This is a genomic window from Arenivirga flava (assembly GCF_030161575.1).
GTDB lineage: Bacteria > Actinomycetota > Actinomycetes > Actinomycetales > Microbacteriaceae > Arenivirga > Arenivirga flava.
Map to the genome: position 1 here is coordinate 2,599,159 of NZ_BSUL01000001.1, position 54,604 is coordinate 2,653,762.

The 54,604-nt window shown below is 72.6% G+C and carries 53 protein-coding genes, 1 tRNA gene, 7 pseudogenes and 1 riboswitch (2 of these 62 running past the window's edge); of the genes and pseudogenes, 43 read left to right on the plus strand and 18 right to left on the minus strand.

The features are described from left to right. The 8 genes and pseudogenes from QQK26_RS12545 to QQK26_RS12580 form a co-directional block, all read left to right on the plus strand. Window positions 1–285: the final stretch of a Na+/H+ antiporter subunit E gene (locus QQK26_RS12545; protein WP_284233254.1), read on the plus strand. 363 nt of this gene lie to the left of the window's left edge; 285 of the gene's 648 nt are visible here — the last part of the coding sequence; its start codon lies off the left edge, out of view; its stop codon occupies window positions 283–285. Beyond that, window positions 282–512: pseudogene (locus QQK26_RS12550) on the plus strand (MrpF/PhaF family protein); the annotation flags it as partial. The gene QQK26_RS12545 and the pseudogene QQK26_RS12550, both read left to right, overlap by 4 nt. A gap of 40 nt (window positions 513–552) precedes the next feature. Further along, window positions 553–1,011 (plus strand): monovalent cation/H(+) antiporter subunit G, encoded by a 459-nt coding sequence (gene mnhG / locus QQK26_RS12555; protein WP_284233256.1) that lies wholly within the window; start codon window positions 553–555, stop codon window positions 1,009–1,011. Window positions 1,012–1,080: 69 nt separating this feature from the next. Beyond that, a riboswitch (ZMP/ZTP riboswitch) is annotated at window positions 1,081–1,163 on the plus strand. Between the two features lie 72 nt (window positions 1,164–1,235). Beyond that, window positions 1,236–2,528: a serine hydroxymethyltransferase gene (glyA, locus tag QQK26_RS12560; RefSeq protein ID WP_284233258.1), complete on the plus strand. Its 1,293-nt coding sequence runs from the start codon at window positions 1,236–1,238 to the stop codon at window positions 2,526–2,528. Further along, a pseudogene (locus tag QQK26_RS12565) lies at window positions 2,528–3,405 on the plus strand (bifunctional methylenetetrahydrofolate dehydrogenase/methenyltetrahydrofolate cyclohydrolase). Before glyA ends, QQK26_RS12565 begins: the two are co-directional and overlap by 1 nt. Before the next feature lie 21 nt (window positions 3,406–3,426). After that, entirely contained in the window at window positions 3,427–4,530 is a 1,104-nt protein-coding gene (locus tag QQK26_RS12570) for an AAA family ATPase (protein WP_284233260.1), read from the plus strand. A 178-nt stretch (window positions 4,531–4,708) separates the two neighbouring features. After that, window positions 4,709–5,689, plus strand: coding sequence for a 1-phosphofructokinase family hexose kinase (locus tag QQK26_RS12575; protein ID WP_284233262.1), 981 nt, complete (start codon window positions 4,709–4,711; stop codon window positions 5,687–5,689). Window positions 5,690–5,694: 5 nt separating this feature from the next. Then, window positions 5,695–7,677 (plus strand): PTS fructose transporter subunit IIABC, encoded by a 1,983-nt coding sequence (locus tag QQK26_RS12580; protein ID WP_284233265.1) that lies wholly within the window; start codon window positions 5,695–5,697, stop codon window positions 7,675–7,677. A 722-nt stretch (window positions 7,678–8,399) separates the two neighbouring features. On the opposite strand, the gene galK is transcribed toward QQK26_RS12580, so the two are convergent. Next, window positions 8,400–9,536 (minus strand): galactokinase, encoded by a 1,137-nt coding sequence (gene galK, locus QQK26_RS12585; protein WP_284233267.1) that lies wholly within the window; start codon window positions 9,534–9,536, stop codon window positions 8,400–8,402. A gap of 196 nt (window positions 9,537–9,732) precedes the next feature. Beyond that, window positions 9,733–10,817: pseudogene (galT, locus tag QQK26_RS12590) on the minus strand (galactose-1-phosphate uridylyltransferase). A gap of 114 nt (window positions 10,818–10,931) precedes the next feature. Here galT and QQK26_RS12595 point away from each other — a divergent pair. Together QQK26_RS12595 and QQK26_RS12600 are read left to right on the plus strand one after the other, a co-directional pair. Then, window positions 10,932–11,855 carry an aldose 1-epimerase family protein gene (locus tag QQK26_RS12595; protein ID WP_284233269.1) on the plus strand — a complete coding sequence of 308 codons (924 nt, stop codon included), beginning with the start codon at window positions 10,932–10,934 and terminating at the stop codon, window positions 11,853–11,855. A gap of 66 nt (window positions 11,856–11,921) precedes the next feature. After that, window positions 11,922–12,197, plus strand: coding sequence for a DUF4190 domain-containing protein (locus tag QQK26_RS12600; protein WP_284233270.1), 276 nt, complete (start codon window positions 11,922–11,924; stop codon window positions 12,195–12,197). Window positions 12,198–12,755: 558 nt separating this feature from the next. Here the strand turns inward: QQK26_RS12600 and QQK26_RS12605 are convergent. After that, on the minus strand, window positions 12,756–13,514 hold the full coding sequence (locus QQK26_RS12605; protein ID WP_284233277.1) for an HNH endonuclease family protein: 759 nt from the start codon (window positions 13,512–13,514) through the stop codon (window positions 12,756–12,758). Next, window positions 13,511–14,188, minus strand: coding sequence for a lysoplasmalogenase family protein (locus tag QQK26_RS12610; protein WP_284233279.1), 678 nt, complete (start codon window positions 14,186–14,188; stop codon window positions 13,511–13,513). Before QQK26_RS12610 ends, QQK26_RS12605 begins: the two co-directional genes overlap by 4 nt. 66 nt (window positions 14,189–14,254) lie before the next feature. Here QQK26_RS12610 and QQK26_RS12615 point away from each other — a divergent pair. After that, a tRNA-Lys gene (locus QQK26_RS12615) sits at window positions 14,255–14,327 on the plus strand. Between the two features lie 39 nt (window positions 14,328–14,366). Beyond that, the gene (gene argG, locus QQK26_RS12620) at window positions 14,367–15,782 is read left to right on the plus strand and encodes an argininosuccinate synthase (protein WP_284233281.1); all 1,416 of its coding nucleotides are present in this window, start codon (window positions 14,367–14,369) and stop codon (window positions 15,780–15,782) included. Window positions 15,783–15,833: 51 nt separating this feature from the next. Here the strand turns inward: argG and QQK26_RS12625 are convergent, their stop codons facing one another. The 3 genes from QQK26_RS12625 to QQK26_RS12635 form a co-directional block, all read right to left on the minus strand. Then, window positions 15,834–17,324, minus strand: a complete 1,491-nt coding sequence (locus QQK26_RS12625; RefSeq protein ID WP_284233282.1) for a glycosyltransferase family 39 protein — start codon at window positions 17,322–17,324, stop codon at window positions 15,834–15,836. Between the two features lie 112 nt (window positions 17,325–17,436). Next, window positions 17,437–18,126 (minus strand): hypothetical protein, encoded by a 690-nt coding sequence (locus tag QQK26_RS12630; protein ID WP_284233300.1) that lies wholly within the window; start codon window positions 18,124–18,126, stop codon window positions 17,437–17,439. A 129-nt stretch (window positions 18,127–18,255) separates the two neighbouring features. Further along, on the minus strand, window positions 18,256–19,647 hold the full coding sequence (locus QQK26_RS12635; RefSeq protein ID WP_284233302.1) for a glycosyltransferase family 87 protein: 1,392 nt from the start codon (window positions 19,645–19,647) through the stop codon (window positions 18,256–18,258). A 75-nt stretch (window positions 19,648–19,722) separates the two neighbouring features. Here QQK26_RS12635 and QQK26_RS12640 point away from each other — a divergent pair, with 75 nt between their 5' ends. Together QQK26_RS12640 and QQK26_RS12645 are read left to right on the plus strand one after the other, a co-directional pair. After that, entirely contained in the window at window positions 19,723–20,928 is a 1,206-nt protein-coding gene (locus QQK26_RS12640) for a molybdopterin-dependent oxidoreductase (RefSeq protein WP_284233304.1), read from the plus strand. Further along, complete coding sequence (locus tag QQK26_RS12645; RefSeq protein ID WP_284233306.1) at window positions 20,925–21,395, plus strand: hypothetical protein; 471 nt, start codon at window positions 20,925–20,927, stop codon at window positions 21,393–21,395. Before QQK26_RS12640 ends, QQK26_RS12645 begins: the two co-directional genes overlap by 4 nt. Here QQK26_RS12645 and QQK26_RS12650 read toward each other — a convergent pair. Continuing rightward, complete coding sequence (locus QQK26_RS12650) at window positions 21,392–22,120, minus strand: Pr6Pr family membrane protein (protein ID WP_284233308.1); 729 nt, start codon at window positions 22,118–22,120, stop codon at window positions 21,392–21,394. The genes QQK26_RS12645 and QQK26_RS12650 overlap by 4 nt on opposite strands. A 139-nt stretch (window positions 22,121–22,259) precedes the next feature. Between QQK26_RS12650 and QQK26_RS12655 the strand changes: the two genes are divergently transcribed. The 4 genes from QQK26_RS12655 to QQK26_RS12670 all read left to right on the plus strand — a co-directional run bounded on the left by QQK26_RS12655 (window position 22,260) and on the right by QQK26_RS12670 (window position 23,516). Then, window positions 22,260–22,625, plus strand: a complete 366-nt coding sequence (locus tag QQK26_RS12655; RefSeq protein WP_284233310.1) for a hypothetical protein — start codon at window positions 22,260–22,262, stop codon at window positions 22,623–22,625. Between the two features lie 71 nt (window positions 22,626–22,696). Continuing rightward, on the plus strand, window positions 22,697–22,978 hold the full coding sequence (locus QQK26_RS12660; protein ID WP_284233312.1) for a hypothetical protein: 282 nt from the start codon (window positions 22,697–22,699) through the stop codon (window positions 22,976–22,978). A gap of 127 nt (window positions 22,979–23,105) precedes the next feature. Then, window positions 23,106–23,306, plus strand: a complete 201-nt coding sequence (locus QQK26_RS12665) for a hypothetical protein (RefSeq protein WP_284233314.1) — start codon at window positions 23,106–23,108, stop codon at window positions 23,304–23,306. Between the two features lie 51 nt (window positions 23,307–23,357). Continuing rightward, the gene (locus QQK26_RS12670; RefSeq protein WP_284233316.1) at window positions 23,358–23,516 is read left to right on the plus strand and encodes a hypothetical protein; all 159 of its coding nucleotides are present in this window, start codon (window positions 23,358–23,360) and stop codon (window positions 23,514–23,516) included. A 13-nt stretch (window positions 23,517–23,529) separates the two neighbouring features. Here the strand turns inward: QQK26_RS12670 and QQK26_RS12675 are convergent, their stop codons facing one another. After that, window positions 23,530–24,165: a TIGR04282 family arsenosugar biosynthesis glycosyltransferase gene (locus QQK26_RS12675; protein ID WP_284233318.1), complete on the minus strand. Its 636-nt coding sequence runs from the start codon at window positions 24,163–24,165 to the stop codon at window positions 23,530–23,532. Window positions 24,166–24,263: 98 nt separating this feature from the next. On the opposite strand from QQK26_RS12675, the gene QQK26_RS16270 reads away from it, so the two are divergent. Next, on the plus strand, window positions 24,264–24,401 hold the full coding sequence (locus QQK26_RS16270) for a hypothetical protein (RefSeq protein WP_348520018.1): 138 nt from the start codon (window positions 24,264–24,266) through the stop codon (window positions 24,399–24,401). Window positions 24,402–24,595: 194 nt separating this feature from the next. On the opposite strand, the pseudogene QQK26_RS16275 reads toward QQK26_RS16270, so the two are convergent. Beyond that, window positions 24,596–24,910, minus strand: a pseudogene (locus tag QQK26_RS16275) (glycosyltransferase); the annotation flags it as partial. Between the two features lie 26 nt (window positions 24,911–24,936). Beyond that, window positions 24,937–26,016, minus strand: coding sequence for an NAD-dependent epimerase/dehydratase family protein (locus QQK26_RS12685; RefSeq protein WP_284233320.1), 1,080 nt, complete (start codon window positions 26,014–26,016; stop codon window positions 24,937–24,939). A gap of 146 nt (window positions 26,017–26,162) precedes the next feature. Here QQK26_RS12685 and QQK26_RS12690 point away from each other — a divergent pair, with 146 nt between their 5' ends. From QQK26_RS12690 to QQK26_RS12720, 7 genes are all read left to right on the plus strand, one after another. Continuing rightward, on the plus strand, window positions 26,163–26,663 hold the full coding sequence (locus tag QQK26_RS12690; protein ID WP_284233321.1) for a YbhB/YbcL family Raf kinase inhibitor-like protein: 501 nt from the start codon (window positions 26,163–26,165) through the stop codon (window positions 26,661–26,663). Between the two features lie 79 nt (window positions 26,664–26,742). Beyond that, window positions 26,743–26,931 carry a hypothetical protein gene (locus QQK26_RS12695; protein WP_284233323.1) on the plus strand — a complete coding sequence of 63 codons (189 nt, stop codon included), beginning with the start codon at window positions 26,743–26,745 and terminating at the stop codon, window positions 26,929–26,931. A 148-nt stretch (window positions 26,932–27,079) separates the two neighbouring features. Continuing rightward, window positions 27,080–28,147, plus strand: coding sequence for a DNA adenine methylase (locus tag QQK26_RS12700; protein WP_284233325.1), 1,068 nt, complete (start codon window positions 27,080–27,082; stop codon window positions 28,145–28,147). Continuing rightward, on the plus strand, window positions 28,147–28,980 hold the full coding sequence (locus QQK26_RS12705; protein WP_284233328.1) for a hypothetical protein: 834 nt from the start codon (window positions 28,147–28,149) through the stop codon (window positions 28,978–28,980). Before QQK26_RS12700 ends, QQK26_RS12705 begins: the two co-directional genes overlap by 1 nt. A 481-nt stretch (window positions 28,981–29,461) precedes the next feature. Then, a complete protein-coding gene (locus QQK26_RS12710) occupies window positions 29,462–30,091 on the plus strand; it encodes a DNA-directed RNA polymerase subunit beta (RefSeq protein ID WP_284233330.1) in 630 nt (209 codons plus the stop codon). Window positions 30,092–30,668: 577 nt separating this feature from the next. Beyond that, complete coding sequence (sigK, locus tag QQK26_RS12715) at window positions 30,669–31,247, plus strand: ECF RNA polymerase sigma factor SigK (protein WP_284233331.1); 579 nt, start codon at window positions 30,669–30,671, stop codon at window positions 31,245–31,247. Beyond that, on the plus strand, window positions 31,244–32,113 hold the full coding sequence (locus QQK26_RS12720; protein ID WP_284233332.1) for an anti-sigma factor: 870 nt from the start codon (window positions 31,244–31,246) through the stop codon (window positions 32,111–32,113). Before sigK ends, QQK26_RS12720 begins: the two co-directional genes overlap by 4 nt. On the opposite strand, the gene QQK26_RS12725 is transcribed toward QQK26_RS12720, so the two are convergent. Both QQK26_RS12725 and QQK26_RS12730 read right to left on the minus strand, forming a co-directional pair. Beyond that, a complete protein-coding gene (locus tag QQK26_RS12725) occupies window positions 32,110–33,072 on the minus strand; it encodes an IS481 family transposase (RefSeq protein WP_284233334.1) in 963 nt (320 codons plus the stop codon). The two genes, QQK26_RS12720 and QQK26_RS12725, sit on opposite strands and share 4 nt — an antisense overlap. 168 nt (window positions 33,073–33,240) lie before the next feature. Beyond that, window positions 33,241–34,218 (minus strand): TIGR03557 family F420-dependent LLM class oxidoreductase, encoded by a 978-nt coding sequence (locus QQK26_RS12730; protein WP_284233336.1) that lies wholly within the window; start codon window positions 34,216–34,218, stop codon window positions 33,241–33,243. A 127-nt stretch (window positions 34,219–34,345) separates the two neighbouring features. Here QQK26_RS12730 and QQK26_RS12735 point away from each other — a divergent pair, with 127 nt between their 5' ends. The 10 genes from QQK26_RS12735 (at window position 34,346) to pstB (QQK26_RS12780) (ending at window position 43,997) form a co-directional block, all read left to right on the plus strand. Next, window positions 34,346–35,257: a phosphate ABC transporter substrate-binding protein PstS gene (locus QQK26_RS12735; RefSeq protein WP_284233338.1), complete on the plus strand. Its 912-nt coding sequence runs from the start codon at window positions 34,346–34,348 to the stop codon at window positions 35,255–35,257. After that, a complete protein-coding gene (locus QQK26_RS12740) occupies window positions 35,254–35,496 on the plus strand; it encodes a type 2 periplasmic-binding domain-containing protein (protein WP_284233340.1) in 243 nt (80 codons plus the stop codon). Before QQK26_RS12735 ends, QQK26_RS12740 begins: the two co-directional genes overlap by 4 nt. After that, window positions 35,493–36,419 (plus strand): phosphate ABC transporter permease subunit PstC, encoded by a 927-nt coding sequence (gene pstC / locus QQK26_RS12745; RefSeq protein ID WP_284233342.1) that lies wholly within the window; start codon window positions 35,493–35,495, stop codon window positions 36,417–36,419. Before QQK26_RS12740 ends, pstC (QQK26_RS12745) begins: the two co-directional genes overlap by 4 nt. Next, window positions 36,416–37,486: a phosphate ABC transporter permease PstA gene (gene pstA, locus QQK26_RS12750; RefSeq protein WP_431308013.1), complete on the plus strand. Its 1,071-nt coding sequence runs from the start codon at window positions 36,416–36,418 to the stop codon at window positions 37,484–37,486. Before pstC (QQK26_RS12745) ends, pstA (QQK26_RS12750) begins: the two co-directional genes overlap by 4 nt. An 11-nt stretch (window positions 37,487–37,497) precedes the next feature. After that, window positions 37,498–38,277 (plus strand): phosphate ABC transporter ATP-binding protein PstB, encoded by a 780-nt coding sequence (gene pstB, locus QQK26_RS12755; protein ID WP_284233345.1) that lies wholly within the window; start codon window positions 37,498–37,500, stop codon window positions 38,275–38,277. Between the two features lie 140 nt (window positions 38,278–38,417). Further along, on the plus strand, window positions 38,418–39,788 hold the full coding sequence (locus tag QQK26_RS12760) for a threonine/serine exporter family protein (protein WP_284233347.1): 1,371 nt from the start codon (window positions 38,418–38,420) through the stop codon (window positions 39,786–39,788). A gap of 142 nt (window positions 39,789–39,930) precedes the next feature. Then, the gene (locus QQK26_RS12765; RefSeq protein WP_284233349.1) at window positions 39,931–41,019 is read left to right on the plus strand and encodes a phosphate ABC transporter substrate-binding protein PstS; all 1,089 of its coding nucleotides are present in this window, start codon (window positions 39,931–39,933) and stop codon (window positions 41,017–41,019) included. Window positions 41,020–41,158: 139 nt separating this feature from the next. After that, the gene (gene pstC / locus QQK26_RS12770; protein WP_284233354.1) at window positions 41,159–42,109 is read left to right on the plus strand and encodes a phosphate ABC transporter permease subunit PstC; all 951 of its coding nucleotides are present in this window, start codon (window positions 41,159–41,161) and stop codon (window positions 42,107–42,109) included. Beyond that, entirely contained in the window at window positions 42,109–43,197 is a 1,089-nt protein-coding gene (gene pstA, locus QQK26_RS12775; protein WP_284233358.1) for a phosphate ABC transporter permease PstA, read from the plus strand. The genes pstC (QQK26_RS12770) and pstA (QQK26_RS12775) overlap by 1 nt, the downstream gene beginning before the upstream one ends. A 20-nt stretch (window positions 43,198–43,217) precedes the next feature. Further along, the gene (pstB, locus tag QQK26_RS12780; RefSeq protein ID WP_284233360.1) at window positions 43,218–43,997 is read left to right on the plus strand and encodes a phosphate ABC transporter ATP-binding protein PstB; all 780 of its coding nucleotides are present in this window, start codon (window positions 43,218–43,220) and stop codon (window positions 43,995–43,997) included. A gap of 1,013 nt (window positions 43,998–45,010) precedes the next feature. Here pstB (QQK26_RS12780) and QQK26_RS12785 read toward each other — a convergent pair. The 3 genes from QQK26_RS12785 to QQK26_RS12795 are packed head-to-tail and all read right to left on the minus strand — an operon-like array spanning window position 45,011 to window position 48,758. Continuing rightward, a complete protein-coding gene (locus tag QQK26_RS12785) occupies window positions 45,011–45,952 on the minus strand; it encodes an NUDIX hydrolase (RefSeq protein WP_284233363.1) in 942 nt (313 codons plus the stop codon). Then, window positions 45,949–48,117, minus strand: coding sequence for an RNA degradosome polyphosphate kinase (locus QQK26_RS12790; RefSeq protein ID WP_284233365.1), 2,169 nt, complete (start codon window positions 48,115–48,117; stop codon window positions 45,949–45,951). Before QQK26_RS12790 ends, QQK26_RS12785 begins: the two co-directional genes overlap by 4 nt. 38 nt (window positions 48,118–48,155) lie before the next feature. Then, window positions 48,156–48,758, minus strand: a complete 603-nt coding sequence (locus QQK26_RS12795; protein ID WP_284233367.1) for a TetR/AcrR family transcriptional regulator — start codon at window positions 48,756–48,758, stop codon at window positions 48,156–48,158. A gap of 68 nt (window positions 48,759–48,826) precedes the next feature. Here QQK26_RS12795 and QQK26_RS12800 point away from each other — a divergent pair, with 68 nt between their 5' ends. Next, window positions 48,827–49,447, plus strand: coding sequence for an NAD(P)H-dependent oxidoreductase (locus tag QQK26_RS12800; RefSeq protein ID WP_284233368.1), 621 nt, complete (start codon window positions 48,827–48,829; stop codon window positions 49,445–49,447). A 12-nt stretch (window positions 49,448–49,459) separates the two neighbouring features. On the opposite strand, the gene QQK26_RS12805 is transcribed toward QQK26_RS12800, so the two are convergent. Next, window positions 49,460–50,134, minus strand: coding sequence for a winged helix-turn-helix domain-containing protein (locus tag QQK26_RS12805; RefSeq protein WP_284233370.1), 675 nt, complete (start codon window positions 50,132–50,134; stop codon window positions 49,460–49,462). Between the two features lie 74 nt (window positions 50,135–50,208). Between QQK26_RS12805 and QQK26_RS12810 the strand changes: the two genes are divergently transcribed. From QQK26_RS12810 to QQK26_RS12835, 6 genes and pseudogenes are all read left to right on the plus strand, one after another. Beyond that, window positions 50,209–50,490 (plus strand): hypothetical protein, encoded by a 282-nt coding sequence (locus QQK26_RS12810; protein WP_284233372.1) that lies wholly within the window; start codon window positions 50,209–50,211, stop codon window positions 50,488–50,490. A gap of 164 nt (window positions 50,491–50,654) precedes the next feature. Beyond that, a pseudogene (locus QQK26_RS12815) lies at window positions 50,655–51,256 on the plus strand (heme-binding beta-barrel domain-containing protein). After that, window positions 51,225–52,375, plus strand: a pseudogene (ygfZ, locus tag QQK26_RS12820) (CAF17-like 4Fe-4S cluster assembly/insertion protein YgfZ). Before QQK26_RS12815 ends, ygfZ begins: the two co-directional pseudogenes overlap by 32 nt. Beyond that, window positions 52,372–52,770 (plus strand): annotated as a pseudogene (locus QQK26_RS16535) (FUSC family protein); the annotation flags it as partial. The pseudogenes ygfZ and QQK26_RS16535, both read left to right, overlap by 4 nt. 233 nt (window positions 52,771–53,003) lie before the next feature. Continuing rightward, window positions 53,004–53,441, plus strand: a complete 438-nt coding sequence (locus tag QQK26_RS12830; RefSeq protein WP_284233378.1) for a hypothetical protein — start codon at window positions 53,004–53,006, stop codon at window positions 53,439–53,441. Between the two features lie 52 nt (window positions 53,442–53,493). Then, the gene (locus QQK26_RS12835; RefSeq protein ID WP_284233380.1) at window positions 53,494–54,000 is read left to right on the plus strand and encodes a DUF1648 domain-containing protein; all 507 of its coding nucleotides are present in this window, start codon (window positions 53,494–53,496) and stop codon (window positions 53,998–54,000) included. A gap of 85 nt (window positions 54,001–54,085) precedes the next feature. Here QQK26_RS12835 and QQK26_RS12840 read toward each other — a convergent pair whose 3' ends face one another. Next, on the minus strand, window positions 54,086–54,604 hold the 3' portion of the coding sequence (locus QQK26_RS12840) for a class I SAM-dependent methyltransferase (RefSeq protein ID WP_284233383.1). Its footprint extends 294 nt past the window's final position; only the last 519 of its 813 coding nucleotides appear in the window; its start codon lies off the right edge, out of view; the stop codon is at window positions 54,086–54,088.

A 54,604-nucleotide genomic window follows, 5' to 3' on the forward strand; every position in this document is an offset into this window, starting at 1 on the left:
ATCATCGCGGTGCCGCTGCACACGACCAGCGACCTCATCCTCACCTGGACGGGCCAGGCCGTCTCGCTCATCCCGGGCTCGATCATCGTCGAGGCCGACCGCGAGGAGGGCAAGCTCTACCTGCACACGCTCAACACGTCCGACCCCGACGACCTCGACCGGGTGCGCCGGGGCGTGCTGGCCACCGAGGAGGCGATCGTGCTCGCGCTCGGCTCGCCCGAGGAGGTGCGCATCGTGCGCGAGGAGCGCGCGGCGCGCAAGGCGGCGAAGGGAGCGAAGCGATGACCGTCGTCATCCTCATCGCCGGGGTGCTGCTCAGCATCGCCGCGGCCTGCGCCGTCTGGCGCATCATCAAGGGGCCGACCGTGCTCGACCGCGTCGTCGCCACGGACATGCTGCTCGGCACGCTCATGTGCGCCCTCGGCGTCGAGATGGTCGTCAACCAGCACACCGAGACGCTGCCGGTGCTCATCGTGCTCGTGCTCTTCAGCCTGCTCGGCTCGGTCAGCGTCTCGCGCTTCATCGCGACCAGCGGGGGCAAGGGGATCGCGGATGACCACGATCGACAACGCGCGCGATGTGATCTCGATCGCCCTCATCCTGCTCGGCGGCCTGCTGGCGGTCGCGGCCGGCGTGGGCATCGTCCGCTTCCCGGACGTGCTGTCGCGCATGCACGCGGCCACGAAGCCGCAGAACCTCGGCCTGTTCTCCATCCTCATCGCGGTCGGTCTGCAGTACCCCACGCCCGCGGTCATCACGACGCTCGTGCTCATCATCGGCTTCCAGGTGCTCACCTCGCCGGTGGCCGCCCACATGGTCGGCCGCGCCGCGTACCGCGCCAAGGCGTTCCCGAAGGACCAGCTCATCGTCGACGAGCTGGCCGAGCGGATCGAGCGGATCGAGGCCGCGGAGCGGGCGTCCGCGGGTGGGACGGCGGACGAGGATGCGGACGAGGACGCCGACGATCCGAGCGCGCTCCGCGCTGCGGACGACGCCGATCGCACGCAGTGACGCGGACGGCCGGCGGCGCGCATCCGCTCGACCCCCTGCCCGCCCGATCGTCACTGGTGCCGTGTAGCATCACCTCATCGCGACTGGCGTTCAGATGGGCAACCATCGGGGAGCGATGAACTCGGCAGGGACCGCACGCCTGGGCCCCCGTCGGAACCACGACCCTGCTCGTCCCGAGCGGAGCGTGCCCCGACGAACCGCGTTCCACCCCCGAAGGAGACACCGTGACCCAGCCCACGTCGTTCACCGCCCCGCTCAGCGAGGTCGACCCCGAGATCGCCGCCGTGCTGCAGGGCGAGCTCGAGCGCCAGCAGAGCTACCTCGAGATGATCGCGAGCGAGAACTTCGTGCCGCGCTCCGTGCTCGAGAGCCAGGGCTCGGTGCTGACCAACAAGTACGCCGAGGGCTACCCGGGCCGTCGCTACTACGGCGGCTGCGAGGTCGTCGACGTGGCCGAGAGCCTGGCCATCGAGCGCGCGAAGAGCCTGTTCGGCGCCGAGTTCGCCAACGTGCAGCCGCACTCCGGTGCGAGCGCCAACGCGGCCGTGCTGCACGCGATCGCCCGCCCCGGCGACACGCTGCTCGGCCTCTCGCTCGACCACGGCGGCCACCTCACGCACGGCATGAAGATCAACTTCTCCGGCCGGCTCTACGACATCGCCGCCTACGGCGTCGACCCCGAGACCTCGGTCATCGACATGGACGAGGTGCGCCGCCTCGCCATCGAGCATCAGCCGAAGGTGATCATCGCCGGCTGGTCGGCCTACCCGCGCCAGCTCGACTTCGCGGCCTTCCGCGCCATCGCCGACGAGGTCGGCGCGCTGCTCTGGGTCGACATGGCCCACTTCGCCGGCCTCGTCGCCGCGGGCGTGCACCCGAGCCCGGTGCCGCACGCGCACGTCGTCTCCTCGACCGTGCACAAGACCATCGGCGGCCCGCGCTCGGGCATCATCCTCACCAACGACGCCGACCTGGCGAAGAAGATCAACACCGCGGTGTTCCCGGGCCAGCAGGGCGGCCCGCTCATGCACGTGATCGCCGCCAAGGCGACCGCGTTCAAGATCGCCGCCAGCCCCGAGTTCAAGGAGCGCCAGGAGCGCACCCTGCGCGGCGCCGCGATCCTCGCCGAGCGGCTCCTGCAGCAGGACGTCGCCGACGCGAAGATCACCGTGCGCTCCGGCGGCACCGACGTGCACCTCGTGCTCGTCGACCTGCGCGACTCCGAGCTCACGGGCCAGGACGCCGAGAACGTGCTGCACGAGGTCGGCATCACCGTGAACAAGAACTCGGTGCCGAACGACCCGCGCCCCCCGATGGTCACCTCGGGCCTGCGCATCGGCACCCCGGCGCTCGCGACCCGCGGCTTCGGCGACGCCGAGTTCACCGAGGTCGCCGACATCATCGCGCTCGCCCTGCAGCCCGGTGCCGACCTGCCGGCGCTGCGCGCCCGCGTCGCGGTCCTCGCCGACGCGTTCCCGCTCTACGCGGGCCTGAACCCGTCCGGCCACGCCGCCTGATGGCCGCGGAGATCCTCGACGGCACCGCCACGGCGAAGGCGATCAAGGCCGAGCTGACGGTGCGCGTGGCCGAGCTGCGCGAGCGCGGCATCGTGCCGGGGCTCGGCACCGTGCTCGTCGGCTCCGACCCGGGCTCGCAGTGGTACGTGGCCGGCAAGCACAAGGACTGCGCCGAGGTGGGCATCGAGTCCATCCGCCGCGACCTGCCGGAGGACGTGACCCAGGACGAGCTCTTCGCCGTCATCGACGAGCTCAACGCCGACCCGGCCTGCACCGGCTACATCGTGCAGCTGCCGCTGCCGAAGCACATCGACACGGATGCGGTGCTCGAGCGCATCGACCCGGCCAAGGACGCGGACGGCCTGCACCCGACCAACCTCGGGCGCCTGGTGCTGCGCGTCGACCAGCCCATCGACACCCCCTGCCGTGCACCCCGCGCGGCGTGATCGAGCTCGTCGAGCGGCACGGCATCTCGTGGAAGGGCAAGGACGTCGTCGTCGTCGGCCGCGGCGTCACCGTCGGCCGCGCCATCGGCTCGCTGCTCACCCGCCGCGAGTTCAACGCCACGGTCACACTCACCCACACGGGCACGGTCGACCTCGACGCGCACCTGCGCCGCGCCGACGTGATCGTGGCGGCCGCGGGCGTGCCCTCGCTGGTGACCCCCGAGAACGTCAAGCCGGGCGCCGTCGTGCTCGACGTGGGCGTGAGCCGCGTGACCGACCCGGAGAGCGGCAGGTCGCGCATCGCCGGCGACGTCGACCCCGCGGTCGCCGAGGTCGCGAGCTGGATCTCGCCGAACCCCGGCGGCGTGGGCCCGATGACCCGCGCGCTGCTGCTCAAGAACGTCGTGGACACGGCCTCGCGCACGGCCTGAGCTGCGGGCGAGGGGAGCCGCATGATCCGCCGCATCGCGATCGAGCAGTACCGATCCATCCGCTCGATGGTGCTCGACCTCGATCCGCTCACCGTCGTCACCGGGCCGAACGGCTCGGGCAAGACCAACCTCTACCGGGCGCTCAGGCTGCTGGCGCACACCGCCGACAACCGCGCCGGCGCCGCCCTCGCGGCCGAGGGCGGTCTCGCCTCGGTGCTGTGGGCGGGCAGGCGCAGCCGCGCGGACCCCGTCGCCCTCAAGCTCGGCTTCAGCGACGACGACTTCTCCTACGCGGTCGACTTCGGGCTGCACGCGAACGGCATGGGGCCGTTCCTCACCGACCCCGTGGTGAAGGCCGAGGCGGTCTGGGCGGGGGAGTCGCTGCGCCCGGCCACGGCGCTGGTGCGCCGCCGCGGCGTCTTCGCCGAGGTGCGGGGTGACGACGGATGGGAGGCGGTCGCCGCGCCGCTGCAGCAGAACGACTCGATTCTGGCCCAGCTGGCCGACCCGCGCCTCAGCCCGGAGATCGTGCTGCTGCGCGAGCAGATCCGCGCGTGGCGCTTCCACGAGACGTTCCGCACCGACCCGGATGCGCCCTCCCGCCGCCCGCACGCCGGCACGTTCTCCCCGGTGCTTGCCGACGACGGCGGCAACCTGCCGAGCGTGCTCGCGACGATCCGGCACCAGGGCCTCGGCCACGAGCTCGACGCGGCGATCGACGAGGCGTTCCCGGGGTCGCGCCTCGAGGTGGGCACCGAGCCGGGCCGGTTCACGGCGGGCCTCGTCCAGGGCGCGCTGGAGCGCCCGCTGCTCGCCCACGAGCTCAGCGACGGCACCCTGCGCTACCTGCTGCTGGCCGCCGCGCTGCTCTCACCCCGACCGCCGCGGCTGCTCGTGCTCAACGAGCCCGAGGCGGCGCTGCACGTCGACCTGGTGCCGGCGCTCGCGTCGCTGATCCGGCGCGCCGGCGAGCGCACCCAGGTGCTCGTGATCACGCACAGCGCCGATCTCGCCCGGCGTCTCGGGGAGCACGGTCGGCGCGTCGAGCTCAGCGGCGTGGGCGACACCGCGATCGAGGGGTTGCTGCCGCTGGAGCATCCGCCCTGGACCTGGCCGCAGCGCTGACGCATCCGCCGTTCACGGACGGATGTGGGTCTTCGCCCGTTTCGATTTGCTTGTGTTGACTTCGGTCCGATCCGGTGGCAGCATGATGCCGTCGTCGAGGAGGACCCATGCACGCAACGGAGCGCCAGCGCCGCACCACCGCGAGCCCTGACCGGGCTCGCCGGGAGGCGCGGTCCGCATGATCGCCACCCTCACCCTCAACCCGTCGATCGACCGCGAGCTCGCCGTCCAGGGCGAGCTGGAGCGCGGCGGCGTGCGCGGGTACCGCCGGCTCGGCGACCAGGCCGGCGGCAAGGGCGTCAACGTCGCCCGCGCGGTCGGCGGTGCGGGGCTCGACGCCGTCGCCATCCTGCCCGCCCCGCCGCACGACCCCTTCCTGCAGCTGCTCGAGGGCGCGTCGATGCGGGTGCACGCGGTGCCCTCATCCGCTCCCGTGCGCATCAACCTCACGCTCACCGAGCGCGACGGCACCACCACCAAGCTCAACGCGGCGGGGGAGCGCCTCGACCTCGCCGTCGAGCAGGCGCTCGTCGACGCGCTGCTCCGCGAGGACGACGCGTCGTGGATCGTGCTCGCGGGCTCCCTGCCCGCCGGCAGCGACCCGGCGCTCTACGCCCGGATCGTCGCCCGCCTGCGGGCGGCTGCACCCGGCGCGCGAATCGCCGTCGACACGGCCGGCGAGCCGCTCGCCGCGATCGTGCTCGGCGGGTCGCGGGTCGACCTCATCAAGCCCAACGCCCACGAACTCGCCGAGCTGCTGGGCGACGCCCGCGAGGGCGACGCGCTCGAGAACGACCCCGACGCCGCGGCCGGGGCCGCGCGTCAGCTGCTCGACGACCACGACGGCCTCGGCGCCGTGCTGCTGACCCTCGGCGGCGGCGGCGCGGTGCTCGCGACCCGCGACGGCAGCTGGCGCGGATCGCATCCGCCCGTCGCCGTGCGCTCCACCGTCGGGGCGGGCGACAGCGCCCTCTCCGGCTACCTCATCGCCGCCGAGCGCGGCCTGCCCGAGCGCGAGCGCCTCGCCTGGGCGGTCGCCTACGGCGCGGCGGCGGTCACGCTGCCCGGCTCCGAGATCCCCACCATCGACCGCGTGACCCCCGCGCGCGTCACCACCTCCACGCTCGCGGTGCCCGCCGTCGAGCCGTCCGAAGGGTAAGGCCCATGTCCGCCATCATCACCCCCGCCCTGGTCGTCGTCGACGCCGACCTCGGCGGCGACCGCCAGTCGGTCATCCGCGCCCTCGCCGACCGCGTCGTGGCGGCCGGCCGGGCGACCGAGACCGAGTCGCTCTTCGCCGACGCCTGGAAGCGCGAGCAGCTCACCGACACCGGCGTGCCCGGCGGCCTCGCGATCCCGCACTGCCGCTCCGAGTCGGTGAGCGAGCCGACGCTGGCGTTCGCCCGGCTCTCGAACCCGGTCGACTTCGGCAGCGCCGACGGCCCCGCCGACCTCGTCTTCCTCATCGCCGCGCCCGCCGGCGCCGACCAGGCGCACCTCGCGCTGCTCTCCAGCCTCGCCCGCTCGCTCGTCGACCCCGACTACGTGGCGCGCCTGCGCTCGGCCGGCACCCCCGAGGCCGTCGTGGAGCTCGTCGACGAGGCGCTCGCGCCGGAGGAGGCGGAGACGGCGCCCGCCGCGCCCGCGCCCGCATCCGGCCGTCGCGTCATCGTGGGCGTCACCGCCTGCCCGACCGGCATCGCGCACACCTACATGGCGGCGGATGCGCTGGTCGCCGCGGGCGAGCGCGCCGGCGTGGACGTGCACATCGAGACGCAGGGCTCCTCGGGCACGAAGCCGCTCGACCCCGCGCTCATCGCGGCGGCCGACGCCGTCGTCTTCGCGGTCGACGTCGACGTGCGCGACCGAGCCCGCTTCGCCGGCAAGCCGGTCGTGCAGGCGCCCGTCAAGCGCGGCGTCGACGACCCGGACGGCCTCATCCGCCAGGCGCTCGAGGCGTCCACCGACCCGGCGGCGACGCGCGTGGCCGGATCGGCCGAGGCGTCCGCATCCGCTCCCGCCGCCAAGGAGAGCGCCGGCGCGGCGGTCAAGCGCTGGCTGCTCACGGGCGTCAGCTACATGATCCCGTTCGTCGCCGGCGGCGGTCTGCTCATCGCGCTCGGCTTCCTGCTCGCGGGCTTCACCGTCACCGACGACAACCTCGACATCGTGCTCGGCTACTCGCTCTGGAACCTGCCGCCGGACGGGCTCGGCGACTACCTCGGCGCCGTCGCCTTCACCATCGGCGGGGCCTCGATGGGCTTCCTCGTCTCCGCCCTGGCCGGGTACATCGCCTACGCGATGGCCGACCGCCCGGGCATCGCCCCCGGCTTCGTCGCCGGCGCGATCGCCGCGACCATGGGTGCGGGCTTCCTCGGCGGCATCGTCGGCGGTCTGCTCGCCGGTGCGACGGCGTGGGCGCTAGGACGCCTGAACGTCGCCCGCTTCCTGCGCGGCCTCATGCCGGTCGTCATCATCCCGCTCCTCGGCTCGATCGTCGCCTCCGGCCTGCTGCTGCTCGTGCTCGGCGGCCCGATCGCCGGTCTCACGACGCTGCTCAACGACTTCCTGTCGGGCCTCAGCGGCACCGGCGCGGTCCTGCTCGGCCTCATCCTCGGCACCATGATGGCGTTCGACCTCGGCGGCCCCGTCAACAAGGTCGCCTACTCCTTCGCCGTCGCCGGCCTCGGCGCGGGCTCGCTCGAGAACCAGGCGCCGTGGATCATCATGGCCGCGGTCATGGGCGCCGGCATGGTGCCGCCGCTCGCGATGGCCCTCGCCTCGCTCGTCGCGCCGCGCCTGTTCACCCCGGTCGAGCGCGAGAACGGCAAGGCGGCCTGGCTGCTCGGCGCCGCGTTCATCTCCGAGGGCGCGATCCCGTTCGCGGTCGCCGACGTGTTCCGCGTCATCCCGGCCTCGATCGTCGGCTCGGCCGTCACCGGCGCCATGCTCATGGGCTTCGGCGTCACGTCGCAGGCCCCGCACGGCGGCATCTTCGTGTTCTTCGCGATGAACAACTTCCCGCTGTTCGCCCTCTCGGTCGTCGTCGGCGCCGTCATCACGGCGGGCCTCGTGATCGTGCTCAAGGCGTTCGTGCGCCGCAGCGCCCCCGTCGCGGCCGCCCAGCCGGAGGCCGTGGCCGTCTGACCTCGGGGCGCCGGCGCCCCGCGGCTCCGCTCCCGCAGCGGATGCGCGCCCCCGTCGAACCGATCGCAGCGGATACTCCGATCGGCTCGGCGGGGGCGTTCGCGTGCCGGGCTCGTCCGGGCTCGTCCGGGCTCGTCCGGGTGCGGGGATGCCGGTCCGCTCGCACCGGTGGTCGCGTCCGCCACGCCGCGCATCCGCACCCCTGCTTCCCTGATCCCGAATGACGGAGTCCAGCGGGCGCACGACCGTGCATCCGCCGTCCCTGGACTCCGCCGCCACTGCATCTCCGTCATCCGGGACAGGGACCGACGCGGCGCACCCGCGGAGCGACGGGCTGGTGGGAGGGACGAGCGGATGCGGCGCTGCAGCGTGCGGCGGAACCGCAGCTGTCCCCTCGAGGTCGGGGCATGCGTGCGCGTTGCCGGTCGTCCCGCCGCGGTGCCAGCACATGCTGCTCCTGTGGTACCGGAGAGCGGAACATGCCCCGTCGACCGGCACGGGCGTTCCGAGGCGAGCACCTCGAGCCCCTGACGCCGCAGCGGTGCGAGTCGTGGCGGCTGCGCCCCACACGCACCCGCCACGTCTCGCACCGCTGCGACCGCCCGACCGGGCCGAGCCCGATCGAGCAGAGCCCGATCGAGCAGAGCCCGATCGAGCAGAGCCCGCCCGAGCTTCGAGCGTCCCGGGCGCCGAGCCTCTGGCCGCTCGGCGCCGGGAAGCGTTCAGGACTCCCGGCGCGCCCCCGCATCCGCTCGCACCGCGAAGCAGTTGGGGGCCTCGAAGCCGTCGCGCGCGAAGGCCTTGGTCACCGCGTCGATGACGGTCGCGACCTGCTCCCTCGGCACCAGCGCGATCGCCGCCCCGCCGAAGCCGCCGCCGGTCATGCGGGCGCCGATCGCTCCCGTGGCTCGGGCCATCTCGACCGCGAGGTCGAGCTCGGGCACCGAGATCTCGAAGTCGTCGCGCATCGACACGTGCGAGGCGTCGAGCAGCGGGCCGATCGCCCGCGGGCCGCGCTCGCGCAGCGCCGCGACGGTCTGCAGCACGCGCTCGTTCTCGGTGACGATGTGGCGCACACGGCGGAAGGTCACGTCGTCGAGCACCTGCTGGGCGCGCGGCAGGTCGTCGACGCTCAGGTCGCGCAGCGAGCCGACGCCCATGAGGCGCGCGCCGAGCTCGCAGCTGGCGCGGCGCTCGCCGTAGCCGCCGGTGGCGTGCGAGTGCTTGACGCGGGTGTCGATGACGAGCACCTCGAGGCCGGCCGCCTCCAGGCCGAGCGGCACGACCTCCGACTCCTGGGTGCGGCAGTCGAGGAACACCGCCGCGTCGCGCTCGCCGAGCAGCGAAGCGGACTGGTCCATGATGCCGGTCGGCGCTCCGACGGCCTCGTTCTCGGCCTTCTGTCCGAGCAGCACGAGCTCGGGCTTCGAGAGGCCGAGGTCCCAGAGCTCGTCGAGCGCGGTCGACACCGAGCACTCGACGGCGGCCGACGACGAGAGGCCGGCGCCGACGGGCACGTCCGAGTCGAGGAAGATGCGCGCGCCGCTGCGGGCACCGAGCGCCCAGGCCACGCCGAAGGGGTACGCGGACCAGCCGGGCAGCGGCACCTCGATGCCCTCCGCGGCCGACGACTGCACGCCCGGCTCGGCGGTCGTGCCGGCCTGCAGCTGCCCGTCGTCGGTGAGCGCGACGGCGGCCACGGTGCGGCGGTCGATCGCGAAGGGCAGCACGAATCCCTCGTTGTAGTCGGTGTGCTCGCCGATGAGGTTGACGCGGCCGGGCGCGGACCACACGCCGTCGGGCTCGCGGTCGAAGGCCTCGCGGAAGCCGGCGACGGCGCGGGCGGTGATCTCGGTCATGCGGTTCTCCAAGCGGGACGAGCGGATGCGGTCGGCTGGCGCCGCGCGGGACGAGCGGATGCGGGGCGCCGGGGCCCCGGCCGACGAGCGGATGCGGTCGGCTGACGCAGCGCGGGACGAGCGGATGCGGTCGGCTGACGCAGCGCGCGTGCGCACGCCGCGCGCGGCGCAGCACGGCCGGCCGCCCGCATCCGCATCACAGCACCTCCCGCAGCCGCGCCGCGGTCTGCTCGGGCACGAGGTCGCCGACCCAGGCGCCCATGGCGGCCTCCGACCCGGCGAGGAACTTGAGCTTGTGCTCGGCGCGCCGCGGCGACGTGATCTCGAGGTGCAGCCGCACGGTGCCGCGGTGCGCGACGGGCGCCTGGTGCCAGGCGGCGATGTACGGCGTGGGGTCCGGGTAGAGCGCGTCGATGCCGCGCAGCAGCCGCGGATAGAACTCCGCCAGCTCGTCGCGCTCGGCGTCGTCGAGGCCGGCGAGGTCGGGGACGTGGCGGTGCGGCAGCAGGTGCACCTCGAGGGCCAGCGCGCCGCGAACGGCACGAAGGCGGTGAAGTGCTCGCCGCGGATCAGCACGCGGTCGGAGGCCTGCTCCCGCTCGAGCAGCTGCTGGAACAGATCGGGGCCGACGCGCTCGATCGAGCGCAGCAGCTGCTGGGTGCGCGGGGTCACGTACGGGTACGCGTAGATCTGCCCGTGCGGGTGGTGCAGCGTGACGCCGATCGCCTCGCCGCGGTTCTCGAACGGGAACACCTGGGCCACGCCGGGCAGCGCGCTGAGCGCCTCGGTGCGGTGGGCCCAGGCTTCGATGATGGTGCGGATGCGCGTCGTCGGCAGGCTCGCGACGCTGCCGTCGTGCGCGGGCGAGAAGCAGACGACCTCGCAGCGGCCGACGGACTCCAGCGAGCGCTCGAATCCGATCTCCTCGACGCCCTCGACGCCGTGGTGCGCGGGGCCGAAGGAGGGCGAGCGGTTCTCGAAGACGACGACGTCGTAGTCGTCGGGCACCTCGCTGGGGTTGCTGGCGGTCTGCGGAGCGAGCGGGTCGAGCTCGGCCGGCGGCAGGTGGGCGCGGTTCGAGCGCGCGGCTGCGACGGTGATCCACTCGCCGGTGAGCACGTCCTGGCGCATGTGGGCGGTCGCGGGGCGCGGGTCGAGCTCGCGCGCATCGGCCGCGCGGTCGACCGGGCGCTCGCTGCCGGCGTCGTCGAAGTAGATGATGTCGCGCCCGTCGGCGAGCCTGTCGGCGATGATGCGGATGCCCGCAGCAGTGGTGGTCACCCGCGCAGCATACGATCGAAAACGCTCAGAACGCAAAGTTCCGCATCATCCGCTTCGACGCTAGCGTGGTGTCGGATGCGCGGAGCCGCCGCGCAGGCGTCGAAGGAGCCCCGCATGATCCCCGCCACCGGCGAGCAGTACCTGCTCTCCCGCACCGCATCCGATGGCCGCCGCTGGAGCGCCATCGTCACCGAGGTCGCGGCCGGCCTGCGCCACCTCGCCGTCGACGGCCTCGAGCTCGTGGAGACGTTCCCCGAGTCGTCGCAGCCGCCGTCGGGCATGGGCATCACCCTCGCGCCGTGGCCGAACCGCGTCGAGGACTCCCGCTGGACCCACGAGGGCGAGACCCTGCAGCTCGACATCACCGAGCCGAAGACCGGAAGCGCCCTGCACGGCCTGCTGCGCTTCCAGCCCTACCGCGTCGTCGACCAGGACGAGTCGTCGATCACGCTCGTCGCCCGCATCCACCCGCAGCACGGCTGGCCCTTCACCCTCGATATCGAGGCGCGCTACGCGCTCGGCGACGAGGGACTCACCGTCACCTACACGGCCCGCAACCTCTCGGGCGAGCGCGCGCCGGTGGCGTTCGGCACGCATCCGTTCTTCCGCCTCGGTGCGACGCCGAAGGCCGAGCTGGTCGTGACCGTGCCGGCGGACCTCCGCTACGCCGTCGACGAGCGCCTCATCCCGACGGGCACCGTCGCGGTCGACGGCGGCTACGACCTGCGCGCCGGCAAGGCGCTCGGCGAGCTGAGCCTCGACGACGCCTTCGGCGGACTCGCGGTGCAGGACGGTCGCACGGTCACCACCGTCGCCGGCCCCGACGGTGTGCTCGACCTCTGGCAGGAGCAGGTCTTCGGGTGGATCCAGGTCTACACGACCGAGACCTTCCCGACCGCCGACGGCCCCGAGCTCGCCATCGCGATCGAGCCGATGACCGCGCCGCCGAACGCGCTCAACACCGGCGAGGGCCTGCAGTGGCTCGAGCCCGGCGAGCGCTTCGCGGCCAGCTGGGGCGTGGGCTACACCGCCGGGTGACCACCGAGCGGATGCGGGGGACAGCACCATGGTGCGCCCCCGCATCCGCTCGTTAGCGTCGAAGGCATGAGCCAGTACCAGTCCTCGACCGTCGCCCCGAGCCGGGGCCTCTCCATCGCCAGCCTCGTCGTCGCCCTCGCATCGGTGCTCTTCGGCTGGACCTTCATCGCCCCGATCGCCGCGTTCGTGCTCGGCATCATGGGCCTGCGCCGCGAGCCCGAGGGACGTGGCCTGGCCTGGGCCGGCATCGTCGTCAGCGCGCTGGTGCTCTTCGGCTGGGTCCTCATCGCGCTCGCGTTCGCCTTCGGCGCGGTCGCGCTGCCGTTCCTGTTCTTCGTCTGAGCGCCGCCGCGGTGCGCGCGTGGTGCGCCGGCTCGCGTTGCGCCGGGCCGCGGTGCGCGCACCGCGTTGCGCCGGGCCGCAACCCCACGACTCAGCACCGCGGCGACAACTCGGCACCGAAGACCGTGCTGACTTGTCGCGATGGTGCTGAGTTGTGTCGCGGGCGAGCCGGCGCCGCGCGCGGTCGAGCCGTTGCCGCGCGCAGACGAGCTGGTGCCGCGCGCAGACGAGTCGATGCTCCCCGCAACTCAGCACCGCGGCGACAACTCGGCCCCGAAGACGGTGCTGACTTGTCGCGACGGTGCTGAGTTGTGGCGCGGTCGAGCTGGTGCCGCGCGCGGTCGTGCTGGTGACGTGCGGAGACGAGTCGGTGCTGCCCGCGCGACTCAGCACCGCGGCGACATCTCGGCCCCGAAGACGGTGCTGACTTGTCGCGACGGTGCTGAGTTGTGGCGCGGTCGAGCTGGTGCCGCGCGCGGTCGAGCTGGTGCCGCGCGCCGTCGAGCCGGGGCCGCGCGCGGACGAAACGGGGCCGCGCGCGGTCGAGTCGGCGCCGCGTCAGTACTCGAGGGTCGACAGGTACGCGGGCTGCTCCGGGCACGTCTCGAGGACTCGGGCGATCGCGTCGCGCTCGGCCGGCACGACCCAGAGGCCGTAGGCCGCCTTCACGGAGACCTGCCGTGCCACGTACTCGCAGCGGATGCCCTTCGACGGCGGCAGCCAGGTGGCCGCGTCGCCCGAGCCCTTGGCCGAGTTCGTCGGACCGTCGACCGCCAGCAGGTTGAGCGGATCGTTGGCGAGCGCCACCCGGTCCTCCTGCGCGAGCTGCTGCGCTCCGGTGCGCCAGGCGTTCTGGAGCGCCACGACGTGGTCGATCTGCACGGCCGTCGAGGTGTCCTGCCCGCGCACGAAGGCGATCGTCTCGCCCGTGTAGGGGTCGCGCAGCTCACCGCCGAGCACCCGGCAGCCGCCCGGTGCGTCGATGCTGGTCAGGTCGCGGGCGAGCACGTCGTTGCGGGTGTCGCAGCCGTTGCGGTCCACGTCGAGCCAGGCCGTGCCGAATCCTCCCTCGCGGTCGTACCCGGTCGCGGGGGCCGGCCCCTTCACCTCGAGGGCTGCCAGCGCCTCGACCGCGGTGAGCCCGCTCGGATGGGCCGGGGCGAGCGCGACGGGAGCGGATGCGGGCGGTTGCCCCGTCGAGGCGCCGCCGAGTTCCAGCCCACCCAGCTGCGTCGCCAGCAGCACGACGAGCGCGACGGCGCCCACGAGCGCGGCGGGGATCGCGGCGCCGCGCCGCCGCCGGGCCGAGCGGCTCATCCCGCGGACCGCCCGGCGGTGCGGGCACGCCGCAGGTCGAGTCGCAGCACGCCCCAGGCGAGCAGCGCCTGCGCGGCGCAGTAGGTCGCCATCGTGACGATGTGCACGGCCGACCGATCCCATCCGGGCACGAACTTCGCGACCGCCAGCAGCGCATCCGAGACCACGAAGCTCGCGCCGCCGAGGGCGAGCACGAGCCCGCCGCGCGCCGCGACCGCGCCCATCGCGCAGAGCACGGCGCCGTAGACGGCGAGCGCCGGCAGCAGCGCCCCGAGGCTCGGGCCGAGCAGCGCGAGCAGGCCCGCGAACGCCGCGAGGTACAGGGCGACCGGCAGGAGCAGCGGCCGGCCGGTGGTGCGCGGCAGCAGCAGCGACAGGTAGAGGGCCTGCGCCACGAGGAAGCAGGCGACCCCGCCGAGGAAGGCGTCGGGCAGCATGAGCAGCAGATCCCCGGCGAAGGACGCGCCGAGCGCGGCGAGCAGCAGCGCCGGAGGCCGGCGCCCCGGGACCGCCGCGAGCACGGCCGCCGTCAACAGCGGCACGATCGCGGCCTTCGTGGCCAGGTTCAGCGCCTCGGGCATGCCCGGCAGCAGGCTCACGAGGTGCGCGAGCGAGGCGATCGCGAACGCCGCCGAGGCGGGCGTGAGCGCTCGGGGCGCGGCGGTCGTCGTCACGAGCTCGACTGTAGGGCCGACCACCGACGGCGGCCGCGCCCCGCGCCGCCTAGGATGGTGCCGGTCGCCCCTGTAGCTCAGTTGGCAGAGCATCGGACTTTTAATCCGCGGGTCGTGGGTTCGAGCCCCACCGGGGGCACGATCCATCAGCAAACCCCCGCAAGATCAAGGTGGCAGCGTGTCCAAGGTCCTCTCCTCCCTCCCCGTCGGCGAGCGCGTCGGCATCGCCTTCTCCGGCGGCCTCGACACCTCCGTCGCCGTCGCCTGGATGCGCGACAAGGGCGCGATCCCCTGCACCTATACCGCGAACATCGGCCAGCCCGACGAGCCCGACATCGACGCCGTGCCGGCGCGCGCGACCGAGTACGGCGCCGAGATCGCCCGCCTGGTCGACTGCCGCGAGCTGCTCGTCGAGGAGGGCCTCGCGGCGCTGCAGACCGGCGCCTTCCACATCCGCTCGGGTGGCAAGACCTACTTCAACACCACGCCGCTGGGCCGCGCCGTCACCGGCACCCTGCTCGTGCGCGCCATGAAGGAGGACGGCGTCGACATCTGGGGCGACGGCTCCACCTACAAGGGCAACGACATCGAGCGCTTCTACCGCTACGGCCTCATGGCCAACCCGGGTCTGCGCATCTACAAGCCGTGGCTCGACGCCGACTTCGTGAACGAGCTCGGCGGACGCACCGAGATGAGCGAGTGGCTGGTCGCGCACGGCTTCCCCTACCGCGACTCGGCCGAGAAGGCGTACTCGACCGACGCCAACATCTGGGGCGCCACCCACGAGGCCAAGAAGCTCGAGTTCCTCGACACCGGCGTCACCATCGTCGAGCCGATCATGGGGGTCGCCCCCTGGCGCGAGGACGTCGCGATCGCGACCGAGGACGTCTCGATCACCTTCGAGGCCGGTCGGCCCGTCGCGATCAACGGCCACGAGTACACGGATGCGGTCGCGCTGGTCCACGAGGCGAACCTCATCGGCGGTCGTCACGGCCTGGGCATCAGCGACCAGATCGAGAACCGCATCATCGAGGCCAAGAGCCGCGGCATCTACGAGGCTCCGGGCATGGCGCTGCTGCACACCGCCTACGAGCGGCTCGTCAACGCGATCCACAACGAGGACACCCTCGCGACCTACCACGAGCAGGGCCGCCGCCTCGGCCGCCTCATGTACGAGGGGCGCTGGCTCGACCCGCAGTCGCTCATGCTGCGCGAGTCGATCGTCAAGTGGGTCGCCTCGGCGGTCACCGGCACCGTCACGCTGCGCCTGCGCCGCGGCGACGACTACACGATCATGAACACCGAGGGCCCCTCGCTGAGCTACCACCCCGAGAAGCTCTCGATGGAGAAGGTCGGCACGGCCGCCTTCGGACCGGAGGAGCGCATCGGTCAGCTGACGATGCGCAACCTCGACATCGCCGACAGCCGCACCCGTCTCGAGCAGTACGCCGCGCAGGGTCTGCTCGTCGGCGAGGCCGCCAAGCTCATCGGAGACCTCGAGCAGGGCGGCGCCGAGGCGATCGCCGGCACGGAGCACCACGAGGCGCTCGACGCGGTGAGCAACCGCGCAGCGTTCGACGCCGGCACCGACTGAGCTGCAGCACGCGATGAAGGGCCGGACCCGTCGGGTCCGGCCCTTCGCCGCTCAGCCCCGGTCGAGGCGCACGATGACGACGTGCCCGATGCGCACGCGCTCGGTCTCGGAGAACCCGGCGCGGCTGACGAGCCGGGCCTGATCCTCGAGGTCGTGCTGCACCTCGCTGCCGATGAGGTAGACGCGCTGCGCGTCGTCGAGGCGGTCGAGCGAGGCGGCCAGCGGTGCGCGCTCGGCCCACAGCGTGCCCGCGTCGACGGCGCTGCGCTCGAGCGTGACGTCGGTCAGGCCGGCGAACGGGTCCGGGTAGGCCGTCGCGATGACCTCCGGGGTGGCCCGGGGGTGGAAGCGCAGGTGGCCGTACACGACCGCGGTGGCCATCGCATCCGCTCGATCCGCCGACACCCACGCCGCGACCTCGGGCCAGGCGGTGCCCTCCTTCGCCTCGGGGTGGCGCTGCACACCGAGCGACGCGAGCCCGAGCGCTGCGATGAGGCCGAGCACGGGCCAGCGGCCGCGGGGGAGCGCCTCGACGCCGACGGCCATCGCGAGCGCGACGAACGGCAGGCAGACCGTGAGGTACCGGGGGCTGTACAACGGCAGCACGAACGCGGTGATGAGCAGCAGCGCCGCGGTCGGCAGGGCCACCAGCGCGAGCAGCAGCGGGCCCGAGTGATCGCGCCGGCGCAGCAGCACGATGAGACCGGCGATCGTCAGGACCCAGCCGACGGATGCGGCGACGACGTCGATCGGTCCGCTGGGCCACGAGAAGCGGTCACCCCCGAACCACTGCTGCACCAGCACGGCGGGCACGAAGCCGACGTCGACCTCGGGCAGCCAGGAGATCTGCCCGCGCTGCCGGACGATGAGCAGCACGAGCGGAGCGACGGAGGCCGCCGCTGCGCCGCCGGCCACGACGAACCGCCGGAGCGCGGGCCGCGGCCCGCCCAGCACCGCTGCGGCGTGGGCGATCAGCACCAGGGCCGAGTAGACGAAGACGACCATCGAGAGCGCGGCGAGCGCTGCGTAGCCGATCCACCAGCGTCGTCGCGGGCTGTCGCGGGCGATGAGCAGCACGAGCGTGGCGGCGGTGACGAGCAGCGCGGCGAAGGCGTAGGAGCGTCCCTCGGCCCCCATCCAGAGCGTGCGTGGCAGCACAGCGAAGACGAGACCGGCGAGCAGGCCAAGGCGATGCCCGCCGATCCGGCGGCCGAGCGGCACGAGCAGCGCGGCGGTGGCGCCGACGGCCAGCGCGCTCGGCAGCCTCAGCGCGAGCGGCGAGTAGCCGGCGACCTCGAACACGACGTGCATGAGCAGGTAGTACGCGGCGTGCACCGCGTCCACGTTCGCGGTCATGGCCCACAGGCCGTCCCATCCGCGGGTCGTCGCGGTGACGGTGGCGGCCTCGTCGTACCAGACGGAGGGCACGGTGGCGCCGATCAGGGCCAGGGCCGAGGCGAGCGCGCCGACGGCGGCCGGCGACCAGCGTCGCAGGGCGCCCGCCGGGATCGTCGCCCGGGGCGTCTCGATGCTGCTGGTCACGGAGCCCTCCTCGGGACCCATCGATCCTGGCGGAGCGGATGGAACGGCCGGTGCGAACAGCCTGAAGGCCCGCCGCGCGATGCGCGACGGGCCTTCGGTGGTGCTGCGGTGATCAGCTCGCGGCGCGAGCGGTGATCTTCGCGATGCCGACGACCAGCTGGTCGGTGACGGCGTCGGTGTTGAACGTCTGGTTCAGCAGCGGGGCGGCGTCCTCGCTGATGTAGACGGTCGTGCCCTCGAGCACGGCGTTGCCGTCAGCGTCCATCTCGAGCGGGTTCAGCGTGGAGCCGTCGAGGTTGAAGATGAAGACGTCCTCGCCGGCGACCTCGCCGTTGACGGTCACGGTGCCCGTGAGCTCCGAGGTGCCCGGGTCGATGACGAAGTCGGTCAGCTCGACGACGGTGTCGCCGGCCGTGAGCGAGATGCCGGAGCCCTCGTGGTCGATCTCGCCCTGCACGTACGGACGGTAGTCCTCGGCCGGGTCGTAGTAGTCGACGTTGCCGCCGGTGATCGGGAAGGCGAGCACGCCCTCCGGGCTCAGCGTGGCGCCGCCGATGACGCCCGGGGTCAGGCCGAGCGTGCCGAGGGCCTCGACGAAGCCGGCGTCCAGGGTGACCTGGGTGTCGACGCCGTCCAGCGCGGGGATCGAGGCGAGGGGCTCGGGGTCGGCGGCGGGGGCCTCTTCGCTCGGGGAGCTCTCCGTGGTGGGCTCCTCCTCGGCGGGGGTCGAGCAGGCGGCGAGGCTTCCGACGAGGAGGCCGGCGGCGGCGATGCCGATGGTGGTCTTGTAGAGCTTGCGCATGATGGTGATCCTCTGTGTGCGGTGACTTGCGGACGTCAGGGGATTCGCCGACCCGGCGGGATCGGATTGCAGGTTCGCTCGAATTCGCTCGGCCTCGTCGCGCCGCGATCGGCCATAAACCACCGCTGATCAGGTTTTTTCGTGCGAGATCGGTCCTCGGAACGGGTTCCGGATTTCTCGCAGCGCGCGCAGGTGCCATCCAGGTTGGGCCCTCCGAACGGTGCCGACGACGATGCCGACGACCGCGAGGACGACCGCGAGGCGGGCCGCGGGGACGTCGGGGAAGAGCAGTCGCTCGGTCAGCGCGAGCGGCACCAGCAGCCACTCCCAGCGTCCGGTCATGGCGATCATCGGCAGCAGCAGCAGCGCGTACCAGGGGTAGCGCGGCGTCACGACGAGCAGCACGACACCGATCATCACCAGCTGGCCGAGCCACGGGTCGGCGGGATCGGTCTTGCGCCAGACGAGCACGGCGGCGACGGCGATCAGCGCCGCGGCGAGCAGGGTGGCGCCGAGGCCCGGAGCCAGCCAGCTCAGCATGATGAACCGCTCGCCGGACTCGTAGCCCTCCTCGGAGAGGTAGCCGGGCAGATAGCCCAGCACACCCGGACCGTCGCTCAGCACGGCCGGCACGTAGACGAGCAGGAAGACCGCGACGGCCGCGAGCGCCGTGCGCCACCAGCCGGGCCGCGCGAGCGCCGGGGCTCCGATGACGGGGATGAGCTTGGTGGCGACGGATGCGCCGAGCGCGATCCCGGCGAGCCATCGCCGGTTCGAGGCGGCCGCCATCGTCGCGAGCACGAGCAGCAGGGCGCCGAGCGCGTCGATGTGCGAGTTGGTGACCGCCTCGGTCGCCACGAGCGGGCACCACGCCCACAGCGCCGCCCAGCGCGGATCGCGCCCGGCCCGGTGCAGCGCGCGCAGCAGCAGTCCGGTGACCGCGAGCGAGATCAGCAGGCCGAGCACCTGCATGGGCTGGTACTGGGCCTCGACCGGCACGAGCCAGCGCACCGCCGCGAAGGCCGCCTGCGCGACGGGCGGGTAGATCGTCGGCACGGTCGCGCGGTTGATCGTGGAGCAGAGCACCTCACCCGTGCCGACCTCCTCGAAGGTCATGACCCGCTCGCCGTCGCAGCCTCCGTCGACGGATGGGGGGAACAGCCAGTCGGTGCGCAGCTCGGCCAGCGCGGGGTCGGCGGGCACGTGCGCGTAGGGCGAGACGCCGGCGTTCTGCACGATGCCGTCCCAGGCGTAGCGGGCGGAGTCGGTGCTGGTGTTCGGCGGGCCGGCCAGCGCGGCGCCGCCGATCGCGACCGCTCCGAGCAGCACGATCGTGACCGCCTTGCGGCCGTGAACACCCCGCAGCGACCACAGCGCGGCGGCGAAGAGCAGCCAGAGCACCGCGGTGATCACCGGCAGGGTCACCCGGTCGGTGCGGAAGTAGAACGGCAGGGCGGCGGCTGAGAAGGCCGTCAGCGCCGCGGAGACCAGGAGCAGGATGACGGTCAGGGGCGCTCGCATGCGGCCCATCCTGTCCTATCGCCGAGCCGCTCCGAAGAGCATGCCGAGCGCACGACCAGCCGAACGGAGCCGACGATGACGCCACGCGAAGCCGTCGCCGCGATCGAGCGGGGCATGAGCGCCTACCGCGCCCGCCTCGCGTCGCCCACGCGCACGCCCCGGATGGCCGTCGTGCTCGGGCGCCTGCTCGGCGTCGCCTTCCTCGTCTGCTTCGGCACGGGCCTGTACAGCCACTTCCTGCAGGACCCGCTCCCGTGGATGGTGTTCCCGACGCGCCCGACGCAGCTCTACCAGTGGACCCAGGGCCTGCACATCACGGCCGGCATCCTCTGCTTCCCGCTGCTGCTCGGCAAGCTGCACGTCGTCTACCCGCAGCTCTTCCAGACGCCCGCGGTCCGCTCCCTCCCGCACCTCCTGGAGCGCGCGTCGATCGCCCTGCTCGTCGCCTCGTCGCTCGTGCAGATCGTCATCGGCTTCATCAACACGGTGCAGTGGTACCAGCTGTTCCCGTTCCCGTTCCGCCAGACCCACTACGCGCTCTCCTTCGTCGTCATCGGCTCGCTGGCCGTGCACATCGGCGTGAAGCTGCCGGTGATCCTGCGGCACTGGCGGTCGCGCCCCCGCGAGGAGACGACGGCGAGCGGAGCGACGGGCCGGCTGCACCGGTGGATGGACGGATCGCCGACCGCGACCCGCCGCGCCTTCCTCGGCACCGTCGCCGCGGGCTCCGCCGCCGTCGTTCTGACGACCGGCGGCCAGTCCTTCGCTCCGCTGCAGCCGCTCAACCTCTTCGCCCCACGCGACCCCCGCATCGGCCCGCAGGGGCTGCCGATCAACCGCACCGCCGAGGACGCCGGCGTCGTGCAGCTCGCCAGGTCCGCCGGCTGGACGCTCTCGATCGTCGACGGCGACCGCCGCACGGTGCTGGATGCGGATGCGCTGCGAGACCTGGAGCAGGTGACCGTCGACCTGCCGATCGCCTGCGTCGAAGGCTGGAGCCGCATGGCGACCTGGTCCGGCGTGCGCGTGCGCGACCTGCTCGACCTGGTGGGCGCCGCTCCGGACGTCGCGGTGCGCGCGGTGAGTCTGGAGACGAAGGGCGCGTACGGGGTCAGCGAGATCGGGCCGGAGTTCGTGCGCGATCCGCTCACGCTCGTCGCGCTGCGGTTGAACGGCGAGGTGCTCGACATCGACCACGGCTACCCGGCGCGCATCATCTCGCCGGCGCGGCCCGGCGTGCTGCAGACGAAGTGGCTGAGCCGGCTGGAGGTGATCGCGTGACCGCCGTGCGGCGCTGGCAGCTCGCGTTCATCGCGGTCGGGGTCCTGGTCATCGGTCTGGGCGGCCTGGTGCTGCTGCTCGATGTGAACCCGGCGCGGTACCTCGGCATCGCGCTCTGGTTCGCCGGGGCGCTCGTGCTGCACGACGCCGTCCTGGCGCCCATCGTGCTCGGCGTGCACCTGCTGCTGCGTCGGGTCGGCCGGCGCGTGCCGCTCTCCGTGGTCCTCATCCTGCAGGCCGCGCTCGTGGTCGCGGCCCTGGTGACCGCGCTCGTCCTGCCGGAGATCCTCAAGCAGGGCATCGGCAGTGCGAACCCGACGATCCTGCCGCTCGACTACGCGGGCAACCTCATCCGCTTCCAGGCCGGTCTCGCGCTCGTCACCGCGGCGGCGATCGCCGTCGTGCTGGCGCGCGGGCGGCGGGAACACGTCGAGCGGCCGAGACGGGACGACCCCGACGGCGGCTAGGCCGACTGATCGCCGAGCGGTGCCGGACGGCCGCGCCACCGGCCGATCGCGACCTCCGTCAGCGTCACGACCACGAAGAGCGCGGCGATGCCGAGCACCCAGAGCGCGACGCCGCCGTACCCGCCGGCGGTCGCGGGGTCCAGGAACGGGTACGGGTACCACGGGGGCCTGCCGGTCGAGAATGACTCCCTGAACGGGCCGGTGGCGAGCGTCAGCGCCGACCAGGCGAGCGGCAGCACGAGGCCCCAGAGGGCGGCCGACCACGGCAGCGCCCGTCGCCGAGGGGCGAACAGCAGGTCGGCGAGCACGAACAGCGGTCCGACGACGTGGTGGACGGCGTTGGACCAGCCGCTGCTGATGTCGGCGTCGCCCACGGAGCGCAGCACGACGTTGTAGACCAGGCCGGTCACGATCATCGCCGTCGACATCGACACCAGCAGGATCGCCAGCCATCGCGGGTCGAGCGGCTCGGGCACGCGCAGGGTCCGCACGCCGGCGATCGCGAGCACCACGATCAGCGAGGTGTTCGACAGGACCGTGAAGAAGGTGAACAGGCGGCCGATGGCCGTGATGGGCTCGATGTCGAGCGCCTCCGCGAGCTGCGCGGCGAGTCTCGCCTGCTCGAACGTGGCGGCGATCGCGACGATGACGACGAGGAGCCTGAGGACCGCCCAGACGGTGTCGATCCGCGAGGCGGACCCGATGGAGGGCGACGTGACGGTCATGAGGGGATGCTCCCACAGTGCTGGTCGGGGGCGGTTATCCGCTCAGCGATGTAGCTAGAGGCAGATATTGCTAGAGCAACTAGCTATATGACAGAGTCGTTCTTGTACCGAACGAATCCTCGAGCGGAGGAGTCCTGCCATGAGCATCGACCGCACCACCCACCTGTCGGCCGTCCCGACCGTCGACGCGCTGACCGCGTCCGAGGCCGCAGTCGCCGACACCGTCGCCGTCTACAGCCGACCCGGCATCGACGGCACGCCCACCGTCGTGATCGAGATCACCGACATGCGCCGCAACCTGATGGCGCGCAGCGTCATCGACACCGACGCCGAGCGCGAGGTGGCCGCCGACTTCGTGCTCGTCGACTCGCTCGTCGAGCGCTGCGGCTCCTGGCGCATCGACCCGATCCACAAGCACAAGCGCCTCGTGGCCATGGTCACGATCCGCAGCAGCGACGAGCTGCCCGAGTACGCGAAGCAGCGCTCCAACGCCCTCTCCGCCTGACCCCACCGACCCTCACTCGACCGACGCATCCGCACGAGACGCACGAGACGCACGGAACCAGGGATGACAGCATGACCCTTCTCGACCAGCCCACGCGGGCCACAGGCACCGACGACCGCATCGCATCCGCTCGCATCGAGCACCCCGTGTTCGGGCACGCCCGGAGGGCGACCGTGCATCCGGAATCCATGACGCGGTACCGCGTCAGCCACGGCGACGCGGTGATCGGCTACCTCGAGGCGGCCGGACCGATCTGGGTCGCCCTCGCCGGACCGTTCGCGGACCGGGCCGTCGAGGTCGGCCAGCACCGCATCTTCGCGGCGGCGCTGCGGATGCTCACCGATCCGGCCTGAGGCGATGACGATGAGCGACGACCTGCGCCCCGCGACCCGAGCGGTCCCCGCCCGGCCGCGCACGATCCAGTCCGTCCTCGCGGCGTTCCTGCTGCGCACGCTGCGCGGCTGAACCGGGGAGACGACCATGGAACGCGCCCTGCAGGAGCTCAGCCGCATCGGTGACGAGCACGAGCGCATCACGGCCGCGCAGCGCCGCAGCCTCGTCGAGCTGCGCGCCCGCAGCGTCGCGCTCGTGCTGCGCGGCGTACCGATCGACGAGGTCGCCTCGGCGGTCGGGCTCTCCACCGTGGCGGTCGCCGGATGGATGGCGCCCGCCTCCTCCTGACCGGCAGCTGCACCTGCGGAGCCCGCCTTCCGCGGGCGTTACGGTCGGCCCATGTACCTCGGCGCCCCGGTCTGCCCCAACTGCTCGGGAGCGCTCGACGCCGCGGGGAGCGCCGAGGCGGCGCACTGGCACTGCCCGGTGTGCGACCTCGTCGTGCTGGACACGCCGGAGACGGCCACGCCGGTGGGCCAGCCGGCTCGCGACGCCTGAACGCCTCCTCCGCTCAGCCCTGGAGGGCGACCCTGCTGTCCAGGTAGCGGAAGGTCGCGGCGAAGCGCGTGAGCGGGTCCGCCTCGGCGACCTCCATCGCCGCGTCGTAGGTGTCCACGTCCGTCAGCGTCGCGAGGGTGCGCAGCCGCAGCCCCGCCTCCTCGATGCGGCGGCGCTGCTGCAGCGCGGTGTCGTCGCGCGACATCGGCACGCCGCGCAGCAGATCGCCGGTCGGCTCGCGGAAGCCCAGCGACCACCAGCCGCCGTCGCTGGCGGGGCCCATGACCGCGTCCGCGTCGTCCGGCCAGCCGCCCAGCGGCACGGCGAGGTGCTCGAACCGCAGCTGCGGCGTGTCCATGCCGATCAGCACGCACGGCTCGTCGACCGCGTCGAACACCGCGCCGAGGCGCACGTCGAGCGAGCCCTCGACCTGGCGCACCACCTCGAAGCCCTCCGCGCCCGCGGGAGGCTGGTCGCCGTCCCAGAGCAGGATGCGCCGGCTGGCGGGAGCGTCGCGGACGAACTCCAGGCTGTCGGCGAGGCAGGCGGCGGCCACGTCGGCGGCCTCCTCGAGCGTGAGGGGCGGATGCAGGCGGGTCTTCGCCCGCCCCGGCAGCGGCGGCTTGGCGATCAGGATCAGTGTCGTCATCGTGCCGTCTCCTCGTGCTGACTGGACTCCTCGTCGGATCCCTGGGTTCGGAGCGGCGCCGCGGGGGATGGGTCCGGACCTCGGCGAGCAGCCGGGACATGTCGCGCACCGCGTTGATCGTGCCGCGCACCGTGCCGGTCACCTTCGAGCGCCCCTCGCGCGGTGCGTACGGCACGTCGGTCTCGCGGATGCGCCAGCTCGCCTCCGAGGCCCGCAGCACCATCTCGAGCGGGTAGCCGCTGCGGCGGTCGCGCAGGTCGAGAGCCAGCAGCGCCTCGCGGTCGGCCGCGCGCATCGGGCCGAGGTCGCTCAGGCGCACGCCGGTCGCGCGTCGCATGAGCCGCGCGAGCACGAGGTTGGCGAAGCGGGCGTGCGCGGGCCACGCGCGCAGCGTCGTCGCGCGCCGGCGACCGAGCATCAGCTCGACCTCGCCGCGGCGCACCGGGTCGACCACCCGGGGCAGGTCCTGCGGGTCCATCGACGCGTCCGCGTCGCAGAAGGCCACGAGCGGCGCCGTTGCGGCGAGCAGCCCGGCGTGGGCGGCCGCCCCGAACCCGCGTCGCGCCTCGTGCACGACGAGCGCACCGAGCTCGGCCGCCACGGCCGCGGTGCGGTCGGTCGACCCGTTGTCGACCACGATCGCCCGGTACCCCTCCGGCAGCCGCCCGAGGATGCGCGGCAGGGCCCGCTCCTCGTTGAGCGCCGGGAGCACCACGTCGACGTCGTACCTGTGCGATGCATCCATGCTGATCCTTCGGAGCCCTCGTCGATTCAGCGCGCTGCGGCGCGCAGCGGGGCCGTGGCGAACTCCGCCATCCCCTCGTCGAAGCCGACGGCGGCGCGCCAGCCGAGCTCGCTCGCGATCCGCTCGGAGGAGGCCGTGATGTGCCGCACGTCGCCGAGCCGGTACTGCCCGGTGACGATCGGATGCGCGCCGCCGCTGCTGCGGCTCAGCGCCGCCGCGAGGTCGCCGATCGTGTGCACGACGCCGCTGCCGACGTTGTAGGCGCGGAAGCCGGCGTGGGCGTCGAGCCGGTCGTCGCCGGTCGCGGCGAGGGCGGCGAGGTTGGCGCCCGCGATGTCGGCGACGTGCACGAAGTCGCGGCGCTGCGCCCCGTCCTCGAAGACCCGGGGCGCCTCACCGCGCTCGATCGCCGAGCGGAACAGCGAGGCGACGCCCGCGTAGGGCGTGTTCTGCGGCATGCCGGGGCCGTAGACGTTGTGGTAGCGCAGGGCGACCGCCCGTCCGCCGGTCGACCGGGCCCACGTCGCGGCCAGGTGCTCCTGCGCGAGCTTGCTCAGCGCGTAGGCGTTGCGCGGGTCGAGGGCGGCGTCCTCGGCGATGACGCCGGGCTCGAGCACGGCGCCGTCCGCGTCGCGGGGGTCGAAGAGTCCGGCCTCGAGGTCGGCGACCGTGCGCGGCGCCGGGCGGGCGGGGCCCGTCGGGCCCCGGTAGGCGCCCTCGCCGTAGACCACCATCGAGCTGGCGACACCGAGGCGCCGCACGCCGGCGCGCTCCATCGCCGCGAGCAGCTGCGCGGTGCCGAGCACGTTGCTCGAGACGTAGTCGGGGGCGTCCGAGAAGTCGACCCCGAGGCCCACCTTGGCGGCCTGGTGGCTCACCGCGTCGACGCCCTCCAGCGCGCGATCGAGCACCGCGTCGTCGCGCACGTCGCCGTGCACGAGCTCGACGCCGTCGGGTGCGGCGGGCGTCTCGGCGCCGTGCACGTCGCGGCGCAGCGAGTCCAGCACCCGCACCGACCAGCCGTCCTCGAGGGCGGCGCGCACGACGGCGCCGCCGATGAATCCGGCCCCGCCGGTCACGAGCAGCCGGCCCTTCCCCTGCGTCATGCGCGTCCTCTCATCCGGTCGTCCGTCATCGCAGTCTGGCAGCGGCGCCCGACCGCGGCCTGCGGACTCCCGGCCCGCACCCGGGTGCTTCGACGGTGCTTGCTGCGAGAGTGGGGGCACCGCATCCGCTCTCCGGAAGGACCGACATGGGTTACGACCCCTACGAGAACGCCATCCCCGCGCCCGAGTTCCCGATCTCGAGCATCGACTTCGAGCACGGCGGGGCCCTGCCGACGCGGGCCTGGGCGCACGGCGGGCACATCTCGCCGGCGCTGTCGATCGGCCCGCTGCCCGAGGGCACCAAGAGCGTGCTGCTGACGGTCTTCGACCCCGACGCGCCCATCGCCGGCGGCTTCTGGCACTGGCTCGCGATCCTGCCCGTGGGCCTCACCGAGCTCGAGGCCGGCATCCGCCTGCCCGAGAGCGTGCTGCGCTACCGCAACTCGGTCGGCGGCACCGGCTACACGGGCGCCGCGCCGCCCGCCGGCACCGGCACGCACCGCTACTTCTTCGCCGCCACCGCGCTCGACGTCGAGCACCTCGACCTGCCGCCCGAGGCCAGCCCGGCCGCGCTGCAGTTCACGGCGATCGGCCACGTGCTCGGCCGCGCGATCCTGGTCGGCACGGCGACGCCCGACGAGGACTGACGCCCGCCCGGCTCCGTTCCCGTTGCTCCATGCGTCGCCGTGCGTCGCGGTCGTGCCGCCCGCCGGTCATGATGGGCCCATGAGCGATCCCGGCCAGCAGCGCGAGAGCGCACCCGACCTCCTCACCGGGCTCGATCAAAACCTGCAGCAGCCGTTCGGCGGCCGCGATGCCGGCCCGCGACCGGGCTCCATCCGTCGGGCGCTCGTCGCGCTGGCGACCGGCCTGCTCGTCCTCGCCGCGGCCGTCACGGCGCTGCTGCTGCGCTGACGGGCGGCAGCGCGGGCGAGCGGATGCGGCAGGCCGCGATGTCGGCGGTGCGCGGCACACTCGCCGTATGCCCCCATCCGCGCTCCGCAGCTCGCCCGCGCCCGCCCGGGGCGCCGGCCGAGGCGCCCCGATCGGGCAGAATGAGCGGATGACCATCGCGGAGCACCCGGCCACGCCGGGCTCCGTCGACCTGGCGCTGCAGCAGGTGGCGCGGTTCCCGCGGCTGCGCTACATGGGCTCGAAGTTCCGGCTCGCCAAGCCGCTCGCCGAGGTGTTCGCCGCGGCCGGCGGCGGCACCGCCGTCGACGCGTTCTCCGGCAGCGGCGTGGTGTCCTACCTGCTCAAGGCGCAGGGCTTCCGGGTCGTATCGAACGACTTCCTCGCCTTCCCGACCGCGATCGCCGAGGCGGTCGTGGTCAACCAGGGCGTGCGGCTCGGCGACGAGCTCGTCGCGCGCATCGCCGGCGAGCCGCTCGACGACCGCGATTTCATCGCCAGCACCTTCGACGGCCTCTACTTCGACGCCGACGACCGCCGCTTCCTCGACAGCGCGTGGTCGCACATCGACCTGCTCGACGGCGCCGAGCGCGCGCTCGCCATCTCGGCGCTCGTGCTCTCGGCGGCGCGCAAGCAGCCGCGCGGCGTCTTCACCTTCACCGACTCGTCGCGCTACGACGACGGCCGCCGCGACCTGCGCCTCTCGCTGCGCGAGCACTTCGCGCTGCGCGCCGCCGAGTACGACGCCGCCGTCTTCGACCGGGGCGCGGGACACGCGGCGCACTGCGGCGACGTCGCCGAGCTCGCCGTCGAGTCGCCGAGCCTCGTCTACCTCGACCCGCCCTACGCGCCGCCGAGCGACGACGCCGACTACATGAAGCGGTACCACTTCCTGCAGGGGCTGGCCACCTACTGGCGCGGGCAGGAGATCATGCCCGAGACGAAGACCAAGAAGATCGCCAAGCGCTTCACCCCCTTCGCCTACCGGCGCACCGTCGAGGCGGCGCTCGAGCGCACCTTCGAGCAGTTCGCGGAGGCCGGCACCATCGTGCTCTCGTACTCGAGCAACTCGGTGCCCGACGCCCAGACCATCGAGGCGCTGCTGCGCCGGGTGAAGCCGAGCGTCGAGGTGCTGCCGGTGGCGCACTCGTACTCCTTCGGCACCCACGCCGCGGCCACGCGCCGAGCGGTGAGCGAGTACATCTTCGTGGCCCGCTGATGGCGGTCCCCGACTTCGAGCAGTACGTCGGCACGCTCGGCCGGCTCTCGGTGCACGTCGACCCACTGGCAGCCAGCGAGGAGTCCGATCTCATCCGGGCCGTCGCCGACGACCTGGCCGGCCTGCAGTGGATCGACGCCGACGCGCTCGAGTGGTGGGCCGCGACGCACGCCGACCAGGCCGGCCTGCTCGGCCTCGTCGTGGGCCTTACCCAGGAGCGGATGAAGAACGTGCTGCGCGAGCGCTTCGGCACGACGAGCGCGCGCCAGGTCGCGCTGCGCAGCCCCGCCGAGCTCATCGCCTACCTCGACGAGGAGTTCGACCTGCTCGGCGTGCTCGCCGAGCACCGCCACGCCACCTTCACCTTCGGCGACCTGCTCGTCGCGCGCGCCGGCTCGCGCGCCCGCGCCGCCGCGGCCGGTCGCTCCGGTCGCCGCATTGAGGACCGCATCGAGCAGATCGCGCTCGACCTCGGCCTCACCGTGCGCACCCGCACGCGCTTCCAGGGCCGCGGGCACGACGCCCCCGCCGATCTGCTCGTGCTGCGCGGCGACGAGCCGGTCATCGCCGTCGCCGCCAAAGGCTTCGACTCCACCGGCTCGAAGCTGGGCGACGCGGTGCGCGAGATCGTCGAGATGGCCAGCGTACGCAAGCCGACGCAGTTCGTGTTCGCGGTCGTCGACGGCATCGGCTGGCTCAGCCGCCAGTCCGACCTGCGCCGCATCCACGCGCTCTGGGCGGGCGGCGAGATCGACGGCCTCTACACGCTCGCCACCCTCGACCGCTTCCGCGACGACCTCGAGCAGGCGGCCCGCAGGCTCGCCCTGCTCTGACACCCCGCTCCCGACTCCGCCCGCCCGCCGCCCACCTCCCCCGTCCCCCTCCCCGCCAAAACGAAGGTGTTCTGCGGGACACGCCGCAGTTCCGAGTGCCGAGTCGGCGTGTCGCGCGATTTCTCCTTCGTTTTGGCGAGGGAGCGCTCCCGCTCGGGAACGTTCCACCAGCGGACGGTGCGCCTCGCGCCTCGACCTTCCCACTCCGCGCCAAAACGAAGGTGTTCTGCGGGACACGCCGCAGTTTCGAGTGCCGAGTCGGCGTGTTGCGCGATTTCTCCTTCGTTTTGGCGAGGGAGTGCTCCCGGTCGGGACCGTTCCAGCAAGGCCACGTTGGGGCAGGCACGAGCCACGTTGGGGCAGGCACGACTCACGTTCGGGCAGGCACGAGTCACGTCGGGGCGGGCACGAGCCGCATTCGGGCCGGGGCGCGAGCATGGTCGCTGCGTCCTCGATGACGTCGGCGTACCCTGGTCCACCTATGGCCGACGACTTCCACAAGCCCACGCTCTTCGCGGGGCACCGCTTCGACGTGTTCGAGGGCGCGCCCGATCCGGCGCAGCGCACCCGCGCGGCCCACGAGACCGCCCAGGCGCTGCTGGCCCGGGTGCGCGAGGGCGCCGATCCCGCCGTCGTCGAGCGGCTCGTGCACTTCACCGACGAGCACGGCCTCGAGACGGTCGCGGAGCTGTGGTCGCACACCCGCGCCGAGACGCTGCCCGGTGCGCTCTGGCGCGTCTACCTGACGCGGGCCTTCATCACCCACGACGCGACCGAGTCGAGCTGGCTCTTCCAACGCGGCGTCGACGAGCTCGGCACGATCGACCCCGTCGTCGCGGGTGCCGCCGACCCCGCCGGCCCCGCGGACGTGCTCGAGCTGAGCGATCTCATCCTGCGCGGCGTCTTCGACGGCGATCTCGCCATCGCCCTCGAGCGTGCGGCCTCGTTCTGCCGTCTGGCGGCTCGCGGCTCGACCAGCGTCGCGAACGACCTCGAGGCCACCGAGCCCGAGCGGGCCGAGCGGCTCACCCGCCGGGCCCTGCGGCTCAGCTCCATGGCCGACGAGCTCACCGCGGCCGCGCGCCTCTGGAACGACGGCACGCTCGACTGAGCGCATGACGCCCGTCCGCGGCGCATCGGTCCGCCCGTGCCCAGTCGTCTGCGCGACGCCGGCCGGGTGTGCTTCCGAGCCGTGTTGCTGGAGTTCAGGAACCGCGGTGCGACTCGCCGTTCCGGCAGGCTCAGCCAGCGGCGTGCCGTGGTCATACTCCTGAACTCCGTGTTGCCGTGCCCGCCGCCGAGCCGGTGCGAATCCTCGGGTGAGGGCTGGCTCGTCCGGCGCCGCAACGCCCGACCGCCGCGCCGTTCGCGCAGCGCGGACCGGACTGCGAGCGGATGCACCCCTCGCTACACTGGATGACGCCGGGCCGCTGTAACCCCGGGCTCCAATATTCGCCGCTTCGAGCGGCCTTCCGCCGTGAGGCGTTCTCAGCGGTCCGGCTTCTCCATGCCCGCCTCGGGGTGCCGTCACGACCGGCGGTGCGCATCCGAGCCCGACCGTTCGCAACTCGGAACCAAACCTCCCGGCCCCCGCCTCCGAAGCACCGTCATCGGCCGAACCCCGCGCATCCCGTGAGGTCCCGCGCCGATCGACCATGATTGGAGGTGGGCCTGACATGCTGGTGACCATGACGAGGGAACCGGAACGCGTCGAACGGGCGCCCGCCTCGCTGGAAGACCTGCTGACCGCGGTCGCTGCCGGCGACCGCGCAGCATTCGCCGAGCTGTACGACCGTACGGCTCCGCGGGTGCTCGGGTTGATCAAGCGATTGCTCATCGACCACTCGCAGTCCGAGGAGGTCGCCCAGGAGGTGTTCCTCGAGATCTGGCAGACGGCGGCCCGCTACCAGCCCAACAAGGGCGCGGCGGTCACCTGGATGCTCACGATGGCCCACCGCCGCGCGGTGGACCGGGTGCGCTCCTCGCAGTCGAGCCGGGATCGCGACGTGCGCATCGGCATCCGCGACTTCGAGCCCGGCTTCGACCAGGTGAGCGAGTCGGTCGAGGTCAGCGTTGAGCACGAACGGGTCAGCAAGGCGCTCGGCAGACTCACCGAGCTGCAGCGCCAGGCCGTGAAGCTGGCCTACTACGGCGGTCTCAGCCACAGCGAGATCGCCGCGAAACTCAGCATCCCCATCGGCACCGTGAAGACCCGGTTGCGGGATGGGATGATCCGCCTCCGAGACGAGTTGGGAGTCGTGCCGTGAGCACGCGAGAAGAAGACCACTACGGCAACTGGGCCGGCGCGTACGCGCTGCACGCCCTGACGCCGGACGAGCGCGAACGGTACGAGGAGTACCTGCGCCGCTCCGAGGACGCCCGCGCCGAGGCCGCCGAACTCGGCGACACCGCCGCCCTGCTCGCCGTCGACACGGCCGAGCCCAGCGCGGCCCTGCGCGCCAACCTGCTCGACGCCATCGCGGTGACTCCGCAGCTCGGCGCCGACGACGCGGAGCCCGCGCCAGCGGGTCCCGCGCAGACGCACGCGCGCGAGGACCGCGTAGCCGACGACGACGCCGTCGACCGAGAGGAGCTCGCCCGGGTCACGGCCCTCGCATCCGCTCCGGAGGTCGCCGCCCCCTCCGCCGCAGGTGCCGTCATCACCCCTGCGGCGGGTTCCAAGGCCGCGCGCCGCTGGTCCCGACCGATGGCCCTGGTCGCCGCCGCCGCGGCGGTCGTGGTGATCGGCGCCGGCATCGCGGGAGGCACCGGGCTGCTCACCCCGCCGAGCGAGCAGCAGCAGGCCTTCGCCGCCCTCGAGGGCGCCGACGACTTGCAGCGCGTCGAGACCACGGCGACCGACGGCACCGAGGTCACGGTGCTCTGGAGCGAGGACCTCGCGAGCGCCGCGGTTGAGAGCGACGGCATGCCCGAGCTCGACGACGACCTCGTCTACCAGCTCTGGATGATCCGCGACGGCGGCGCGATCCCCGCCGGGCTCATGGATGCCGACGAGGGTTTCGCGGTGATGGACGGCGAGCTGCACGACGGCGACGTCATCGGCATCACCGTCGAGCCTGCCGGCGGCTCGGAGTCGCCGACGACCGACCCGATCCTGGTCCAGGCCACCTAGATGTAGTTCCCAGTGAGGTTGTGAACGCGGTCGGCGGGCGTGAGCCCGCCGATCCCGGTGTGGGGCCGGTGGTGGTTGTAGTGGTGGATCCAGTCGACGTAGGTCGCTGAGCGGGCTTCGTCGGTGGAGTAGAGCCGTTCGTAGGCCCACTCGGTCGCGAGGGTGCGGTTGAAGCGCTCGACCTTCCCGTTCGTCTGTGGCCGATAGGGGCGGGTGCGTCGATGCTTGACGTCGCCGAGCGCCGTCGCGAAGACGCGGGAGCGGTAGCAAGAGCCGTTATCGGTCATCACCGCGCTGACGGTGAAGCCCGCGGTCTCGAAGAACGCCCGCGCCCGCAACCAGAACCCGGCCGCGGTCTCCTTGCGCTCGTCCGTGTGCTGCTCGGAGTAGACCAACCTCGAGTAGCTGTCGATCGCGTGATGCAGGAACGCGTAACCCCGGCCCCGCTTCTTGTTGTGCCGGTTCCCGACCGTGCGGCCGAGCATCCGGTGCCCGCCGCCGTCAGGGATGCGCCCGAGCTTCTTGATATCGATGTGGACCAGCTCGCCCGGCCGGGTCGCCTCCATCCGGACCGGGGCAGCCTTGCGAACGGGGAGCCCGGTGGCCTGATCGAGATGCACCAGGCGTGGCATCCGGTAGCGGGCCAGGACCCGCTCGACCGTGGAGCGCGGGATGCGCAAGTGGTAGCCGATGCGGTGCGGACCCCAACGGCGGGTGAACCTCAGCGCGACGATCCGCCGCTCCCGCCGCCGCGTCGTCCGCGATGGCGAACGATGCGGCGTTGAGGACCGGTCCGTCATCGCCTGCCCGGCCCGGAACCGGGCAGCCCAACGCGACGCGGTCGCGGGCGAGCACTGAAACCGCTCCGCAGCACGGCGCACCGACCAGCCCTCCTCGACGATCAACCGGGCAAGACGAGTCCTGCCCTCCGGGGTGAATGGCGCGTTAGCGTGGGTCACGAAGGCCTCCGTGGATGGTGATGTGTGTCGTAACTCACATCGTCCCGGAGGCCTTCGCTAACGCCCCCAACGTTCACAACCTCCCAAGGAAGTACACCTAGACCGCAGCAGGCGCGAGGCCGGGCTCCGACGGAGCCCGGCCTCGCTGCCGTCCAGGGGTGCGGAGGCTCAGGAGAATCGAGCCCGCAGCTTCTCGAGCAGCGGCCCGGCCGCCTCGTCGAGGAACCGCTGCTGCGCCTCGTCGCCTACCTGCACGAGGGCGATGTCGGTGAACCCCGCCTCCACGTAGGGCGCGAAGCTCTCCGCGAGCGCGTCCAGGTCGGGCCCGCAGGCGATCGACGACGCCACGTCCTCCGGCCGCACGAACTGCGTCGCGGCCTGGAAGCCCTTCGTCGTCGGCAGGTCGGCGTTCACGTCCCATCCGCCGGCGAACCAGCGGAACTGCTCGTGCGCCCGCTCGACGGCGCGGTCGCGGTCCGGGTCCCAGCTGATCGGGATCTGGCCGATCTTCCGGCTCGCGGGCAGGCCGGAGCGGGCCGCATCCCATCCGCTCACCAGGTCGGCGTCGGGCTCGACCGCCACGAGGTGGTCGGCCAGCGGCGCGAAGCGCTCGACGCTCTTCTCACCCGACACCGCGATCGCGATCGGCACGCCGCCCTCGGGCAGGTCCCAGACCCGCGAGGAGTCGACGCGGAAGTACTGGCCCTCCCAGGTGACGAGGCCGCCGTCGTGCAGGGCGCGGATGATGTGCACCGCCTCCTCGAGCATGTCCTGCCGCACGCCGACCGCGGGCCAGCCCTCGCCCACGGTGTGCTCGTTGAGGTTCTCGCCCGAGCCGAGGCCCAGTGTGAACCGCCCGTCGGCCAGCAGCTGCAGCGTCGCCGCCTTCTGCGCCACGATCGCCGGGTGGTAGCGGATGGTCGGCGCCGTCACGTAGGTCATCAGCTCCATGCGCTCGGTGGCGTGGGCCACCGCGCCGAGCATGGTCCAGGCGTGCGACGCGTGCCCCTGGGACACCAGCCAGGGGGAGTAGTGGTCGCTCGAGACGGCGAAGTCGAAGCCGGTGCGCTCCGCGTCGACGGCGTAGCCGACCAGCTCCTTCGGGCCGCTCTGCTCGGTCATGAGGGTGTAGCCGAAGTTCGTCATGCCCCGCAGGCTAGGAAGCGGATGCGCTCCCTCGGTCGACTCCCAGCGCACGTGCCGCTCGCGGGGCCGCCCCGCGCATCCGGCGTACCGCCGTCGACTTCCGTTCACCTCCCGTTTACCTAGACTGGTGACGCTGTTCACCGTCGGCTCCCACCGACGGCACCCCTGCACGGCGACGAGAGGAACGGTCATCGCCACCCCACGCGCCCGCGCGCTCGTCGCCACGCTCGCCGCAGCAGGCATCCTGCTCAGCGGCTGCGCCGCCAACGAACCCGGCACCGAGCCCGGCTACGACGGCCCGACCGGCCGCTTCAACGCCAGCGGCTCCTCCGCCCAGGAGGCCGCGCAGGCGGCCTGGATCTCCGGCTACCAGGAGACCTACCCCGGCGTCACGATCAACTACTCGCCCGTCGGCTCCGGTGCGGGCCGCGCGAACTTCGTGGAGGGCTGGACCGTCTACGCCGGTTCGGATGCGGCGCTCGACGAGGACGAGGGCCCGCTGGTCAGCTGCACCGACGGCGCGACCGCGCTGAACCTGCCGGTCTACATCTCGCCGATCGCCGTGATCTTCAACGTCGACGGCGTCGACGACCTGCGCCTCGACCCGGCCACCATGGCCGCGGTCTTCAACGGCTCGATCGGGCGCTGGGACGACCCGGCGATCGCCGCCCTGAACCCCGACGCGGCGCTGCCGGACGCCCCGATCACCGTGGTGCACCGCTCCGACGACTCCGGCACCACCGAGAACTTCACCGAGTACCTGCACGACACGGCGCCCGACGTCTGGACCGAGGAGCCGAGCGACACGTACGCGTACCGCTTCGCCGGTGCCGACGGCAACCAGGGCAACAGCGGCGTGGTCGAGGGCGTGCGCAACGGCCGCAACACGATCGGCTACGCCGACGCCTCGCGGGCGGGCGGCCTCTCCTCGGCGCAGATCCTGGTCGAGGGGAGTGGACGGCGTTCAGCGACGAGGCCGCCGCGGCCGCCGTCGCCGCGAGCCCCTTCGCCGAGCGCTCGAACGGCCTCGACCTCGTGATCGAGCTCGACCGCGAGGGCCCGGCGGGGTCCTATCCGCTCGTGCTCGTCTCGTACATGGTGGTCTGCAGCGACTACCGCGACGCCGACGACGCCGCCTTCCTCAAGGACTACGCCGAGTGGGTCGTCAGCGACGCGGGCCAGGCCCGGGCGGCGCAGAGCGCGGGTTCCTCGCCGCTCGCCGAGGCCACCGCCGAGCGCGTCCGCGAGGCCGTGCGATCGATCGGAGCGGACGGATGAGCGCAGCAGTGAACGACCCCGCCGCCGGACTGCGCAGCCGCCGGATCGGCGACGCCGTGTTCGCCGGCATGAGCCGCTGGGCGGGCGCGCTGATCCTGATCGTGCTCGCCGCGGTCGCCATCTTCCTCGTCGCGCAGGCGCTGCCCGCGCTGATCCAGGGCACCGACGAGGGCGAGTCGTTCCTGGCCTACGTGCTGCCGCTCGCGTTCGGCACCGTCTGGGCCGCGGCCCTCGCGCTCGCCATGGCCATCCCGGTGGCCGTCGGCATCGCGCTCTTCATCTCGCACTACGCGCCCCGGCGCCTCGCGGCCGGACTCGGCTACGTCATCGACCTGCTCGCGGCCGTGCCGTCGGTGGTGTTCGGCCTCTGGGGCATCCAGGTGCTGGCACCCGCGACAGTCCCGCTCGCCGACTGGCTCACAGCCAACCTGGGGTGGATCCCGCTGTTCGCGGGGCCCGCATCCGGCACCGGCCGCACCATGCTCACCGTCGCGATCGTGCTGGCCGTCATGATCCTGCCGATCATGACCGCCATGTGCCGCGAGGTCTTCCTGCAGACGCCGCGGCTCAACGAGGAGGCCGCGCTGGCCCTCGGCGCGACCCAGTGGGAGATGATCACGATGTCGGTGCTGCCCTACGGCCGCCCGGGCATCGTCTCGGCGGCGATGCTCGGCCTCGGCCGCGCGCTCGGCGAGACGATGGCGGTGGCGATGGTGCTCTCGCCCGCCACCGTCATCTCGTTCGCGCTCGTCACGACGCAGAACCCGGCCACCATCGCGAGCAACATCGCGCTCAACTTCCCCGAGGCGCACGGCCTGGGCGTCAACACGCTCATCGCCACCGGCCTCGTGCTCTTCGTCATCACGCTGGCCGTCAACGCGCTGGCCCGCTGGTACGTGAACCGCCGGACGGTGAGCGCGTGAGCGCCGTGACGCAGCGGGCGAACCCGCTGACCGCCGGCCGTCTGCCCCGCTGGTCGAACCTCGCGGTGCTCGCCGCCTCGGCCGCCGTGTTCGGCGTCGCCCTGGGGCTGACCGCCGCCGCGAGCGGGGCCGCGTTCCCCGTGCCGGCCTTCGTCATCGCCACGGTGCTCGGCTACCTCGTGCTGCTGGTGCTGCTCTCGCGCGTCGTCGAGGGCCCGCGCAAGGCCAAGGACCGGCTCATGCGCAACCTCGTGGTCGCGGCGTTCCTGCTCGCGCTCACCCCGCTGATCTCGCTCATCGTCACGGTGGTCGGCCGCGGCGCCGCGCGCTTCGACATCGCGTTCTTCACCGAGTCGATGCGCAACGTCACCGGCGAGGGCGGCGGCGTGCTGCACGCGGTCGTCGGCACGCTCGAGATCACGGCCGCGGCCACCCTCATCTCGGTGCCGATCGGCCTGCTCACCGCGATCTACCTCGTGGAGTACGGGCGCGGCTGGCTGGCGCGTGCGATCACCTTCTTCGTCGACGTCATGACGGGCATCCCGTCGATCGTCGCCGGCCTGTTCGCCTTCTCGCTGTTCCTGCTGCTGTTCGGCCCCGGCTCGCGCATGGGCCTCTCGGGCGCGGTGGCGCTGAGCATCCTCATGATCCCGGTCGTGGTGCGCTCGAGCGAGGAGATGCTCAAGCTCGTGCCGCGCGACCTGCGCGAGGCCAGCTACGCCCTCGGCGTGCCGAAGTGGCGCACGATCCTCAAGGTCGTCATCCCCACCGCCATCGCCGGCATCTCGACCGGCGTCATGCTCGCGATCGCCCGCGTCATCGGCGAGACGGCGCCGCTGCTCATCACCGCCGGCTTCACGCAGAGCATGAACTACGACCTCACCGACGGCGACATGATGAGCCTGCCGGTGTTCGTCTACAACTCGTACATCAGCCAGGGCGTCGACGCGCAGGCGTACATCGACCGCGCGTGGGCGGGAGCGCTCACCCTCATCCTCATCGTCATGCTGCTCAACCTGCTCGCGCGCCTCGTCGCGAAGATCTTCGCGCCCAAGCTCGGGCGCTAAGGAAGGAACCCGTGTCCAAGCGCATCCAGGTCAACGACCTCAACGTCTTCTACAGCCAGTTCAAGGCCGTCGAGGGCGTGAACATGGTCATCGAGCCCCGCAGCGTGACCGCCTTCATCGGTCCGAGCGGATGCGGCAAGTCCACCTTCCTGCGCACCCTCAACCGCATGCACGAGGTCATCCCCGGCGCGCGCGTCGAGGGCGAGGTGCTTGTCGACGGCAACGACCTCTACGGCCCCGGCGTGGACCCGGTGCTCGTGCGCCGCCAGGTGGGCATGGTGTTCCAGCGGCCGAACCCGTTCCCGACCATGTCCATCCGCGACAACGTGCTGGCCGGGGTGAAGCTCAACAACCGGCGCCAGTCGAAGAGCGAGCAGGACGACCTCGTCGAGAAGAGCCTGCGCGGCGCGAACCTCTGGAACGAGGTCAAGGATCGGCTGAACCTGCCCGGCTCCGGCCTCTCCGGCGGCCAGCAGCAGCGCCTCTGCATCGCCCGCGCCATCGCGGTCTCGCCGGACGTGCTGCTCATGGACGAGCCCTGCTCGGCCCTGGACCCCATCTCGACGCTCGCGATCGAGGACCTCATCGAGGAGCTCAAGACCGAGTACACGATCGTGATCGTGACGCACAACATGCAGCAGGCCTCGCGGGTCAGCGAGAAGACCGCCTTCTTCAACATCGCGGGCACCGGGCAGCCGGGCAAGCTCATCGAGTACGCCGACACCGCCAAGATCTTCTCGAACCCCGACGTGCAGGCCACCGAGGACTACGTCTCCGGCCGCTTCGGCTGAGCCCAGCCGTACCCGCCGCCTGAACCCGGCCTGCTCGCGCTGCGGCTGCGTGCGCATCCGCTCGTAGGGTGGTCGGCGTGACATGGCGCGGGGTGCTCCGGAAGGTCGTCGGAGGAGTCGGGTCGCTGACCCCGACGCGCGTGCCCGCGCCCGCCGTCGAGCGGCCGGTGCGCGAGGTGCTCGAGCTCGCCGTGCGCATCGGCGAGGCGATGCTCGCGCTCGGGGCGCCCGCCGCCGAGGTGACCGACGCCATCCGCCGCGTCAGCCGCGTCTACGAGCTGGAGTGCCAGGTCGATCTGACCTTCACGTCGATCATGGTGGCCCACGACGGCACCGAGCGGATGCCCGGCGTCACCGTCATGCGCGTCGTCGCGTCGCCGTCCGCCGACTTCGAGCGCCTCGCCAGGGTCGTCGACCAGGTGGAGCGCATCGTGCGCTCCGGGCCGGTCGTGCCGGCAGCCGAGGCCGCGGTCGACGACGAGGCGCGCGACACCGTACGCGAGAGCCTCGCGGCCGCGCACGCCGAGCTGGACGCCGTGCTGGCCGCGCCGCGCACCTACCGCCGCGGCGTCGTCACGCTGCTGCTGTCGGCCATGGCGGCGTCGGTCGCGCTGCTCCTCGGCGGCGGACCGGTCTCGGTGGTGCTCGCCGCCGCCACGACCGCCCTCATCGACAGCACCTTCCGCGTCCTGGCGGCGCTGCGCCTGCCGGTGTTCTTCCTGCAGCTCACCGGAGCCGCCATCGCCACGACCGTCGCGGTGGTCGTGACCGTGCTCGCGCCGTACCTGCCGCTCGAGGTCTCGGCCCTGCCGCCGGCGCTGGTCGTCGCCTCGGGCATCGTCGTGCTGCTGGCCGGCGGCTCGCTGGTCGGCGCCGCGGACGACGCGATCAACGGCTTCCCGGTCACGGCGAGCGGACGCCTCGTCGAGGTGATGCTGCTGACCATCGGCATCGTGGTCGGCATCGGCGCGGTGCTCGACCTGGCGCGCCGGCTCGGCGTCGGCTTCGTGCTCGACGAGCTGCCCGTCGGCCCCTGGCCCGTGGCCGTGCAGGTGCTCGGCGCGGCCGGAGCCTCGGCGGCCTGGGCGATGGCGTCGTACGCCACGGTGCGCACGGCGCTCCTCGCGGGCGCCACGGGCGCGACGGCGTTCGTCGTGGCCATGCTGCTCGGCGGCACGGGCGTGGCGCCGGCGGCCGCGAGCGCGCTCGGTGCGCTCGCGATCGGGTTCGCGGCCGAGGCGCTCGGCCCGCGGGTGCGCGTGCCCGCCATCGTGCTGACCATCTGCGGCATCGTGCCGCTGCTGCCGGGTCTCGCCATCTACCGCGGCATGCTGGCGCTGGTGAACGGCGACGATCCGACCCAGGGCTTCGAGCTGCTCCTGCAGGCGGGCATCACCGGGCTCGCGCTCGCCGCGGGCGTGACGCTCGGCGAGATCCTCGCGCGGCGCACGGGCGCCTCCGACCGTCGGCTGATCCCCGGGTACATCCGGCGCACGCTGCGCCGCCGCTGAGCGCCGCTCGACGGCAGGCGGTGTTCCCCGCCCGTTCACCATCCGTTCACGCTCGCGGGCACGCGAGGTCACATCCCCTTCGTAGCGTCGCCGACGGGTCAGCACCGGCCCCACCTGCAACCACGCACCCGAAGGAATCTCCGTGAACATCAAGCGCGTCGGCACCCTCGCCGCCCTCGGCCTCACCAGCACCCTCCTCCTGGCCTCCTGCGCCGCGAACGAGACCCCCGACGCGGGCTCGGGCGGCGACAGCAGCCTCTCGGGCACCATCTCGGCGACCGGCGCCTCGTCACAGGAGACCGCGCAGGCCGCGTGGGTCGCCGCGTTCCAGACCGCCAACACCGGCGTCACCGTCGACTACGTCTCGACCGGTTCGGGCCCCGGCCGCGAGAACTTCCTCGCCGGCGCCAGCGACTTCATCGGCTCGGACCGCGCCTTCAACGACGAGGAGATCGCCGCCGGCGGCTTCACCTCCTGCGCCTCGGACGAGATCGTCGAGCTGCCGCTCTACGTCTCGCCGATCGCGATCATCTTCAACCTCGAGGGCGTCGACTCGATCAACCTCGACGCCGCGACGGTCGCCAACATCTTCAACGGCACCATCACCACCTGGAACGACCCGGCCATCGCCGACCAGAACGAGGGCGTCGAGCTGCCCGACACGGCCATCACCCCCGTGCACCGCTCGGACGACTCGGGCACCACCGAGAACTTCACCGAGTACCTGAACGCGGTCGCCCCCGAGGCGTGGACCGCCGAGGCCGACGGCGTGTGGCCGCTCGAGGGCGGCGAGTCGGCCGAGGGCACCTCGGGCCTCGTCGGCGCCGTCGAGGCCGGCCAGGGCACGATCGGCTACGCCGACGCCTCGCGCGCCGGCGACCTCGGCACCGTCGCGGTCAAGGTCGGCGAGGAGTACGTGCCGTACTCCACCGAGGCCGTCGCGGCGTTCCTCGACTCGGCCGAGCGCGTCGAGGGCCGCGGCGAGGGCGACCTCGCGCTCGAGCTCGACCGCACCACCACCGCGGCCGGCGTCTACCCGATCGCGCTCGTGAGCTACCTCATCGGCTGCGTCGACTACGAGGACGCGAACACCGCCGAGCTCGTCTCGTCCTACTTCTCCTACATCGCCAGCGCCGAGGGCCAGGACGAGGGCAATGCCGAGGCCGGCTCCGCCCCGATCTCCGACGACCTGCGCGCCGAGGTCGAGGCCGCGATCGCCCTGATCGGCTGACGATCCCGCCGATCCGCCCGGCGGTTCCCCGCGAACCGCCGGGCGGAGCCGCTCCCGGGCGCCGCTGCGGCGCCCGATGCTCGCCCGATCGAGCTCCACCCCTTCCGCACCACCGGGTCCGCCCGGGAAGGACAACCCCATGACCACCGCGTCCCCCCAACGCGCCGCGCTCCGCGCCGTCCGACGGCCCGGCGACCGCATCTTCTCCGGCACCGCGCTCGGCGCCGGCGTCGTCATCCTGCTGCTGCTGGCCGCCGTCGCCATCTTCCTCATCACCGAGAGCCTCCCGGCCTTCACCGCGGACCCCGACGAGATCGGCATGCTCCGCGGCGCCACGTTCCTCGAGTACGTCGCGCCCCTCGTCTTCGGCACGCTCTGGGCCGCCCTGCTGGCGCTCATCATCGCCGCGCCGCTCGCCGTCGGCATCGCGCTCTTCATCTCGCACTTCGCGCCGCGACGGCTCGCTGCCGTCATCGGCTACGTCGTCGATCTGCTGGCGGCGCTGCCGTCGGTGGTCTACGGCCTCTGGGGTGCCACGACCTTCGCCCCGATCCTGCAGCCGTTCTACGTGTGGCTCAACGAGAACCTCGGGTGGATCCCGCTCTTCGAGGGGCCCGTCTCGGCCACCGGTCGCACCATCGCCACCGCCGCGCTCGTGCTGGCCGTCATGATCCTGCCGATCATGACGGCCATCTGCCGCGAGGTCTTCCTGCAGGCGCCCCGCCTGCACGAGGAGGCCGCGCTCGCGCTCGGCGCCACGCGCTGGGAGATGATCCGCATGGCCGTGCTGCCCTTCGCCCGCGGCGGCATGGTCTCGGCCGCGATGCTCGCCCTCGGCCGCGCGCTCGGCGAGACCATGGCCGTGACCATGGTGCTCTCCGCATCCGGCGTGATCACCTTCGACCTGATCTCGTCGACCAACCCGACGACGATCCCGGCGAACATCGCGCTCTCGTTCCCCGAGGCGTACGGCGAGGGGGTCAACGTACTCATCGCCACGGGCCTCATCCTCTTCATCGTCACCTTCGCCGTGAACGCGATCGCCCGCTACATCGTGAACCGCCGCGCCGCCTTCTCCGGAGCCAACTGATGACCGCCACGACCGCCGCCGCCGCCTCGGCCCGCGTCAACCCGCTCACCACCGGGCAGCTGCCCGCGTGGTCGCCGTGGGCGATCCTGCTCGGATCGTGGGTGCTCGTCGGCGGCGTGTTCGCGCTGATGAACACCGGCGGCGACCCCGCGGACTTCAACATCGCCGCCACCCTGTTCCTCGGCACGGTGCTCTTCGTCGTGCTGCTGACGGTCTTCTCGAGCGTCGCCGAGAACCGGCGCAGGGCCGTGGACCGGCTGGTCACCTCGCTCGTGTCGTCGGCCTTCGTCATCGTGCTCATCCCGCTCGTCTCGTTGCTGTACACGGTCGTCGTCAACGGCCTCGACCGCTTCGACGCCGAGTTCTTCAGCTCCTCGATGCGCAACATCGTGGGCGAGGGCGGCGGCGCCGTGCACGCGATCTGGGGCACGCTGCTCATCACCCTGGGCGCCGCGGTCATCTCGGTGCCGATCGGCCTCATGACCGCGATCTACCTGGTCGAGTACGGTCGCGGCAAGCTCGCGAAGGCGATCACCTTCCTCGTCGACGTCATGACGGGCATCCCGTCGATCGTCGCCGGCCTCTTCGCCGCCGCGGTGTTCGTCATCTTCTTCGGGCCGGGCACCTACATGGGCATCGCCGGCTCCGTGGCGCTGTCGGTGCTCATGATCCCCGTGGTCGTGCGCTCCAGCGAGGAGATGCTGCGGCTCGTGCCGAACGAGCTGCGCGAGGCCAGCTACGCCCTCGGCGTGCCGAAGTGGCTCACGATCATGAAGGTCGTCATGCCCACGTCGATCGCCGGCATCACGACGGGCGTCACGCTCGCCATCTCCCGCGTCATCGGCGAGACCGCGCCGCTCGTGCTCACCGCCGGCATCACCGCGAGCCTCAACACGAACCTCTTCAGCGGTCCGATGACCACGCTGCCCGTGCTGGTCTTCTCGCAGTACCGCAGCCCGGGCATCGACCCGACCGAGGCGCTCGACCGCGCCTGGGCCGGTGCCCTCACCCTCATCCTCATCGTCATGGCGCTCAACCTCGTCGCGCGCCTCGTCGCCAAGATCTTCGCGCCCAAGCTCGGGCGCTGACGGAAAGCACAGGAATCAGCATGTCCAAGCGCATCCAGGTCAACGACCTCAACGTCTTCTACGGCAAGTTCAAGGCCGTCGAGGGCATCTCGATGACCATCGAGCCCCGCTCCGTCACGGCATTCATCGGCCCGAGCGGATGCGGCAAGTCCACCTTCCTGCGCACCCTCAACCGGATGCACGAGGTCATCCCCGGCGCCTACGTCGAGGGCGAGGTGCTCGTCGACGGCGACAACCTGTACGGCGAGGGCGTCGACCCCGTGCTGGTGCGCCGCCAGGTGGGCATGGTCTTCCAGCGCCCGAACCCGTTCCCCACCATGTCGATCCGCGACAACGTGCTGGCGGGCGTGAAGCTCAACAACACCCGCATGGCCAAGAGCGACGCGGATGCGCTGGTCGAGAAGAGCCTCCAGGGCGCGAACCTCTGGAACGAGGTCAAGGACCGCCTGAACCTGCCCGGATCCGGTCTCTCCGGCGGTCAGCAGCAGCGCCTCTGCATCGCCCGCGCGATCGCCGTCTCGCCCGAGGTCATCCTCATGGACGAACCCTGCTCGGCCCTCGACCCCATCTCGACGCTCGCGATCGAGGACCTCATCGAGGACCTCAAGCGCGAGTACACGATCGTGATCGTGACGCACAACATGCAGCAGGCCAGCCGCGTCAGCGACAAGACGGCGTTCTTCAACATCGCCGGCACCGGCAAGCCGGGCAAGCTCATCGAGTACGCCGACACGACCAAGATCTTCTCGAACCCCGACGTGCAGGCCACCGAGGACTACGTCTCCGGCCGCTTCGGCTGATGGGCTGCGGGGGCGCACCGTCGCCCCCGCGGCGGGCTCCGGCCCGCCACACGGGGTCGTCGTGGTGCACGATCCCGGCGCAGGGGAGACCCGCGCCGAAGCGGAGGGGCCCGGCCAGGGGCGCCGGTCCCCTCCGCCGTCCGCGCCGTCCGCGCCCGCGCGCGCCGCGCCCGCGCGCGCCGCGCCGTCCGCGCCGCGCCGTCCGCGCCGCGCCCGTGCGCCCCACGTCGCGCACCCGCCGCACCGGCCGCGTCCGCGTCCGCGCCTCCGCACCCGCGCCTCCGCACCCGCGCGACTCAGCATCGAGGCGACAAGTCAGGCCCTCCCGCGACGCTGAGTTGTCGCTCTGGCACTGACTCGCCGCGCGCCTGCGCCCGCGTCCGCATCCGGGCCCGCGTCCGCATCCGCGCCCGCGCCCGCACTCGCACTCGCGCATCCGCGATCATCGGCGCATCCGTGCGACCCAGCATCGAAGCGACAAGTCAGGCGCTTCCGCGACGCTGAGTTGTCGCTCCGGCACTGACTCGTCGCGCCTTTGCGCCCGCGCCCGCCTCCGCGCCCGCCTCCGCGCCCGCGTCCGCCTCCGCGCCCGCGTCCGCATCCGCGCCCGCGTCCGCGTCCGCGCCTGCGTCTCCGCCTGCGCCCGCCTCCGCGCATCCGCGATCATCGGCGCATCCGCACAACTCAGCATCGAAGCGACAAGTCAGGCGCTTCCGCGACGCTGAGTTGTCGCTCTGGCACTGACTCGTCGCGCCTCCGCGCCCGCGCCTGCGTCTCCGCCTGCGCCCGCACTCGCGCATCCGCGATCATCGGCGCATCCGCACAACTCAGTATCGAAGCGACAAGTCAGGCGCTTCCGCGACGCTGAGTTGTCGCTCCGGCACTGACTCGCCGACGCGAGCCACGCCGAGCGGCCGCGGCGATGGGGCGGATGGCGCATCCGCTCGCCCTCGATGCACGCCGAGCGGTGCGTCTCCGCGGCGGTCGCGCCGAACGGTGCACCTCCATGGCGGTCACGCCGAGCGGTGCGTCTCCACGGCGATCACGCCGGAGCGCGGCGCCGACCGCGCCAGGTGCACGACCACGGCCTCGCCGGTGTGCAGACCGGATGCGGCGCGCAGGTCGCCGCTGAACGCGCCGCCCGTCGACTCCGCGATCTCGCGCAGGATCTCGGGGATCACCGGACCGTGGCTGCAGAGCACCGCGGTCACCGCCCGGTCGAGGCGCTTCTCGACGACGCCGTCGATGTCGGCGACGCCCTCCTCGTAGGCGTCCTGGCTGATCTCCTCGCTGCGCTTGACCTTGAGCCCCGTGCGCTGCGCGAGCGGAGCGATGGTGCTGAGGCAGCGCACGGCCGTGCTGCTGATGAGGCGCTCGGGGCCCCAGGCGGAGACCACCTCGGCCATGCCGCGCGCCTGCTCGAGCCCGCGCGACGCGAGCGTGCGTGCGGCGTCCGTGGCCGCGCTGCCGTGGGGCACCGCCGTGCCGTGCCGCAGCAGCACCAGGGCGAAGGTGCGCAGCGCGCCGCGGCGGATGAGCGACGCGAAGCGGTCGAGGATCTCGCCGTCGTGCCCGTAGGTCAGCTGCGCCTTGGCCTCGACGATCGGCGCCCACGTCATCGACTCGACCTCGTCGTTGGGCACGAAGGGCTTGGCGGCCTGACGGGCGGGCACCTCGGCGGCCCAGTAGTGCACGATCTTCGGGCGGCCTCCCGGCAGCAGGTACTCGCTCACGCCCAGCGGTGCGCCGAGGTGCACGGCGAAGCCGGTCTCCTCGGCGACCTCGCGCACGGCGGTGACGGGCGGGGTCTCGCCCGGGTCGACCTTGCCCTTGGGCAGCGAGACGTCGCCGTGGCGGTGCCGGCTGATCAGCAGCACCTGCACCTCGCCGTCGACCTCGCGCCAGCACACCGCGCCTGCGGCGACCACCCGCGACGCGGCAGGGCCGGGCGTCATCGGGCGTTGCGCTTCCTTCGGGAGATACGGGTCATGACACTATCTTGCAGGTCGACGAGGGCTTCGCCCGCATCCGTCCGGTGCCGGCGCTCCCACGTGCCGTCCGTCGAGAGACGCCACGCGGAGACCGCGTCGCTCATCGCCTCGTCGAACAGCGCGTCGATCTCGCGCAGGTGGGCCGGCTCGGTCAGCTGCACGAGGGCCTCGACGCGGCGGTCGAGGTTGCGGTGCATCATGTCGGCGCTGCCGATGAACGCCGTGTGCTCGCCGCCTCCCGCGAAGCTGAAGATGCGCGAGTGCTCGAGGTAGCGGCCCAGCACCGACCGCACCTGGATGGTCTCGCTGAGTCCGGGCACGCCGGGGCGGATCGCGCAGATGCCCCGCACCCAGATGTCGATGGGCACGCCGGCCTGGCTGGCCCGGTACAGGCCGTCGATGATGGCCTCGTCGACCATCGAGTTGACCTTGAGGCGGATGCGGGCGGGCTTGCCGTCGCGCGCGTTCTGCGCCTCCTTGTCGATGCGCTTGAGCAGCCCCTTGCGCAGGTAGCGCGGTGCCACCAGCAGGCGCTGGAACTTCTTCTCGATCGCGTAGCCGCTGAGCTCGTTGAAGAGGCGGCTGAGGTCGGCGCCCACGGTGTCGTCGGCGGTGAAGAGGCCGAGGTCCTCGTAGATGCGGCTCGTCTTCGGGTTGTAGTTGCCGGTGCCGATGTGGCTGTAGTGCCGCAGTCGGCGGCCCTCCTGGCGCACCACCTGCACGAGCTTGCAGTGCGTCTTCAGGCCGACGAGGCCGTAGACCACGTGCACGCCGGCCTTCTCGAGCTTGCGCGCCCACTCGATGTTGTTCTGCTCGTCGAAGCGCGCCTTGATCTCGACGAGCGCGAGCACCTGCTTGCCGGACTGGGCGGCGGCGATGAGCGCCTCGACGATGGGGCTGTCGCCCGAGGTGCGGTACAGGGTCTGCTTGATCGCCAGCACGTCGGGGTCCGCGGCGGCCTGCTCGAGGAAGGCCTGCACGCTGGTGGCGAAGGACTCGTACGGGTGGTGCACGAGCACGTCGCCGCGTGCGATCGCGCGGAACAGGTCGGGCTTGGCGTTGGGCTCGCCGGGGGTCAGGTCGATCGCGGTCTTCGGCAGGTGCTTCGGGTACTTGAGCTGGGGCCGGTCGAGCTTCTGCAGCTCGAACAGGCCGCGCAAGTCGAGGGGCGCGGGAAGGCGGTAGACCTCCTGCTCGGTGATGCCGAGCTCGCGCACGAGCAGCTCGAGCGTCACCGGGTCCATGTCGTCGGTGATCTCGAGGCGGATGGGCGGGCCGAAGCGGCGGCGCAGCAGCTCCTTCTCGAGGGCCTGGATGAGGTTCTCGCTCTCGTCCTCCTCGATCTCCACGTCCTCGTTGCGGGTGACGCGGAACTCGTGGTGGTCGAGCACCTCCATGCCCGGGAACAGGTCCTCGAGGTGGTTCGAGACCAGATCCTCCAGGGGGATGTAGCGCGTCAGGCCGCTGCCGTCGTCGGGCAGCTGCACGAAGCGCGGCAGCACCGAGGGCACCTTGATGCGGGCGAACTGCACCTTGCCGGTCTGCGGATGGCGCACCCGCACGGCGAGGTTCAGCGAGAGCCCGGAGATGTAGGGGAACGGATGCGCGGGGTCGACCGCGAGCGGCATGAGCACCGGGAAGATCTGCTGCGAGAAGATCTCGTCGATGCGCTGCCGGTCGGCGTCGTTCAGGTCGCTCCACGACTCCACGTGGATGCCCGCATCGTCGAGCGCGGGCTTGACGAGCAGCCTGAAGGCGTTCGCGTGCCGGTCCTGCAGCTCGTGCGCCTTGGCGCTGATGTCGGCGAGCACGTCCAGGGGCGCGCGGCCGACGTTGGTGGGCACCGCGATGCCGGTGGCGATGCGGCGCTTGAGGCCGGCCACGCGCACCATGAAGAACTCGTCGAGGTTGCTCGCGAAGATCGCCAGGAAGTTGGCGCGTTCGAGCAGCGGCAGATCCGGGTCCTCGGCGAGTTCAAGCACGCGCTGGTTGAAGGCGAGCCAGCTCAGCTCGCGGTCGAGGTAGCGATCGGCCGGCAGCGTGCCGTCGTCGACGCTCGAGGACTGGTAGTCGTCATCGTCGATGCCGTCGCTGACGATCTCCGTGCTGACGGTCGGGTCGCTCTCCATCGCCCCATCATGGCACCGGCCTGTGAACGCCGGTTGAACTATGCGGCTCGATGCCCGCTGCCCGCGAGCGCGCTCATGACCGCCCGCACGGCCGGCTCGAGCGCCGACTCCGGCACATGGCCCGCGGTCACCAGCTGCGCCAGCCCGTGCACCGACGACCAGCTGACGACGGATGCGATGCCGCCGTCCCCGGCATCCGACCCAATGAGCGCCTTGATCGTCGTCGCGAGGATGCGCTCGTTCTCGGCGATGAGCGGACCCATGGCGCCGGTCGGCTGCCCGGGCACGCAGACGGCGGGGTCGAAGATCACCGCGAAGGCGTTCGGGTTCGCGACGGCCCAGCCCGTGTACGCGACGCCGAGTGCGACGGCGCGCTCGACCGCATCCGCTCCCTCCGCGCGCGCCAGCGCAGCCTGCTGCGCCGCGAGCAGCCGGGACATGGCGGCCTCTGCGAGGTGGTGCAGCAGCGCGGAGCGGTCGCCGAAGTGGTGGTAGGGAGCGTTGTGGCTGACCCCGGCGCGCCGTGCGACCTCGCGCAGGCTCAGCGAGGCGTGGCCCTGCTCGGCGAGGAGCTCGAAGGCGGCCTGCTCGAGCGCGGCCACGAGGTCGCCATGGTGATAGCTCGCGTTCGATCTTGACACGAGCAACATTCTAGCTAGGCTCCTCGTATCTGGACACTGTCCAGTTCGTATCGACCGAAGGGGTCAACATGACCGCGCTCGTCATCGACGGCCACCCCGACGAGCACTCGCTCGTCGCCGCGCTCGCCCGCGCCTACGTCGGCGCCCACCCCGACGCTCGGCTGCTCGCCGTGCGCGACCTGCGCTTCGACCCCGTGCTGCGGCACGGCTACCGCCAGCGGATGGAGCTCGAGCCCGACCTCGTCGAGGCCTGGGCGGCGATCCTCGAGGCCGACCGCGTGGTCGTGCTCGCCCCGATCTGGTGGGGTTCCGTGCCCGCCGAGCTGAAGGGCTTCCTCGACCGGCTGCTGCTGCCGCGCCGGGCCTACCGCTACGGCGCGAACGGCCTGCCCGAAGGGCTGCTGCGCGGTCGTCGCGGGCGCATCGTGCTCAGCACGGACTCGCCGTGGTGGTACCTGCTGCTCACCGGCAACCCCGCGGCCAAGCAGCTGCGCAGCCTCGTGCTCGGCTTCTGCGGCATCCGCACCGAACGCGCCGTCATGATCGGCCCCGTGCGCGGATCGACCGATGCGCGGCGCGCGGCATGGATCGAGCGGATGCGACGGACGGCCGAGCGCGACAGCGCCGCGGACGCGCGCCGCGCATCCCGTCCCCGGAACCCCGTCGAGGAGCCGGCGGCGACGCCCTGACCGCGCGCGGGCTCAGCGCGCGGGCTCGTCGTCGTCGTGCACATTGAAGCGGTAGCCGACGTTGCGCACGGTGCCGATGAGCGACTCGAGGTCGCCGAGCTTGGCCCGCAGGCGCCGTACGTGCACGTCGACCGTGCGCGTGCCGCCGAAGTAGTCGTACCCCCAGACCTCGCTGAGCAGCTGCTCGCGCGTGAAGACGCGCGACGGGTGCGTCGCGAAGAAGCGCAGCAGCTCGAACTCCTTGAAGGTGAGATCGAGGGTGCGGCCGTGCACCTTGGCGGAGTAGCTGGCCTCGTCGATGACCACGCCGGAGGCCTGGATCTTCGAGCTCGACTGGTCCTGGGCGGCACGCCCGATGACGAGACGCAACCGCGCGTCGACCTCGGCGGGGCCGGCGCCGTCGAGCACCACGTCGTCCACGCCCCAGTCGGCGTTGACGGCGGTGAGCCCGCCCTCGGTGATGACGAGCACGACCGGCACGTTGACGCCGGTGGTGCTGAGGATCTTGCAGAGCGACTTCGCACTGGCGAGGTCGCGGCGCCCGTCGACCAGCATGACGTCGCTGCTGGGAGCGTTGATCAGCTGCGACGCCTCCGCGGGGATCTGCCGCACGCGGTGGCTCAGGAGTCCGAGCGCGGGAAGGACTTCCTGCTCGACCGTCGCGGTCAAGATGAGAAGCTGCGCCACGTACCCTCCCGGATGCCGCGGTCAGTCTACAAGCAGCGCGACACGCGGTCGGCACCTGTGGTGGAATCGACTCCATGGACGACACCGCCGACGCGCGCCGCAAGCTCTGGGGCAGCGCCGTCCCGGTCTGGGCGGCCACCGCCGTCGCGGCGGTGCTCGTCCTCGCCCTCATCGACGGCCGGGGCGGCCACGCCTGGCTGGCGGTGGTGCTCGGCGGCGCGGTGCTGCTGAGCTTCGCCATCCAGCTGACCATGCCCGGGCCGGGCCTCGTCAACCGGATGCTCGCCGGCGTCGGCGGTGCCGTCGTCGTCCTGGCGCTCGCCTCGGGGACCGGAGACCTCCTCCACGCGCTCTGAGCGCATCCGTCCCGCGTCCGGGCGGGCGTAGACTCGACCCATGGATTCGCTGCTGGCCCTGGAGCTCTTCTTCGTCGGCTTGCTGGTCATCGCCAGCCTGGCCATCGCGTTCGTCTCGGGGGTCGTGCTGCTGCGCCTCTTCAAGGGTCAGCGCTGAGCGCCCGGTGAGCCTCGATCTCAACACCGGCCTGCCGCCCGAGCTCGGCCCCATCTCCTGGCTGCACGGGGTCTGGGAGGGCACCGGCGTGCTCGACTACAAGCTCGACGACGACACGGTGCACAGCGCCGAGTTCGGCCAGCGGATCAGCTTCTCGAACGACGGCCCGCCGTACTTCAACTACTCCGCCCAGGCCTGGCTGCTCGACGAGGCGTCCACGCCGCTCGTCGCGGAGACCGGCTACTGGCGGCTCGGCCGCGACCTGCAGGCCTTCGACGCCGGCCCCGGCATGATCCCGCCGTCGGCCAGCACGCCGTACACCGGCGTCGAGTCGGTCGAGGCGCTGCGCAACCGCGATGAGGGCTTCGACCTCGAGGTGGCCATCGTGCATCCGAACGGCGTCAACGAGCTCTACGTCGGTCAGGTCAAGGGCGCCCGCATCGACCTGGCGACGGATGCGGTCGTCCAGTCGGTCAACGCCAAGCCGTACACCGCGGCCACCCGCCTCTACGGCCTCGTCGAGGGCACCTGCTGTGGGCGTGGGACATGGCCGCCTTCGGCAAGGATCTGCGCAACCATGCCTCCGGACGGCTGGCGAAGGTTGGATGAGGCGAGCCCTCTGCCCGGTTCCAGCCCGCTGCTGAGGCTGCCCGGCGCCGTCGCGTCGGAGCAGCATCCCGGCCTGGCCGCCCACTACGGCGAGCCGCTGCCCGAGCAGCGCCGCCTCGAGGCGGGTGCCGCCTTCGTCGAGCTGCCGCGCTCGGTCGTCTCCGTCACCGGACCCGACCGCCTGAGCTGGCTCGACTCCATGACCTCGCAGCGGCTCACCGGCCTCGCCCCCGGCGGCTCGGCCGAGACGCTCGTGCTCGACCAGAACGGGCGCATCGAGCACGCGGCGCGCGTCGTCGACGACGGCGCGACCGCATGGCTCGTAGCCGAGCCGGAGAACGCATCCGGTCTGGCGTCCTGGCTCGACCGGATGCGCTTCATGCTGCGCGTCGAGGTGGCCGAGCACCCGGAGCTCGCCGTGCTCGGCGCGGTCGACGGGTCGGGTCTGCCCGCCTGCGCCCCCGCCGGCGTACCGCTCGTCTGGATCGACCCGTGGCGCGAGGTCGCGGCGGGGGCTGGCAGTACGCGTCCGCCGTCGAGCACCCCGGCGACCACTGGCGCTGGAGCGAGACCATCGTGCCGCGCGAGGCGCTGGCGGCGCTCGCCGAGTCGGTGCGCGCGGGGGAGCGGGCCGTGTCCGGCCTGCTCGCCGCCGAGGCGCTGCGGATCGCCGCCTGGCGCCCGCGGCAGGGAGCCGACACCGACGAGCGCAGCATCCCGCACGAGCTCGACTGGCTGCGCAGCGCCGTGCACCTGACCAAGGGCTGCTACCGCGGCCAGGAGACCGTGGCGAAGGTGCACAACCTCGGCCACCCGCCGCGCCGGCTCGTCATGCTGCACCTCGACGGCTCCGACGGGGTGCTGCCCGCGCCGGGCGCCGAGGTGCTGCTCGGCGAGCAGACCATCGGCGCGATCACCTCGAGCGCGCTGCACCACGAGCTGGGGCCGATCGCGCTCGCCCTCGTGCGCCGCGGCGCGGATGCCGGGGCCGATCTGCTCGTGCGCGCGGAGGGGCTCGAGATCGCCGCGGCCCAGCAGGTGATCGTGCCCCCGGGCGCCGGCGCCACCGCCGACGTGCCCCGGCTGCCGAGGCTCGGCGCGGTGCGCCGGGAACGATGAGGCCAGCGGGCTCCGCGCTCCGGGCCGCGACGTCGCGGCTCTCCGACGGCCTCCCGGCCATCCTGCAGATCGTGCTCGCGGTCGTCGCCTCCTACGCGATCGCGCATCACGCGCTCGGTCACGCCATCCCGCTGCTCGCGGTCACCACCACGATCACGGCGCTGGGACTCAGCCGGGATGCGCGGCCGCGACGGGTCATCGAGACAGCCGGCGGCATCCTCATCGGCATCGTGCTCACCGAGCTCTGGTTGATGCTCATCGGCAAGGGCACATGGCAGATCGCCGTCGTGCTGCTCTCGGTGCTCGCGCTGCTGCGCTTCCTCACGGCCAGCTCGGCCTTCGTGCTCGCGGCCGGCACGCAGTCGATGATCGTGATGCTGCTGCCCGATCCCGAGGGCGGTCCCTTCGTGCGCAGCCTCGATGCCGCGGTCGGCGGGGTCGTCGCGCTGCTCGTCACCGTGCTGCTGCCCCGCGATCCGCGCCGCCTGGCCCGGCACGACGCCGCGCGCCTCTTCGCCTGCTTCACGGGTGCGCTCGGCGCGACGGTCGAGGCGCTGCGCCGCGCCGAGCAGGCCCCTGCCGACCGGGCCCTGGAGCAGCTGCGGGCGAGCCAGCCGCTGATCGACGGATGGACGGCCTCCTCGACTCGGCCGTCGCCATCGCGAGGCTGTCGCCGTTCCACCACCGACGCCGTCCCGAGCTGGCCGAGCAGCAGCGGATGCTGCACCGCATGGACCTCGCCACCCGCAACCTGCGCGTCGTGGTGCGGCGGGTGGACTTCATGGTGGCCGACGGGCGCCCGCGGCCCGAGCTCGCCGGCCTGCTGGCCGACCTCGCCACCGCGGTCCAGGCGCTCGGCGACAGCGTGCCGCGGCCGCAGCACGTCAACGCCGCCCGTTACGGGCTGCTGGGCGTGGCGGGTCGTCTCGATCCGCGGCGGGTGCTGCCGGATGCAGCGCTCGGCGAGGCGATGCTGGTGGTCATGCTGCGCCCGCTGCTGGTCGACCTGCTCGCAGCGACGGGCATGTCGGACGCCGAGGCGCGGGCGTCGCTGCCGCGGCTCTGAGCCGTCTCGTGCGCCGCTCGACAAGTCCGTCGGGCGTCGGGAGGATGGGCGGATGAGCGACGACGTCATCACCTACCGCCGCTTCAGCGAGCGGCCGGCCCGCGACTACGTCACCGGGGCCTGGACCCGGCGCATCCGCTCGACGTCCATGGCGCTCATGATCGCCGGCGTCGCCGCGGGACTCGTCGCGCTGCCCTTCCTGCCGGAGGAGATCCCGACGCATTTCGGCTTCACGGGCGAGGCCGACGCCTGGGGGTCGAAGTGGTCGCTGCTCGGCATGCTGGCGCTGTGGGCGGTGATGCAGATCGGCATGGATGCGCTGTCGCGGCACCCGCGGCTGATCAACTTCCCGGGTCCGCTCACCTCGGCGAACGCGCAGCGGCTCTACCGTGTCGGCGAGCAGATGCTGGTCTGGCTCTCGGCCTCGCTCGCCATCGTGTTCCTCGGCATCGTCGGCATGGTCCTGGGCCTGCCGACGGTCGCGCTGGCGATGATCGGGCTGGTCGGCACCCTCGTCGCGACGTTCGGCGGCATCGCCCGCCTCGGCAACGCGTCCTGACGCCGCCCGCTCTCCTCGCGCACGCGGTTCGGCACCCGTCCTGCCCTCATCCGCTGCTGCGGACGTCGAGACGCGTTCAGGGCGCTCAGCGCGGTGCCACCGCATCCCACGCGACGGTGACCTCGCCGAGCCGCCACCGGCTCGCGCCGTCGCGCACCGGCCAGCCGGCCTCGCGCAGCGCGCGCACGACGGCGAGCCAGCGCTGCACCGGGCCGTAGGCGCCGAGCGGCGCGGCGATGCGCCACTGCCGGTCGAGCTCCTCGAGCAGCCGGTGCACGCCCTCGCCGGGCACGTTGCGGTGGATCAGCGCCTTCGGCAGCCGCTCCGCCGCGATCGACGGCGCCTCCAGCTCGGCCAGCCGCAGCGAGATCGTCAGGGTGCGGGGCCCCTCGGCGTCGAGCGCCACCCAGCAGCAGATCCGGCCGAGCTCGTCGCAGGTGCCCTCGACGAGCAGGCCGCCGGGGGCGAGCCGGGCGCGCATCCGCTCCCAGTGCCCGGCCACCTCCTCCTCGGAGTACTGCCGCAGCACGTTGAGCACGCGCAGCACGTCCGGGGGCCGCGGCGCCGGCACCTCGAAGCCGCCGCGCACGAACGACACCCGGGC

Coding starts and splice junctions, on each gene's coding strand:
- mnhG (WP_284233256.1), top strand. CDS start 553: ATGACCACGATCGACAACGCGCGCGATGTGATCTCGATCGCCCTCATC.
- QQK26_RS12570 (WP_284233260.1), top strand. CDS start 3,427: ATGATCCGCCGCATCGCGATCGAGCAGTACCGATCCATCCGCTCGATG.
- QQK26_RS12575 (WP_284233262.1), top strand. CDS start 4,709: ATGATCGCCACCCTCACCCTCAACCCGTCGATCGACCGCGAGCTCGCC.
- QQK26_RS12580 (WP_284233265.1), top strand. CDS start 5,695: ATGTCCGCCATCATCACCCCCGCCCTGGTCGTCGTCGACGCCGACCTC.
- galK (WP_284233267.1), bottom strand. CDS start 9,536: ATGACCGAGATCACCGCCCGCGCCGTCGCCGGCTTCCGCGAGGCCTTC.
- QQK26_RS12595 (WP_284233269.1), top strand. CDS start 10,932: ATGATCCCCGCCACCGGCGAGCAGTACCTGCTCTCCCGCACCGCATCC.
- QQK26_RS12600 (WP_284233270.1), top strand. CDS start 11,922: ATGAGCCAGTACCAGTCCTCGACCGTCGCCCCGAGCCGGGGCCTCTCC.
- QQK26_RS12605 (WP_284233277.1), bottom strand. CDS start 13,514: ATGAGCCGCTCGGCCCGGCGGCGGCGCGGCGCCGCGATCCCCGCCGCG.
- QQK26_RS12630 (WP_284233300.1), bottom strand. CDS start 18,126: ATGCGCAAGCTCTACAAGACCACCATCGGCATCGCCGCCGCCGGCCTC.
- QQK26_RS12635 (WP_284233302.1), bottom strand. CDS start 19,647: ATGCGAGCGCCCCTGACCGTCATCCTGCTCCTGGTCTCCGCGGCGCTG.
- QQK26_RS12640 (WP_284233304.1), top strand. CDS start 19,723: ATGACGCCACGCGAAGCCGTCGCCGCGATCGAGCGGGGCATGAGCGCC.
- QQK26_RS12650 (WP_284233308.1), bottom strand. CDS start 22,120: ATGACCGTCACGTCGCCCTCCATCGGGTCCGCCTCGCGGATCGACACC.
- QQK26_RS12655 (WP_284233310.1), top strand. CDS start 22,260: ATGAGCATCGACCGCACCACCCACCTGTCGGCCGTCCCGACCGTCGAC.
- QQK26_RS12660 (WP_284233312.1), top strand. CDS start 22,697: ATGACCCTTCTCGACCAGCCCACGCGGGCCACAGGCACCGACGACCGC.
- QQK26_RS12665 (WP_284233314.1), top strand. CDS start 23,106: ATGGAACGCGCCCTGCAGGAGCTCAGCCGCATCGGTGACGAGCACGAG.
- QQK26_RS12670 (WP_284233316.1), top strand. CDS start 23,358: ATGTACCTCGGCGCCCCGGTCTGCCCCAACTGCTCGGGAGCGCTCGAC.
- QQK26_RS12675 (WP_284233318.1), bottom strand. CDS start 24,165: ATGACGACACTGATCCTGATCGCCAAGCCGCCGCTGCCGGGGCGGGCG.
- QQK26_RS16270 (WP_348520018.1), top strand. CDS start 24,264: ATGTCGCGCACCGCGTTGATCGTGCCGCGCACCGTGCCGGTCACCTTC.
- QQK26_RS12685 (WP_284233320.1), bottom strand. CDS start 26,016: ATGACGCAGGGGAAGGGCCGGCTGCTCGTGACCGGCGGGGCCGGATTC.
- QQK26_RS12690 (WP_284233321.1), top strand. CDS start 26,163: ATGGGTTACGACCCCTACGAGAACGCCATCCCCGCGCCCGAGTTCCCG.
- QQK26_RS12695 (WP_284233323.1), top strand. CDS start 26,743: ATGAGCGATCCCGGCCAGCAGCGCGAGAGCGCACCCGACCTCCTCACC.
- QQK26_RS12700 (WP_284233325.1), top strand. CDS start 27,080: ATGACCATCGCGGAGCACCCGGCCACGCCGGGCTCCGTCGACCTGGCG.
- QQK26_RS12705 (WP_284233328.1), top strand. CDS start 28,147: ATGGCGGTCCCCGACTTCGAGCAGTACGTCGGCACGCTCGGCCGGCTC.
- QQK26_RS12710 (WP_284233330.1), top strand. CDS start 29,462: ATGGCCGACGACTTCCACAAGCCCACGCTCTTCGCGGGGCACCGCTTC.
- sigK (WP_284233331.1), top strand. CDS start 30,669: ATGACGAGGGAACCGGAACGCGTCGAACGGGCGCCCGCCTCGCTGGAA.
- QQK26_RS12730 (WP_284233336.1), bottom strand. CDS start 34,218: ATGACGAACTTCGGCTACACCCTCATGACCGAGCAGAGCGGCCCGAAG.
- pstC (WP_284233342.1), top strand. CDS start 35,493: ATGAGCGCAGCAGTGAACGACCCCGCCGCCGGACTGCGCAGCCGCCGG.
- pstC (WP_284233354.1), top strand. CDS start 41,159: ATGACCACCGCGTCCCCCCAACGCGCCGCGCTCCGCGCCGTCCGACGG.
- pstA (WP_284233358.1), top strand. CDS start 42,109: ATGACCGCCACGACCGCCGCCGCCGCCTCGGCCCGCGTCAACCCGCTC.
- pstB (WP_284233360.1), top strand. CDS start 43,218: ATGTCCAAGCGCATCCAGGTCAACGACCTCAACGTCTTCTACGGCAAG.
- QQK26_RS12785 (WP_284233363.1), bottom strand. CDS start 45,952: ATGACGCCCGGCCCTGCCGCGTCGCGGGTGGTCGCCGCAGGCGCGGTG.
- QQK26_RS12790 (WP_284233365.1), bottom strand. CDS start 48,117: ATGGAGAGCGACCCGACCGTCAGCACGGAGATCGTCAGCGACGGCATC.
- QQK26_RS12800 (WP_284233368.1), top strand. CDS start 48,827: ATGACCGCGCTCGTCATCGACGGCCACCCCGACGAGCACTCGCTCGTC.
- QQK26_RS12810 (WP_284233372.1), top strand. CDS start 50,209: ATGGACGACACCGCCGACGCGCGCCGCAAGCTCTGGGGCAGCGCCGTC.
- QQK26_RS12830 (WP_284233378.1), top strand. CDS start 53,004: ATGGACGGCCTCCTCGACTCGGCCGTCGCCATCGCGAGGCTGTCGCCG.
- QQK26_RS12835 (WP_284233380.1), top strand. CDS start 53,494: ATGAGCGACGACGTCATCACCTACCGCCGCTTCAGCGAGCGGCCGGCC.